The sequence below is a fragment of the Sphingobacteriales bacterium genome (assembly GCA_016700115.1).
Taxonomy (GTDB): domain Bacteria; phylum Bacteroidota; class Bacteroidia; order Chitinophagales; family UBA2359; genus UBA2359.
The window spans coordinates 4,152,341-4,210,011 of record CP064999.1 but is presented as its reverse complement, the minus strand read 5'-3'; the positions used below and the strand labels follow the sequence as shown (position 1 = coordinate 4,210,011).

The following is a 57,671-nucleotide window of genomic DNA, read 5'->3' as shown; positions in this document are numbered from 1 at the left end:
TCGTTGCGGTTTAAGGTAAAATAAACATTCCCCCTGTTTACATAGGCTAACTGATAATCGGATGAAAGTGAAATGGCCTTATTAAAATCGGCAAGGGCTTTTTGCTGTTGATTTTCATTTCTGAAATAATTTCCACGGTTATTATAGGCCACGGGCGATTTGTCCGGATATTTGGTGATTACATCTGTCCAAAGCAAATCGCTGTTTTGCCAAACTGTTGTGCGATTAAATGTTACAAGCGACAATAAACCTGCAAAAGCCAAAACGGTAATTGTCAATCCTGTTGCCATTTGAGGTCTTTGGTTCTTATAAAAATGATACCCCATTGCCAACACATAAAACAGCCCTATATAAGGCACATAAGTGTAACGTTCAGAAATTATGGCCATCCCCACACTGACAAACTGAAGTACTAAGGCAACATTGATCAAATAAAACAACATCCCAAACACTACCACTTTTGTGCGTTTGAAAGACCAAACCACAGCCCCTAACAAAGCAAGGGCGGCTAAAAATGTGAGATAATAAACCATAGGTACTCCTTTGGATACATCAGGATAAGGATGTAATACAGACATATTGTAAGGAATAAACATTTTTACAATATACATAACCGTTCCATAGGCTGCAAACATAAAACGCTGAACAATGGTATAACTCTCAAAACTGCCGATTGCTGTTTTTGATTGGATGATTACAGTCAGATAACCAATTATAAAGGCAATTATAAAAAACGGAATTTTTTCGACAAGTGATTTTACATTAACCTTGCGCTCCATGTACCAATCCAACAAAATGAGTACGACCGGAAGCGTTACTGCAGCAGGCTTGCTCAATGCTGACAGAACAAACATAAAAAGACTTAGCGCAATTAAGGTTATTTTGGGCTTTTCCAGAAATCTCAAATATAAAATCAGGCTTAGCATAAAGAAAAAGGTGTATAGCACATCCTTTCTCTCAGAAATCCATGCAACCGATTCAAGGTGCAATGGATGAATAGCAAATAATAGCGCAACAATTAAAGCAACATCTTGTTTTTGCCGGCTGATTTGTAATATAAAATAGAATACTAATACAGTATTGAGTAAATGAAAAATTAAATTGACTAAATGATACCAGAAAGGTTCCATTCCGGTTATTTGAAAATCAATTGCCAGCGACAGAATAGTAAGGGGGTGATAATTTGAAGCAATAGGTTCGGTAAAATAGGTTTTCAGGTTTTCACCCAAATTGACCAACAAGGGGTTTTCGGTTATATAAATATCATCGTCCCAATTGACAAAATCAGCCTTCAGAACCGGAAAAAGGACAATCAGGGAAAATAAAACGATTCCAGCCAACATCCAAACTGTTCGATTTTGAAAATTCAGATAAGTTGTGTTTCGGTTTGCTTTATGTTGCCTGGTTTTTGCTGTATTCTCCTGATGAACGGGAGTTGTTTTTTTCTTGCTCATGATGTTTTACCTTGTTTTGTGCAAATATATAATTTTGTCGGTGGTAAGTAGTTAAACTTTTCAAAAAACCACTTCTAACCCGATTCGTAACTATTTGTTAGAAGAGTATAAATATTGTAGTTAAAGAAAAATCAAAGAAACTTATAGAATCTGAATGTAACCTGTTTCTTAGGATGTTGAATTGAAAACCTTTCCCGGAAATTCAAATGTTAGAAACCTGAAAAAAACGCGCTTATTTGTAACACTTTGTTTGTCTTCAAGAAAAAAAGCGTTAAACAGACAAAACTGCTTAACGCCACCATGTATGTATGAAAAAGACTACTATGCTTAACTAATTTCCAAAAAACAGGCCAAATTTTATTGAGTTGTAAAGATATACCCAACAAATCAAAACAAATGTTAAACAATGGTTAAGGTTTGTTAAATTAAATATGGATAAGTTGAGATAAATGAGGTTTAAAAATCGTTGCTTTTTTAATTAATGTTATATTATTGTATAAATGTATGGTTTTATAATTGGGGTGTGTTTTTCTATATCTGCCAAAGAAAGGTAACACTCTTGTTTTCGTTTTTATTTATTCTTAAAACAAACTAACTTCCTGACACTTAGACAAACCATAAACTAAGCTCCCATTTTTTTTAAAACCACTCAAACACATTGTCAAACAAACTAAGATTTAAAAAAGATATGGGCTGATTTTACTTCAAGAATTCAGAATTAATACAGTTTTGTTTCAAACAAGAAACCTGATAAACTTTAATGTTCTTAATTTTGTAGTTAAGAAGAACACAAAAAATAGACAAACTGAAAGACAAATGAGCAAACACGGAAGGGTTTTGGTAGCAATGAGCGGTGGGATTGACAGTACAGTAACTGCCGCAATGCTTCATCAACAAGGATATGAGGTGATTGGAATAACAATGAAAACCTGGGATTATGCATCATCCGGAGGCACAGGTAAAGAAACCGGATGTTGTAGTTTGGATTCTATTAACGATGCCCGTGCGGTTGCCGTTGAATTTGGATTTCACCATTTTATTATTGACATCAGGGAAGAGTTTGGAGATTGGGTGATTGATAATTTTGTAGAAGAATACATAGCCGGACGAACTCCTAATCCTTGTATATTGTGTAACACGCATATCAAATGGGCAGCATTGTTAAAGCGGGCAAATGCCTTAGACTGTGAGTTTATTGCAACCGGTCATTATGCTCAAAAACGCTTTGAAAACGAACGTTACATTATTTACAAAGGAATTGATGACCTGAAAGATCAGTCTTATGTACTTTGGGGGTTAAGTCAGGAAAATCTGGCACGAACCATGTTTCCAGTTGGAGGATTTGTCAAATCTGAAATTCGCAAAATGGCAACCGAATGGGGATATCATGATCTGGCTCAAAAATCGGAGAGCTACGAAATATGTTTTATCCCGGACAACGACTATCGTGGGTTTCTAAAAAGAAAAGTAGCCGGTTTGGAAGAACGGGTCAAAGACGGAACCTTTGTTTCGGTCAGCGGTAAAATTTTGGGTAAACATGATGGCTATCCATTCTTCACAATCGGTCAACGCAAAGGGTTAGGAATAGCATTAGGAAAACCGGTGTATGTTGTAAAAATCATTCCTGAAACTAATACTGTTGTTTTGGGGACTGAGGAAGAAATTCAACAAAACGGGATGGTTGTCAAAAACATTAATATGGTAAAATATCCGGATGCTATTGCCGGAATGGAAACCACAACTAAAATAAGATCCCACCATATTGGGGCTCCCGCCTATATAAAACAGGATGGAGATAAAATGAACGTGTTGTTTCATGAATGGGTAGATGCCATAGCACCCGGACAATCTGCTGTTTTTTATGAGGGGAACGATGTCATTGGTGGAGGACATATCGAAAAGAGCTATGAAGTTGATATGTCTGGAGCAATCTTTTAAAGCAGTATATAAAAAATACTATCTTTGCGAACTGCTTTTTAAATTGAGTGCTAAAGATTACAAAAATCGAAAAAAAGTAAGTATCAAAGCAAATTGCAGTCAATTAACATCTGTATTTGGTTTTCTAAACTTGTCAGATTTTACATTTTTTTATTGAAAGGTTCCGGCTTATAAAACTATGCAAAACCCTTTACAACGAATAGGCGAATTTAGTATAATGATAGGGCGCATGTTTAGCAAGCCCGAAAAGAATTCGATGTATTGGAAAGAATTGCTTCGTCAAATGAATCAGATAGGCGTTGAATCAATTCCAATTATTGCAGTAGTGGCACTGTTTATTGGTGCGGTAACGGCAGTTCAATTTGCTTATCAAATTCAGGATTTTTTAGTGCCCGTATATTATGTAGGGTTTATTGTCCGAGATTCTATGATTATCGAAATGGCTCCTACTATTTCCTGTATGATTTTAGCCGGTAAAGTTGGGTCAAACATAGCAAGCGAATTGGGAAATATGCGAATAACCTCTCAGATTGATGCCATCGAAATCATGGGAATTAACTCCGCAGGTTATTTATTAGGAACTAAAATTTTAGCTGCTTTAATAACTATTCCTGCATTGATAATCATAGCAGCCATTCTTGGAATTTTTGGAGGGCTGTTTGCAACTATTGCTGCCGATATCAGCACCATTCAAGAATATGAACGGGGACTTAGAGCTTTTTTTATGCCTTTTAATGTTAGGTTGATGCTGACAAAAGGGGCAGCTTTTGCACTAATTTTGTCCTCTGTTTCATGTTTTCAGGGCTATTATGTAAAAGGTGGAGCGATTGAAATAGGACAGGCAAGTACACGAGCTGTTGTGTTGTCAAACATATTAATTTTAATAGCTGATTATTTTATTGCTTTTGCATTGTTAAAATAATTCTTATCCTTCAAGTCATAATACTTTGAGTTAATAAAATAGTACACATTAAACAACCCATGAAATTTTTACATCACTTTGGAAAATACCTGATCATGCTTCGCGATATGTTTTCGCGACCGGAAAACTATGTGATGTACTGGAAAGAATTGCTTCGTCAAATGAACGGGGTAGGAGTGGGATCTTTGATAATAGTGGGGGTGATTTCAGTGTTTGTTGGAGCCGTAACTGCCCTTCAATTTGCATATCAGTTAGGTAGTACCTTTTTCCCGGAATATTTAATAGGATATATTGTTCGCGATACCATGATTATCGAACTTGCTCCTACGCTATCGGGTCTTGTTTTAGCCGGCAAAGTTGGTTCAAATGTTGCCGGCGAGTTGGGAACAATGCGAATTTCAGAACAGATTGATGCCTTGGAAATTATGGGAATTAACCCCAACAGTTATTTGATAATGCCCAAAATTTCTGCGTCCATCATTATTATCCCTCCTTTAATTGTGCTTTCAGCAACATTGGGTATTTTTGGCGGCTATTGGGCTGCTGAAAACTACGGTATTTCTCCGTCCAATTATCAAAAAGGACTACTGTATTTGTTCGATCCGTTTAATGTGGTTATTATGACGGTTAAATCGGTTATTTTTGCATTTGTAATTGCTTCAGTAGCTTGCTATCAAGGATTTTACGTTAAAGGCGGTGCATTAGATATAGGCCGGGCTAGTACAAGAGCAGTTGTTTTCAGCAGTATTTTGGTCATATTTTTTGACTATGTTGTTGCGTTGTTGATGACCTGAAACATCAACCATTTTTTTTAATTTTTCCAAGTAAAGATGATAGAAATAACGAATCTGAAAAAATCTTTTGAAGACAAAGAAATTCTTAAAGGAATCAGCACATCTTTTGAAGCAGGCAAAACCAATTTAGTGATAGGCACAAGCGGTTCTGGCAAAACTGTTTTTGTTAAATGTTTGGTTGGCTTGCTGGAACCAACAAGTGGAACCATTTCTTATGATGGAATTGATTTTACCGCACTTTCTCACCGTGAAAAAAAAGCCATTCGAACTCAAATCGGCATGTTGTTTCAGGGCAGCGCATTGTTCGACTCAATGACTGTGGAGGAAAACGTCATGTTCCCCCTAAATATGTTTACCAACATGACATCTAAAGAAAAGCTAAACCGGGTAAATTTTTGTTTGGAAAGGGTAAACCTTATTGGTGCGAACAAAAAATATCCCGCCGAAATTAGTGGAGGCATGATGAAAAGGGTAGGGATAGCACGAGCAATTGTCTTAAACCCCAAATACTTGTTTTGTGATGAACCCAATTCTGGTTTAGACCCCCAAACAGCCCTTTTAATAGATGAGTTACTCAGCGATATTACTCATGAATACAAAACAATTACCATAATCAATACCCATGATATGAATTCAGTGATGGGGATGGGTGAAAAAATTGTTTTTCTGCACAAAGGATTTAAAGAATGGGAGGGTAGTAGCAATGATATTTTGAATACCAACAATGAAATTTTATTTAACTTCATTTTTGCTTCCGACTTTTTAAAACAACTGCGCAAAGGTGCGGGTGAAGCCATTCAACATGAATCTCCTCCTAATCAATAAGTTAAAAGATAATCTTAGAATAATATGTACAAGAAATTCAGTGTTATACTCATTCTAATTGCTGCGCTAATAGCATGCAGCAATGGTCAAAGCGGAAATCAATCCGAACCTATTGTTGGTTCTGATAGTGCAGAGCCGGCCACTAAAGATGCAAAAATCAAAATTTCTGTTGAAGGAATAAACAGTGGTGTTGCAAAACTAATTGGTGTTTTTGGTGATCAAAATTTTATTGCAGACTCAGCTGTCATCAATCAGGATGGTTCTTTTATTTTTGAAAGGGACTCTGTTTATTTAGCAGGATTATATTTTGTCGTTTTACCCCAAAACCAAAATTTTCAGATGATTGTTGATGCAAATCAACATTTTTCAATGAAAACCAAAAAATCAGATTTTGTCAAGAATATGGAAGTAACAAACTCCATAGATAATACGCTGTTGTACCAAAGTTTGGTTTACCAAATAGATATTGATAATAAATTTGGCAATATTCAAAGGCAACTGGATGCTGCTACTAAAAACAGCCCCGAATATTTAAAAATTAAGGCAGAACAAGATCAACTGGTTGCAGAAAGGATGGCCTATATTGAAGGTTTCAGGAAAAGCCACCCCACTGCTTTTTTTACTAAATTTAAAATCGCAGGACAGAACCCTTTAGTAGAAGAACCCAAAAAGAAAGATGGAACTTTAGACACAGCAATGCAAACCTATTTATACCGTTCAAAATTTTGGAAAGATGTTGATTTTTCTGATGAACGCCTGCTCAGAACCCCGGTTATTCACAATAAATTGAAGCGTTATATACTTGAAATCACTCCACAGCTTCAAGACTCAATTATAAAATCTGCAACAATCGTTACAGATTTGTCAAAAGCTAATAAGCAAATGTTCAAGTTTGTGGCTAATTGGATAGCATTGCAATTTCAGGTTGGTAAAACCAAAATGATGGGTGGTGAGGCTGTTTATGTTCACATGATTGATAAATACTTTACTCATGAACTTGCTTTTTGGTCAGATTCTACTGAAATCAAAGGGCTGCGCAAACAAGCCAATGAGTTAAAAGCCAGCTTGTTGGGGCAAATAGGGCAGGATGTAAAAGCCAAAGATCAAAATGGTCAGTACAGATCATTATATGATTTAAAGTCCGATTATGTTTTGGTTTATATTTACAATCCGGATTGTGAACACTGCCAAAAAGAGACCCCTGTTGTAAAAAGAGCATGGGACAAATACAAAAACAAGGGCTTTGATGTTTATGCAATTGCTACTGAAACTGACGACAGCAAATGGCGAGCTTATATTGCCAAAGAAAAGTTAGCATTCACAAATGTCTATGACCCGACTTATGAAAGCAAATATTATTTAAAATACCATATAGACATAACCCCCGAACTTTATTTGCTGGATAAAGACCGAAAAATAATTGCCAAAAACATCAACGGAGAGCAGTTAGAAGAACTGCTTTCAATAAAACTTGGCAATTAAATTTTGTAGTTTGTCGCTTTTACAATACAATTTTATAAAGCATTAAATTACAGAGTAACTTACTGTGATTTAGTGCTTTTTCTATTTTATCTATAAAAATAGTAGTTTTTAAATAATCCGACATCTGCAACCGTCTTGCTAATCATGCCATCTTGACAACAAAATCACCTGAAACATGTCAAAAAAATGCCCCATCCTATTCGCTCTTTTACTTTGTCCTTTAATTGTTTTATCTCAGGTTACAGGAGGGCAAAGTACCTATATGTTTTTAACCATGCCCCAATCAGCAAGAATTAGCGCTTTAGGTGGTTATCAGATAGCCCTATCAGATCAAGATGTCAGTTTTGGCACTCAAAATCCTGCGCTCTATAATCCCGAAATGCACCAATTTCTGCAGGTTAACCATCATCTCTTTTTTGACGGAATACATCAAGGGTATGTCGCTTATGCTCAACATTTCGACAGTATAGCCACAACTTTTGCAGCAGGATTACAATATATTTCTTATGGAAAATTTGCACTGACTGATGAAACAGGACAGGAAAACGGAACTTTTAGCGGAGGTGAATATGCCTTCAATTTAGGAGGCTCCAGAAATTACAAATCCATTTCCTATGGTGCCAACTTAAAAATTATTGGCTCACATCTGGAAAGCTATAATTCTTTTGGGATTGCTTTAGATGTTGGGGGGTATTACAGACATCCGGAAAGTAATTTTTCTGTAGGATTGACTTTTAAAAATATTGGAACTCAGATTTCTACTTATTACGTTACTCGAGAAAATCTGCCTTTTGATATTCAATTGGGTATTTCACAACGATTAAAATATCTTCCTTTCAGATTGAGCATTATAGCACACCATTTACATCGCTGGAATATCAGATTTAATGATCCGGCATTACAGGCAAATAATAATTTGTTCAATAACAATCAAAGCAATTCAGATAAAAAATATATTGTAGATAAATTTTTCAGGCACCTGGTGTTTAACGGTGAAATTTACTTAGGAAGAGTATTCATGATTCAAGCCGGATACAATCATTTAAGGAGGCAGGAAATGGGAATAAATGCAAAAAGAACCCTAACAGGATTTTCTTTTGGAGCAGGAATAAAAATAAAAAGGTTTACTTTTAATTATGGCAAAGCGTTTTATCATGCATCGGGAGGGAATAACCATATAGGACTTAGCATGAATCTTCATAATTAGTAACATTTTTGGTTAAGGATTTTGTTAAGAACTCTTAAAACTAAACCAACATTCCTTTAAATCATCCATAATGCTAAAAAATCAAATCATTACAAAAGCATCCGGGGAGCGAACAAATTTTGATGTTCAGAAACTTAAAAACTCTCTTAGAAAATCAGGAGCTGATGAGCAAACTATTGAGTTGATTGTTGACAATATTGTCAGTAAATTGTATGAAAACATTACTACCAAAGAAATCTATACCCTGGCATTTTCAATGTTGCGAAGTACAAATCAAAAACCGTTTGCAGCAAAATACAAGCTTAAAAATGCTATTATGGAGTTAGGACCATCGGGGTATCCTTTTGAAAAATATTTTGCTGAAATTTTAAAACATCAGGGATATGATGCTGACGTTTCGGTGATGGTAAATGGATTGTGTGTAAAACACGAAATTGACATTTTAGCGAGCTTCAAGAATGAAATTCATTTTATTGAATGTAAATATCACAATGGCCGTGGTGTAATTACAGATGTAAAGACTTCCCTTTATATAAAATCCAGATTTGAAGATGTAAAAAATGCTCAAATGAATTTAAAAGAAAATAAAGGGAAAAACATGTTTGGATGGGTTGTAACAAACACACATTTTTCTGATGATGCCATTAAGTTTGGAATATGTTCAGGACTTAAATTATTGGGTTGGAATTATCCTGAAGGTAAAAGTCTCAAAGAACATATAGACCGAACCGGTTTGCATCCTTTAACTTGTTTGACAACTTTGACAAAAACCGAAAAAGGTGAGTTATTGGATAGAAAGATTGTTCTTTGCAAAGAAATTGCAGAAGATCCTAATCTATTAGCATCTATCGGCATTTCAAAAGTTAGAATTCGTAAAATTTCAGAAGAAGCCACTTTATTGTCTAAATAACAGAAATTGGTTCAACTTTTTTAAAATAAGATAAAGTTTGTTGAAGACCGTCTGCAAATTTTACCTTTGGTTCGTATTTAAGAATGTTTTGGGCTTTGGTAATATCTGCTAATGAAACTTTAACATCACCACTACGCGAATTGCGATAAATCGGGCGTTGTTCGCTTTTTAATAAACGAGCAAGCAAATTAAACAAATCATTGACTGAATATTGCTCTCCAACAGCTACATTGTATATCTGATTGATTGCAATAGGATTTTGTGTGAACATAGCCAAAATATTGGCTTGAACTGCATTGGCTACAAACGTAAAATCGCGTGTTTGTTCCCCATTTCCATCAATATAAACCGGATTTCCACTCTTCAAACCTTCAATAAATAATGGGATAACTGCTGCATAAGCCCCTTTTGGACTTTGTCTCGGTCCAAAAACATTAAAATACCTTAATCCAATAAATTCCATCCCATAAACTTGAGCAAAAACACGGGAATATAATTCATTTGTGAGTTTAGAAACGGCGTATGGTGATAAAGGATTTCCAATTTTTTCTTCTTTTTTAGGTAATGTTACATCGTCTCCATAAACTGAAGAAGAAGAAGCAAAAACCACCCTTTTCACTTTGTTTTCATAAGCAGCCTTGATTATATTTACAAATCCATCCACATTTACAGTGTTAGTGTATATTGGGTTTTCAATGGATCTGGGCACACTGCCGATTGCAGCCTGATGACAGACCAAATCAATCCCTTTACAAGATTCTACACAGGTCGGATAATGTCTGATATCACCTTCGATTAGTTCAAAAGCCGGGTTTTTCAAAAAAGGCTCAATATTTTCCCGAAAACCCGTACTTAAATCATCAATTACACGAACCTTTCCTGCTCCATGAAACAATAAATATTCAACTATATGAGAACCTATAAAGCCGGCTCCTCCGGTTATAAGAATGGAAAAATGCTTTAAAGTGTTTTGATGAAAAGAATGGTTGTAAAGTGAAGACTGCATTTTTTAGTTTTTAAGGGCTTTTCTAAGATAGTTTAACCATACATTTTTTCGTAATATTGGCGATACTCTCCTGAAGTAACGTGCTTTAACCATTCTTCGTTTGACAAATACCAATCTACAGTTTTATTTAGAGCTTCTTCGAAACTTAATGAAGGTTTCCACCCTAACTCGGTTTGGATTTTAGTTGAATCAATGGCATAGCGGCGGTCATGACCCGGGCGGTCTTTGACAAATGTGATTAACTGTTCGGATGTTCCCTTATCCCGATGCAATTTATTGTCAATAATCCGGCAAAGCAGTTTAATCAGGTCAATGTTTTTCCATTCGTTACTGCCACCGATATTATAGGTACTGCCATTCATTCCATGATGAAATGCCAGATCAATTGCCGAAGCATGATCTTCTACCCAAAGCCAATCCCTTGTATATTGCCCATCTCCATATACAGGTACGGATTTAAAATTACATAAGTTATGGATAGCTAATGGAATAAGTTTTTCAGGAAACTGATAGGGTCCGTAATTGTTAGAACAATTTGTTATGACAACAGGCAATTGATAGGTATGCCAGTAAGCCCGCGCCAAATGATCGGATGCCGCTTTACTTGCTGAATAAGGTGAACGTGGATCGTAAGCTGTTGTTTCAGTAAAAAATCCAGTTTCTCCCAAAGAACCATATACTTCATCTGTTGAAACATGGAAAAAACGTTTCCCGTCAAAATTATTTTGCCATAAATGACGGGCGGCGTTCAACAGATTTGCCGTTCCAACTATATTAGTCATTACAAAATCAGTAGGCTGATGTATAGACCGATCAACATGAGATTCCGCAGCTAAATGAATGACCCCATCAAATTGATAAGCGCTGAAAAGTTCGTTGATAAAAGAAAGGTCAGTAATGCTCCCTTTTACAAATATATAATTAGGGTAAATTTCGATATCTCTAAGATTTTCGAGATTTCCGGCATAAGTCAACGCATCTAAATTTATGATTTGATATTGAGGGTACTTTTTAACCATTAACCGAACTAAATGAGAACCAATAAAGCCGGCACCCCCGGTAATCAAAAATTTCTTTTGTATCATGTAATTAGCAGATTATCAACGAAGCAACAAAGGTAAAGTAAATTGCCCATTTGAAGTTGTGAAAACTGTGAAATATGTGCCCGTGCTAAATTCACTCAGGCTGATGGAAAATTCTTCTTCAACATTCACGCTTTTCAGTGTTTCATGTTTCAGTACTTTTCCAGACAGATCAGTAATGTAAATTTGTTTCAAATCTTGTGAAGTTAAAATTTTTAGATCCATTGATGAATCTAAAGGGTTTGGGTACAATAAAATTTGAGGAATTTGTTTTTGAAAATCATTATTTCCTACGGTTATGTCTTCATACAAATGCAAGGCTTCTTTGAAACAGCTAATGACATTTTCTTCTATGGAAGGCAATTCATTAAACCAACTAAAATCGTACTGCCAATCCCAATAAATCCATGGAATATTTAACTCTGTAATCAAGTTTCCAATATGCGACATCCAGTTGCACCGGCTTTGATAGTCAGCATGAATTCCAACACCAAATTCTCCCAAAAATACCGGTACATTATTAGTATCCCTCCAGCCTGATACTGAATAAAAAATGTTTGTCAGCAAAGTATCATTATTATTTAGTGGAAAAGGAGTTCCGGTTGGAAAAGGAAAAGGCTGAGCCCATGGAAATCCCTGATGTGTAAAATTATACGGCTCATAGACATGGAAAGTATATATTATATTGTTGTCCTCATAAGGGGTTGTTACAGCAAGTGCTAATCCTAAGTTAGCGGCATGTGCACCTATAAGAAGGGTGTGTTGAGTTGTAACTGTTCTGATTGAATCTATACATGCTTGGTAAAAGGGGCGAATGATAGATTCGGGTAATAACAGGGGAGGCTCGTTCCAAATTTCAAAGAAATATCGTTCAGGATCAAGTTCGTTAAAATATTCAGCCAATTGTTTCCACATAGCTGCCATTCTTGGAATTTGCTCTAAATAGTTACCTGTGCTGATTTCCCAACCATGATGATTGTCAATTATGAGTATCATGTCCAATTCTTCTGCCCAAACAATTGCTGAATCTATGAGTGCAAAAGTCATATTGTCTGTATGTATATTGTAAGGCGGGAGTTGATCAGTAAAATGAGCAAACGTTACGGGCAATCTCAACGATTTCATCCCTGCTTCTTTCATATCTTGAACACTTTGGCGGGTATAAGCAGTAGGATTGGGGTAATTTGTTTGCCAGGTAGCTTCCAGCCAGTTCGAAAAATTTTGACCTCTTTGAATTAACTGAACCCGGTCATGAGCTAAAGTTTGTGCAGATAAAGGAACAGTGTTAAATAAGAAAATAAAGCAACCCAAACTATTCAATATCAAAAAGATGAAAGTCCTCATATACCTTAAGAATGATAATTAAAAATGGCGGTTGATAAAATTTGACAATCAAAAAAAAGTAAAATTGCTATTTCACCGGTTAAAATTAGGCAAATATGCCAATTTAAATAAATTGTCTGTAATAAGAACATTGACGGATCTTCTTTACTTTTCAAAACGTAAAGCTCGCACTGCTTATTAAATACAGCGATAACATAATTCAGAGAATAAACAAAGGGTTAAAAAATAAAAAAGAGGGAGCGATATATTACCGCTCCCTCTTTTTTAATGATAAAAAAACCGTATTAAGGCATTAAAAAATAACGAGAATTTGCTACTTCAATTAACTCTATTTGCTGTTTAAAATTCAGAAATACCAAAACTTTACCCGATTTACCTTTCAGATTAATCTCAATCATAGACTTAACCGATGGAAAACCCTGAAGGTTGTAGGTATAAGTATTGGCATCTTTAATATCGAAAGTTCCTTTTGGTGTTGTAACAGTATTTTCTCCAAAAACAAAAGACAGATTATCTGATTGCTTTATTTTCGTAGGTTGGTCCGAAACAGTGGCATCATCAATCATGGAATAAGGGAAAAATGTTTTATCAATAAGATTTGAGTATGCCCGTACAAAATACTGGTTTTTACCGGTAAAATAAGTTTTCTCAGATGCAAGTTCGGCTTCCTTTTTTTGAGCCAGATAAAAAGTGTGTTCCCCTGCCGATTTAGAATAAAAATAAAGTAAATCCACAAATTTTTCCTGATTAAGTACCACTTTTAACCTTGCAGACTGACCTTTAATATCCATCAATTCATAAATATAGCCCACTCTGTCAGGATGTTTTGATAAGATTTGAAACTCACCTAAAGACTCGACACCATTAATCATTATTTTTGCGGGTAAAATATTTAACACAATTTGACCCGGATTTAATCCATTAATATCTCCCTGCCCGATCTGATACATAGATGGAACAAAAACTTCACCGTCCAATTCGTGGATTACGTTATATCGGCGGTCGGAAACATAGGTGAAACTCTCTGTTTGACTAGCATCGTTTTGTGCAAATGCATTGGTTTGTGCAAACAAATTTAAAGTTGAAAGAGAAATAAAGAATAGAAAAGTAAAAAATTGGTTTTGCATAGGTAAAATGAGGGATAGAGGGATGAATAAACAGAATTCAATGATTAGGATAGAGGGTGAAAGTTTTGAAACGATAAAGGTAAGATAAAATTGTTTAAATGAATTGGGATTATCAATTAGATTAAACATTTAGAAAAAAATGGATTGAAAAGTTGAAATGCCTTTAAATTTAAGAAATCTTAGGATAGCTTCTGCTTTCAACCATGAACAAACTAAATTGGTTTAAACAGATTTAGATCAGATGGTGAAAAATATATGGATTTGCGATTTACCTGTCCTATTAATTTTATCAATGTAAGTTCCAGTAATGCGAAAAACACCTAATAACGAATTGCTCCGAAAATCGGAAGAAGAATTTAAAAGGGCTGAAAAATTACCTGTTGTCGTCGTATTAGATAATGTCAGAAGTGCAAATAATGTGGGATCGGTTTTTCGAACCGCTGACGCTTTTTTAATTTCAGGTGTTTTTCTTTGTGGTATTACTGCTCAACCACCCAATAAAGATATTTACAAAACTGCGTTGGGGGCAACAGATTGGGTCGAATGGCAATATTTTTCACAAACAAAAGATGCAATTTCATATTTATCAGATCAGGGATACTTAATAGTAGCGGTTGAACAGGCTGATGAAAGTGTATTACTTCATGAGTTCAACATTCGTCCTTCACAAAAATATGCTTTAGTGTTTGGGCATGAGGTAGATGGTGTCAGCAATGAGGTGATGCAAATTTCTGATTTGTGTTTAGAAATACCCCAATTGGGTACCAAACATTCGCTCAATATTTCAGTCAGTGTGGGGGTGGTTTTATGGGAACTTTTGAGGCAATATGTTTACTCAAATCAGAAGCAATAAGTTAAGCTTGTGCATTTGCAGGATACTTTTGTTTTCCGGGATAGGCTTTTAAACCTGCTTCGAGACAAGTTAGTGCATTTTTCAAATCTTCTTCTTTTAAAACATAGGCAATCCGAACTTCATTTAGCCCCAATCCTTCTGTGGCATAGAATCCGGTTCCCGGTGCCATCATGACCGTTTGCCCGTTATAACTAAACTCTTCGAGCATCCACTGGCAAAACCGGTCGCTATTGTCAATCGGAAGACGAGCTACAACATAGAATGCCCCTTTTGGCATAGGACAAAAAACGCCTTCTATTTTGTTTAAACCACGCACTAATAAATTTCGGCGATTGGTATATTCTTCAATCACCTGGGACAGGTAAATTTCGGGGACCTCTAAACCGGCTTCGCCTAAAACCTGACCATAGGTCGGAGGGCTTAACCTTGCTTGTGCAAATTTTAGAGCGGTTGCCATAACCTGCTTGTTCCGGCTAATTAAAGCTCCGATTCTTGCGCCACAGGAACTATAACGTTTTGATATTGAGTCGACAACAATGGCATTGTTTTCCAATCCACTCAGGCTTAGGATTGAAGTGGGATTGGCTCCGTCATAAGCAAATTCACGGTAAACTTCATCTGCAAACAGGAACAGGTCGTGTTTTAAAACTATTTTTCGCAGGGTTTCAAGTTCCTCAACAGAATATAAGTACCCGGTTGGGTTGTTGGGATTGCAAATCAGAATGGCTTTGGTTTGGGGGGTAATGAGTTTTTCAAACTCCTCGATTGGGGGTAATGCGAAATTGTTTTCTATTCTGGAAGTGATGGGTTTTACCACGACATTTCCTGCTACTGAAAATCCGTTATAGTTGGCGTAAAGGGGTTCCGGAATGATCACCTCATCACCTGCATCAAGACAGGACATCATGGCAAATAAGATGGCTTCCGATCCGCCTGTTGTAATCAGGATATCGTTGTAGTCCAGTTCAATGCCATAGTTATGGTAATATTGGGTCAGTTTTCTACGGTAACTTTCGTTGCCTGCCGAGTGACTGTATTCGATTACTTTTGCGTTAAAGTTTTTTACCGCATTTAACATCACCTCCGGCGTTTTTATATCGGGTTGACCTATGTTGAGATGATAGATTTTAATGCCGGCAGCTTTTGCTTTTTCGGCATAAGGTACTAATTTCCTGATGGGAGATGCGGGCATCATTTCACCCCTTTTGGATATAACAGGCATAATTCTGTAAGTTGCTTTGGTGAGAATTTGATGCAAAATTAACCAATTATTACAATATCCGTTCTGATTTATGTGGACTTCGTCTGAATGGCTGTTTGAGAAATGGAGGCATTAAAAAACCTGCCATCATTTAGTTTGATGGCAGGTTTCTATATAAAAGCTTTATTAAAGGGATTAGTTGTTGTTTCCGTCGTTGACGATAGATTGTGTACGAACGGGTAAAGTTTCATCTACCGGCGCTACTTCACCTTGCAACACATTGCCTTTAATGTAAATGCGCTTTGTGGGTTCGTGTGCGTTGGAGGTAATGGTGATGGCTTTTGTAAAGGGACCGAGGCGTTTGCTGGTGCTGTAAGTGGCAGTAATTGTTGATTCTTCACCGGGTTTTATGGCTTCGCGGGGCCAAGAGGGCGTGGTGCAGCCGCAAGACGCTTTAACGTCAGAAATTATTAAATCTTCTTTTCCGTCATTTTTAAATTTGAACTGGTAAGTTGCCTGTGGGCCTTCGGGTAAATCGCCGAAGTCGTGGGTTTCTTTTTCAAAGTTTAAAATGGGTTTGGTTGTTTCGACTAAGTTACCGCTTTCGTCCAAAATGTAGGAAGCGCCGCTTTTCATTTCTTCAGTCTGTGCAAAAACATTGCTGCCAAAAGTGAGCAAAACAATGGCTAAAATGAGTAAATTCTTCATAAAACAGATGGTTTTTAATTGACTATTTTATTTGGATAAGCTTAATTTGCTTAATTCTACACAAAGATAGTTTTGTGTTTTTATTCAACAAAGCTTTTGAACTAAAATTTTAGTTTAAATACAAAAACATTTTCTTACGACAATTTTAATCAAAAATAGTTTAATCCGGGCAACAAAAATTTACAAATAAAATATTACCTGAATTGTTGCAACAACTCTGCTGCTAAATCCGGATAGTCTGTGATGATACTATCTACCCCTTTTTCAATCAAATCTATCATTAAGGCTTGTGTGTTTACCGTCCACGTAATTAGCTTTAGCCCATTTTGATGCACTTTATTAACTAACGTTTTACTAACTAACGAATAGTGAGGGGCATATATTTGCGGCAGAAAGCCAAGGTCTTTGATTTGAGATTCAAAATTACGAGGAGAGGCAGTTAAAAACGATAAGGGATAATCCGGTTTTAGGTTGTTCAACTCTTTTACAATGCGAGTATCGAATGATTGCACGATTACTCTGTTGTTGATATCAAACCGGGTGATAATTTCATTGACCAATTGAACAAACAGCGGTGGGGAGGGTTGATAAAACCCATCTCCGGCCGTTCCATTTTCAGTTTTTATCTCTATGTTATAAACCGGCATCTTAAGGTTATTTTCAACAGCATATTCATCTGCAATTTTTATGACTTCCGAAAGCAGGGGTTTAACTGCCGGTTGGGGAATTTGTCTTTTAAAATCAGGATTTCCTCTTTTCCCGCAATCAAACTGAACGACTGCATGATATGGCATTTGGTAAATAATGTGTTGATGGGCTGTGTTGAAAGTTACCGGTTTGCCATCGGGAAAACTACAGATTTGGGGATTAAACCAGGGTTCGTGTGAAACAACGACCTGATTGTCCTGACTTATCACCACATCTAATTCCATAGTATGTATTCCCAGGGACAAGCATTTCAAAAATGAAGGAATGGTATTTTCAGGCAGCAAACCTCTTGCGCCTCTGTGACCCTGAAATGTGAAATTTTCGGGCAATTTTACCATTTTCGTTTTTTTAGCTCCCTTTAACAGGAATGAAGCTAATGTTTGAGAATTTGCTGAGATAACCGGCTTCATTATTTTATAGATACGATTTTACAAATAACCGGATGGCAAGATACTGATTGGCAAAGAATAAAAATACTGCCCGAATTGGTTAAGTTTTCTAACTTTGCATGTTTTTGTTGCGAAACGACAACTTTTGAACATTCTTGTCATTATGAGCAATGTAAAATATTATTACGACCGCGAGACCCTGAGATATGAAAGGGTTAAAAAATCGTGGAAAAATATTCTCCTCAGAGCGCTTGGAATTGGGTGTGCCGTTTTGGTGTTCAGCGTGATTATTGTGGTGATTGCTTTTAAATATATCGATTCTCCAAAAGAAAAAGACCTCAAACGGGAAATTGCCGATCTGCATTTACAATTCACCCAATTAAACAACAAGGCATCACTTTATGAAAAGGTTTTAACCGGGCTGCAAGATCGCGATAAAAGTATTTACAGAACGGTTTTCGAAGCCGAACCTCTTTCTGACGATATCCGAAAAGCTGCGATAGGCGGAAGCAACCGCTTTGAACATTTAGAAAATTTTACCAACAGCAAACTAATTATCAGCACTTCTGAAAAAATTGACCAAATCGGGAGGGAATTGTATATTCAATCCAAATCCTATGACGAAATCATAGATTTGCTCAAACGAAAGGAAGAAATGTTAGCCAGTATTCCTGCCATTCAGCCTGTTTCCAACAAAGATTTGAGACATATCGCTTCGGGTTTTGGCAGACGTATTCACCCTATTTATAAAACGCGCCGTATGCACACCGGATTAGATTTTTCTGCTCCGTCAGGAACTGAAGTGTATGCTACCGGAAAAGGGAGGATAGCTTCAGTTGAAAAAGCCGGGCGTGGGTATGGAACGCATATCGTGATAGATCACGGTTATTCTTACAAAACTTTGTATGCCCATTTGAGCAGTACGCGCGTTAAAGAGGGGCAATGGGTGAACCGCGGCGATGTTATCGGAAAAGTTGGCAGTTCGGGAACTTCTACCTCCCCGCATTTGCACTATGAAGTGATTAAGAATGGAACAAAAATTGACCCCATCAATTTCTTTTTTAATGATGTCAGCCCTGAAGAGTTTGAAATGATTTTGGAGCTTTCTTCACGCCACAGCCAATCTTTTGATTAACGCTGACGTTTTTTTTCAAATCAGTCGCAAGGGTTTTTTTAGAATTTTTACCGGATTTCCTATTGCAGATACCCCATCCGGTAAATCTTTTTGTACAACACTCCCCAAACCAATATTGGCTTTCTCACCAATTTTTACCCCGTTTGAAACGACTGTCCCCGCACCGATAAAGGTTTGGTTGCCAATATGCACTTTTCCGCAAAGGGTTACGCCGGGCGCTAAGAAACAGTTGTCTTCCAAAACGGTGTCGTGCGAAACTGTTACCGAATTGTTGAGCAATACTCCGTTGCCGATTTTTACCTTCCGGTCAATATTACAACATGGATAAAGATAGCTTGCTTCCCCGATTTCGGAACTATGTGATATATAGCAAGACTGATGTACAAAAGAGGGAAGGCTTCTTCCCAAGGATTTCAGAGTATTGAGTACCTCCTGCTTTAAGCCGAGCCGCCGATAGCCTAACCCTATAAAGAAATGGTAATCCTGATAAGTGTCGAGCATATAGTCTGAAAAAGCATGGGCATTTATATAGCCTTTTGCATGAAGAGCATCGTCAAAAGTAATTCTAAGCGCCGGCATATATCTATGCTGAATAAATTCCCAAAGTTGCTCTCCTAATTCACCAAATCCAACAAATGCAATTTTGTTCATTCCTGTGTTTTTAAAATAAGCGCAAGCAAACAAGTTTAATAGACGAGATGCCCAAGACTGAAAGTTTCCGTAACCTCAATTCCACCCTTTTCGGTTTTGCGTATCCGGGCGCAATCGTTGGTGCGGTCGTGTTCAAAGAACAAAATTTGATGTTCTTCGGCTGCGCGGTATAGAAAATCTTTTTTTTCTTCCAGTGTTTGAAGCGGGCGCACATCATAAGCCATCACATAAGGCAGGCGAATATGTCCGGCGGATGGGATAAGGTCGGCCATATAGACCAGGGTTTGTCCATCCGGCAAAATAATATGGGGGATAATCATGGCCTCTGTATGTCCATAGACTAAACGGATGTAGAGATTTTCGCATAAAAAATCACCATCAGAAAGCCAGCTTACGCGGTTATTCTGACGAAGGGGTTCAAAATTTTCAGACAGAAAGGAAGCTTTTTCCCGTTCGTTTGGGTGAATTGCCCATTCCCAATGTTGTTCATTGCTCCAGTAAACGGCATTTGGAAAGGTGGGGGATAATTCGTTGTCTTCGTTTTTTTGAACGGCACCTCCGGCATGGTCAAAATGTAAATGGGTGAGCAATACATCGGTGATATCTTCGGGATTTAGGCCAATATCATTTAAAGAACTCAGGAGGGTTTTTTCCCCGTGAGGCTGATAGTAGCTGAAAAACTTGGGGCTTTGTTTATTTCCCAAACCGGTATCTATCAGGATGCGCCGGTTTCCTGTTTCAAGCAGCAGACATCTCATCGCCCAGGTGCAAAGGTTGTCGTCGTCGGGAGGGTTAATATTTTGCCAAATTGTTTTGGGTACCACTCCAAACATTGCCCCTCCATCTAATTTAAAATACCCGCTATGGATGGTATGAAGTGTTAGCATATATAAGTACTCATTTTTGCATAGCTGACAAAGATAGCGTTATTTTTTTGGAAGGGAGTGAATTTATTTAATATTATTCGGACATAGCTGAATTTGGAAGGATTCTTAAAATCAGGATATGTCCGGAATTTGTTTTTTGCCCCTTTTTGTTTCTGTAACATGCTCCATATATATTATTCCCCTTAAATTTACCGTATAAACCGGAACCTATTTAACATAGTCCCTTTCTATTTTATTTTTCAATTATCAAGATGAAAACGATTGTTCAAATTTTGGCCCTTGCGGCCTCTTTATTAGTATTTTTTGGTGTACAGGCGCAAATTCCTCAAAGCTTTAATTATCAGGCCATTGCGCGGAATGCCGATGGCAGTGCGATGGCTAATACTACGGTTGCCATTCGGGTGAATATCAATACTTTGATTTCGGGCGGAACGACTTTGTACAGCGAAAGACACGATATTACCACCAACCCGCAGGGATTGTTTACCGTCCAAATAGGGTCGGGCATCGTGTTGGGCGGTAATTTTGCTTCGATAAACTGGACAAGCGGTGCAAAATTTGTCGAAACAGCCTTAGATATCAATGGCGCAACCGGTGGGTATTCTTTTGTTTTGATGGGAAGCTCGCAGTTGGTCAGTGTTCCTTTTGCACTTGCTGCACAACAAGTTTTAAGTGCTCCTACTTTAGATCAGGCTTACAATGCTGGCGGAAGCGGTGCCGGACGGGTAATCACTGCCAATGCGGGGGCTGTGGAGGTAACCGGAAATTCAAATGCTTCGGTCAATATCCGTTCCACCCATAGCGGAAACGGGGTGGCTCTGATTGCAGAAAATACGAATGTCGGTGGAACATTTGCTTCCATACAGGCGACTACCAATTCCGGTTCCAATCTGGCTTCGGCAATTGTGGGGAGCAGCAGCGGGATGGCTTATGCCTTGTCGGGGCAATTGGAGGCTACCGGTACTGCTCAAAGTGCTGTTTATGGCAATAATCTTCGCACATCGGGCGGACATGGTTTGATGGGGCATGGATTTAACGGCACAATCGGCGAAACTAACTACAGTTCGGGTTTTGGAATTTATGGTGAAAACTATGATGCCATTGCGCCCTTGGGGAATGGCGTGGGGGTAGCGGGAATAGGATATTACGGAGTTTTGGGACAAGACCGTTATCTGGGCGGGCAGGCAGGTGCTTATGGAGTTTTTTCTAACGGAAATTTTGTGGCAACCGGCACAAAAAGTTTTATGATTGACCATCCGCTTGACCCTGAAAACAGATTTTTAAAGCATTTTACCCTCGAAAGCAACGAAGTGCTGAATGTTTACCGCGGCAATGTTGTTTTTGGACCTGAAGGCGAGGCGGTTGTTTCACTTCCTGAATATTTTTCGTCCATCAACCAAAATTTCAGCTATCAACTAACTCCTGTCGGGGCAGCTATGAACTTATATATAAAGGAAAAAATTTCGGGCAATACCTTTGTAATTGCCGGTGGTTTGGAGGGAAAAGAGGCATCCTGGGCGGTGTTTGCCGAGCGGAGTGATGCTTTTTTAACCGAATACCCCATTCACCGGGAAGCAGAGCCGGAAAAAAGAGCGCACGAAAAAGGGAAATATCTGATGCCTGCTTTGTTTGATCAGCCTGCTGACAAGGGTATTTTTTACCTCCAAAAACCCGAAACTCTGGAACAAATCCGGTTAAATGTGTTAAACTCTAAAGATTAGGCAAGTCTGCCTGTTTTGACAGTTTTTTTAGCCACCCCTCCCGCGAAAAGAGCCGGATTTGGGTTTTTTACAAAAAAACAATTTTTGCGAAAAAGTCCTTTATATTTAGGTTTTTTTGTGCTTGTGCGCAATTTATTTTTCCATGTTCAGACCTGGTTTATGAAAGACATTTTAAAATTAATGAGCAAAGCTTTTGACAGTCGTGTCAGAATTGCCCTCATGTCTGTTTTGCTGACATCCGGTGATTGGGTGGATTTTAACGACCTCAAAGCCATGCTGGGGGTTACGGACGGAAATATGGCGAGCCATATTCAGGCACTGGAAAACAGAAAATTTATCGAGGTGCGCAAACGGTTTATTGAAAAACGCCCCAATACTTCGTACCGGATTACCGAAGAAGGTAAAATTGCACTGAATAAACATGTGAACGCTCTCCGGCAGTTGCTTAAAATTTAAATTTCCTTAAAATTTTGTTGGTTATGAACAATGCACCATCTCCACGTACAGGTCAGGATTCGTTTTTTACCAAAGAGCTGAACAGTTTCGGCTATGCTATGCGCGGGTTTCGGTATGTGGTAAAGCATGAGCGGCATATCCGCATACATCTGGTGATTTCGGTGCTGGTGATTTTGGCAGGCCGATTTTTTGGGCTGAGCATGATGGAATGGTGTTTTGTGGTCTTTTCAATCGGGGCAGTCATTACTGCCGAAATGCTGAATACATCCATCGAGAAACTGACGGATTTGGTCAGCAGCCGGCATCATCCGCTTGCCGGATTGGTCAAAGATATTTCGGCAGGGGCGGTGTTGGTGGCGGCTTTGACGGCTGCTGTTGTTGGCAGCCTTGTTTTTTTTCCTAAACTGTTGGCAGTATTGCATTAGTCAACTCCAAAATCCCATTGGTCATGGCTTTCCAACTGAACCGGTGTTTGTTTTGTGCTGTCCCTTTGCTAAATTCTTCCTCACGTTGGTGAGTAAAAAAATCATCTAATGCATCGGCGATGGCAGCCGGATTTTCGGGCGGGACAACATAACCGGCTATGTTGTGAGGCACAATTTCGGCAAGCCCACCGACATCGGTTACCAACATGGGGCGGTTAAAATGGTAGGCCATTTGTGTAATGCCGCTTTGTGTGCCGGTGCGGTAAGGTTGGACGATGATGTTGGCGGCACAGAAATAATATTTTACCTCCTCCGAAGCAATAAACCGAGGTTCGATTTTTACATTTTGCTCAAGGTTTAATGCGGCAATCATTTCCAAAAACCGTTCGATGGGTTCGTAAAATTCACCGGCTATAAGTAAAAGCAGGTGGTGATTTTGGCTCAGCCGGGGGTCGGCCATTGCTTTAATCAGGACATCCAACCCTTTGTAGGGACGCACCAATCCGAAAAAAAGGGCAATATTTTGGGTTTGGGAAAGCCCTAAATATTGACGGGCAACCCTTTTTTCGGCGATTTGACCAAAATTGTCATAGACCGGATGGGGAATAAATACGGCTTTGGAATTGCGGTTAAATTCGAGGAGTTCTTTCCTGACCGAGTCGGAAAGACAGACAAAAGCATGGCAGGAACGGACAAAATAACGGGTAAACCAACGGTCGAAAGGGCGGGGTTCGTGAGGGTGTAAATTATGCAGAATTCCGACGATTTTGGTATGCCGGTTGCGCAAAATCAGACGGTTGACCGTTCCCATCAAAGGCGCAAGGTAGGGCATCCAAAACTGCCAGATCACCAAATCGGGCTTTAACTGTTTGATTTTAAGCCCTGAAATTATCCAGTTGACCGGATTTATGGAATTAAAAAGGCGAAAAATTTTGATTTCCGGTGGTGGATCATTGCTGTATTGGGTTTTTCCCGGAAAAATAAAAGCGGGATATTGAAGGGTGAAGGTAAAAATTTCAGAATTGTGTCCGGATTTGGCAAATGTTTCCGACAATCTTTCGCTAAACGTGGCGATGCCTCCGCGATAGGGATATGCCGGTCCTAAAACCAATATTTTTTTACCTCCCCCCCCCGATATTACCTTGTTTTCCATGCCAACAAAGGTAGCAGAAAATTAAATTCATACTGCTTCCATAGTTTTAGGATGGCTTATGAATTTTTTTAGTGCTTACTTCTTTAAGTACCAGCCAAAATTCAGTTTTCATTCAAAGGGCTAAAATTGACTTTCAAATGATTGCCAATATTTTAGCCATGCAACGATGGACTTTGTATTGGATCTATAGGAGGCTGTCTTTTTCGAGGCTTTTTTAACCCGCTCAAATAAAGGGTACGACCACGATAGAAACGGGCAAAGAAAGCATCCCTACCTGCACCCCTCCATATCGGAAAACGGCGCGGTAGGTCCAAATTTCAGGAGCCGAACCTACCGGCAACGTAATGGGGTCTTCGAAGGAAGAAGTTACGGTATAGTCCATTTTAACGTACCCCAATCCGTGACCCCGGTCAACATAAAAATCGGTGCTTTCGGCTTTCCCTTTGGTGAATTTAAGTAACACTTTACCTGCATTCAGAACAGCTTTAAGCTTCGGTTGCCAATTTGTTGTATCGGTAACCGTAGAATCTGGACCGATAACCTTTAAATCCCTTCCGATAGATTCGGTGTAGTTGGGGTGATTTTTTATGATTTGTACCAATTTGATGATACGTGCCATCACAGGCTCGGTAGGAGCCGTTGGCGGTGTACCAAGCGTAACAAGGGTAGGAATACCGCTTACAGGCTCACCGGCTTTCCCGCGAATATGAACGCGTTTGTAGGCGGTCCACTCGCTTGAATTGGCTTTTAGTGCGCGTTCAAGTGTCAGCACATAATCAATTACAAGGGTGGCATTGTTGACATAAGCCAATGTAGGTGCATCAATTTCCAATGCAGTGGCATGTTCGGGCAATTTGGTGTTGAAATTGTTCAACCATCCGTTTCGTCCATCATCAGAGTTGGGCAAATAATATTCTGTTGCCATAATGTTAAAATAATTTTTTTGTTTAAAAAATAAGTACTTTCATAACTTCAAACAAGGCCTTGATTTGTTGTTATAGTTCAGTAAACAACATTCGTTTTTTAAAAGTTTCATCACGGCTAAATATTTTTGCCTTTTTTTGCGAAAAATCTTCTAAATATTCATCAAAGAATTTATTTCAAGCCCAATTCGCTACTTTTTTTTGCAAAAATTTTGTTAAATTACATAAATTCGCTGCTTCATCTGCTTCATATTGGGGCCAATATGCCCCAGATTGAACTTCCTTCAACGTAAAAGTAACTTTTTCGGAGGCTCAAAAAACTTCTTGCAAGTTGTAAAAAACTTTTTCCGGCGCTGAATAAATCCCGCACATTGCTCACTGAACTTTTAAAGCAACAAAAAAAGTGCCGGCAAACCCTGTGAATCTTTTTCGGGAGCAAAAAAAATTCCGCAAACCGGCGACTCAACATTTTTAGCAACCGAAAAAACTTCCTGCAATGCTCACCCTACTTTTTCAGAGGCAGCATAAACAGCTTCTACCCTTCAATAAACTTTTTGAAAGGCTGAAAAAGCATCCTGCAAGCTTTCATATTTTTATTGCGATTTAGAAAAACTTGATTTTTTTGGCCTCAAAAGGGATAATCCCACCGCCAACCCCGAATATGCATACGATGCCAACGGCAACATGGTCATGGATGCCAACAAAGGCATGATGATACAATACAACCACCTCAACCTGCCCCGCAAAGTTACCTTTGCCGACGGCAAAACCATCACCTGGATTTTCGATGCCACCGGCTGCAAACTTCAGAAACGAACTTGTATATAAAGAAGTAGCAGCCTGTTTTTACCCCTAAATCCCCTGCAGGGGACTTAAATACGTCTTTATTGTCAAGTGATTTTTATAATACAATCAGTGTGTGGGCAGTGATTTCAGTTTGAATTTATATAACTTTAACCAAGTAAATTTTCTTTACCAACTCAATGCCGCTTATCTTCTCAAACACAACTATCCTTCCCCCTACGAAGCAAGCAAAAAGTCCCCTGCAGGGGATTTAGGGGTAACAAGGCTTGCCCATTCAAAAACTTTCTCCTAACTTTGAAGCACCGGTAGGGGTAAAGGCGAATAATTATCAATACAACGGCATTGAGTTGGTAGAAGATTTTGGGTTGCATGTCAATCATGCTGAGTTTCGCACGCTTGATCCTTTTCTACCCCTAAATCCCCTGAAGGGGACTTAAATATGTTTATACTATCAAGTGTTAGCAAATACAGACAATGTTTAGGCAACAATACAATTCATTATTTTATTTACCAACTTCACCAAAATTAAAATCATATACTGAACCTATGTTACCCGAAAACAAACCTGATAACCCAATTTGCAAATGCCCCACCATGGTTGTTTCAATATGCAAAAACAATACGTACAAACCCTACTCCTGCAGAAGCGATGCTTTGGCAGTACCTATACAAAAACCAATGTTGTGGGGTCAAATTCAGAAGACAACACCCCCTTTTATATTTTATCGCCGACTTTTATTGCCATCAGGCAGGTTTGGTTGTTGAAATTGACGGTTCCATCCACCAAATTAAAGAACAGTACCAATACGATGTTGCTCGTACTGCAGAACTGGAACAACTCGGAATTGAAGTCATACGTTTTACAAATGAAGCGGTTATTGAAGATACAAAAGCAGTGTTTGAATCAATAAAACAGACTGTACAAAACCGTTTATTGTTTACTCCTTAACCCACAGCTTCCCCTACGAAGCAAGCAAAAAGTCCCCTGCAGGGGATTTAGGGGTAACAAGACTTGCCCATTCAAAAACTATCTCCTAACTTTGAAGCACCGGTAGGGGTAAAGGCGAATAACTACCAGTACAACGGCATTGAGCTAATAGAAGATTTTGGGTTGCATGTCAATCATGCCCTGTTTCGCACGCTTGACCCTCAAACGGGGCGGTGGTGGCAGATAGACCCGAAACCTAACTATACCCATAGTAATTATGCCGCAATGGCCAACAACCCCGTGTTGTATAGCGATATTTTAGGAGATACCATACGAACCAATTTTAAAAATAATCAGGTAGCTAAGGCCGCCTATAATTTATGGTCATCTACAAAAGAAGGCAAAAAATTTCATGCGTTATATGGGGAAGGTGGCAAATTTGGACATGTTTCGATTTCTTTTGATGCAGAAAAAACCAAAAACAGAATTGCCAATGGAGAAACACAGGTTTACCTCAATGAGAAAGGGAAAGAGCCTAATATAGTAAAAGAAGGAGCAGTTAGCGAAAGAATTATAGATGCTGCTCTAAACGGAACCTCAGAAAACTACTTGTCTTTTAATATATCAATACCTGCTATACAACGCCAATGGCTTTGACGACTTCGGCACACAACTCGCCAACATTGCCGGCACCTTCGAGCATGAATCGCAGCATGTAGAATTGAATATGCAATCTATCTCTACCCGAGGTGTAAGAGAAGCGCAAGATGTACATCACGATGCTATGTTAAATACTTCCGGATATTTGTATGAAAACAGGGTAAACATGTTTATGGAGTTGAAGCCATTTTGGAATAAAACTTTTGAAAGACTACAAAAACAAGGATGGACACAAAATTACTTTATGGATAGGAATATTAATGATTTTATAAGATAGCTTGTTATGAAAAAAACATACACATATATTACAGGGCTTTTTATTTTTATAGTCTTGTTTTCTTGTAGCAACAAAGAAAACGACACAATTGAGTTTTACAGAAAAAACCGAAGTATCATGTACGAAGTCTGGCAAAAAGAATGGAGAGATACTTTTAAGTTTGGAACAGATGATTATGATACAGGAATTCCGTTCATCTTAGATACAACCAGAAATCTACTTTTTATTTTTGACAATGCTCTTTTCTTGTACAAAATTAACTCGCAAACAGGTGTGCTTATTGATAGTATAGATTTGTTATCAGGCTATACTTACAGAATGTCCCCACAAAGCAACAAACTATTATATGCCTATCCCGCATTGTTTTTTTACCATGAAACCATTTTACATTTTGACATGGATTTTAACTTTCGGGCCAAATACATAGATTCTATTGATCAGGAGAGAAAGAAAAGATATCCCGAAACTATTCCATTTAATTTAGACCTCGATTCAGTACGAATAATACTGCCAGATAAATTATGGGTGCGGCTGAATGACCAACAAGGATGCATCGAAGAAATGATTTTTAGTGTAAATGCAAAGATGGAAGCACCGGTTATATATTCTACTTATATAGTAAGGTAAGTAACTTGGATTTACGATGCCACCGGCCGCAAACTCCAAAAACGAACCTGCGAGTCAGGAACTGCTCAAATGCCACCACCACCAGCCACTCCTCCGATTGACAAACACAGATTTTTCTCCGCGAGGTTAGATTCCGTAGGGTCTGCCCGCTTGCCCGGAACAGATACCCTGACCGAAGGCGAATATTACCGCAACATATCCGAGCGCATACAATTTATCAAACGCCTGATACCACCCACTTTCACCAATCCCGCCGAAAGTATGCCACCACCGGAAGAGCCTCCGACCAACTGCGACAAACGCGACTATATAGGGGCAGTAGAATACGTCAACAATATAGCTGAATCTTACTACCACGAAGAAGGACGCATCAACTTGCTACCCGGCATGAACCTCCGCCACGAATACTCCCTGCGCGACCACTTAGGCAACACCCGCATCTGTTTCACCGACTCCGACAATGACGGAACAGCCGAAATCTTGCAACAAACCAATTATTATCCTTTCGGCTTGCCCATCCAAGAATTATCCACTACCTTCGATGGGGAAGGGAATAACTACCAGTACAACGGCATTGAGCTAATAGAAGATTTCGGGCTTCACGTCAATCACGCACAGTTTAGAACCCTTGACCCTCAAACGGGGCGGTGGTGGCAGACAGACCCGATGGCAGAACTTGCTCCCGAATGGTCACCTTACAGGTTCTCCTTCAATAATCCGATACTCAATACAGACCCTTTAGGATTATTTGAAACCCGCAAGGAAGCGAAAGCATATCGCAAGGAACACGAAATGTCGGGCAAGATAAATAAGAGTTGGGAGGACGGCAAGAAAGTTTTCTCCATAGAATCGCAAACTCGGATAATGCAGACGGGAGAGGATGGTTCTAGGGAAACGCTAAACATAAATACCTCGACTTACAGATGGTCGGAAAGCGGGGAAGTAGTAACCGCAACGGAAATTATTCCGAATTCAAATACATGGCAACCCTTTACCGGGTCAAGCGGGGCTATAAATCAAAACTACTTTTTTGAAGGATTCGCTATTCCTATCCCAATAGGGAAATTGTTCAGCGGGTCAAAACTTTTCAAAATTGGTGGTAGCTTTGCGGATGAAGCCACTAAGACGAGTACGAAACTAATTAGTCAATTTTCTACAAGCACAATTGATGATGCAGTTGGTCTTGTAATGAAAGATCCCAACAAAATAGCTCACTTATTTGCTCCAAAACATAATCTTGGTGGATTAGTATCAAAATTTGGCGGTCAAGAAAATACTGTTAGAGCTGTTTTAAATGCAGCGAATGGCAAACTACCTGCAAGTGGTGTTTTTAATAATCTTCCAGTAAATGTTGGTGGACAAACAATCTTCCTGCGGGGCAATGTTATTAATGGCGTACCAAGACTTGGAACAATGTTCATTCCTTAAAACAATAGATTATGAATTGGAAAGAACATTTAATTGAGTTGGAACATCGTAAGGATTATAAATTGGCTGTTGAGCTTATCCAGAAAGTGATTAAAGACAATCCTGATGATGTTGAAGCGTATATAAGAGCAATCTACTTGCTTCATAATATTTTAGTTGAAGAAGATTACCCAGAATTAGAACACGATTTTTTAGCGAGTTTATTAAAGTCTTATTTTGATATTTCATACTTGAAATTTTCAAACAATCCAGAGTATTCATTTTTTATAGGTAAAATTCTTTACATAGCTGAATGGTACTTTGGAGTGGATGACGATTTTAAGCCAACAGAAGAAAAGCAAGCTTTTCAAATGCAAAAAATGGCACACGAAATAGAAAAAGATAATGTTTTGTATGAGTGGGCTTATCGGTTCAGTCTTGGAGAAAAATTAGCTTCACATTTAGCCGAACAAATTTTATCACAGAATAAGTCCAAATTGGAATGGTTGAAATCAAAAGGCTTTCCAGGAGAATATATTTTGGAAGCTTTAGAGCAAAGCCGAGAACAACAAAGTTTATAAATCAAAGCCCCTCACGGGGCTTTGTTATTTTACATCAGAGAGAACGCTACTAAGGGCATCCTTTAATTTTTTCTTACCAGCAAAGGCATCTACAATAGAAAACACGGTTTTCTTTTCTTCAACGCTAAGGGCTTCAATGGCTTTTACTTTTTCCAACATAGAACTATTATATAATTCACATCCGCACCACCCCTACCCAAGCCTCTTTAGACATCATAGACTACTATAACGCCACCAATACCAAAAAATAAAACTTAACCAACCGGAGAACCGCTCAATATAACCCAACAAGTTGCTACAAAGCAAGCAAAAAGTCCCCTGCAGGGGATTTAGGGGTAACAAGGCTTGCCCATTCCAAAACTTTCTCCTAATTTTGAGGCATCTGTTGGGGTAGAGGCTAACAACTATCAATACAACGGCAAAGAACTGAACGAAGATTTCGGATTGCATTGGATGGACTACGGCGCAAGGTGGTATAACCCGCAAATCAACAGGTGGGGGCAGGTGGATCCATTGGCAGAGAAGTATGTGAATATATGTCCTTATGCTTATGTTGCTAATAATCCTATGATTTTTGTTGATCCTGATGGGCGTAACACCGCTTATTATGATCAAGACGGCAAACTTATTCATTATTCTTATGATGATTTACCAGACGCTGTTACGACGGTCGGCAGCGAAAATATTGACAGGATTCATTCCCTGACTGGCGGGCAAAGGGATGCTTCTTACAGTAAGGAGGGGGCAAGCGATATGAGAAACATGGGTGTAAGCTATATGGTGGAAGGCATAAAAAGTTTCGCTTTGCGGTCCGATGCCAGACGTGATCAAACAGGCAACTTCTTTGAAGCTGACAGTAACGGTAAAATAGGTCAGCCCGCCAAAGTTGAAAGCAAAAACAATTTATATACAATTGACGGAAAGAACGTTTATGTTGGGAGTAGCTATAACGACAATATAGGTTCGCATGGTGCGTCTGAATCCCCTAAAAATTCTGAGGTTTTATTTGGTACTATTGTTTCTGATATCCATAGTCATCCATATAATAATAGAAATCAACTATTTTATTATAAGGATGATGGGACGTATGGGACGGGACCTGCTGAATTTGGCCCATCTACTCAAGATATCTTGAAATCTCAAACCTAGAAATTATTATAGAATAGTAACCGGACGTAACAAAGAAGGAGGCTTGGAAATATATTTTTATGGAAATAGCGAGGCAAAATCATTCTCTGTTCCACTCAATAAATTTAATAGGTAATGAAAATTATATTAGCGTTGTTAAGCATTATGTTGTTTTTAAGTTGTCGGAAAAGCACAAACTTGGTGTCTAAAGATATTGAATGTCAGTTTAAATTGGAAGCGTATAGAAAGCTTATTTATTGTGAACGAAAACAAAAACGTACTACAAACGGAATGTATGTTGTTCAACCTGTATATAATAGGGGTTGTCAATCTTTAGATGAATACGGGTATATAGAAAATATGGAAGTTCCTTCATTATTACTTTTGGATATTGTCGTTCAACACAAAATAATTCAAAACGATACTATGTTCTTGTATTTCGAATATTATCATGAAGGTTATTGCGTAAGCCCCGAATTCCCCGATATATATACGCAGGCCGCTTTCGTTAAAAACAAATTAACGCTAATGTTTCAAGGATCAATTTATTTTAACAAAGACAATTTTGATTATAGTATTCTAAAAGATTATGTTGCCAATAATCGACAGTTTGTAAATGTGTGGCTTAGAGAAAATATAAACTGCCGATAGAGGAACTTCGGAACATTATGAATGTAGTGGTATAGTTGGATTTTATGAGTACATCATTGCTATCTTCTCGTTCAGATATTCAGAGTTTATTGGGATTCAAGAACTCTAAACACATGGTATTCAAGAGTTGTCTGACAAAACAATTTATCAAACGCCTGATACCGCCCACGTTCACCAATCCCGCCGAAAGCATGCCTCCATCTGAACCCCTGCCGACCAACTGCGACAAACGCGATTATATAGGTTCGGTAGAATACTACGACAACACCCCCGAAGCCTACCACCACGAAGAAGGACGCATCAACCTGCTGCCCGGCATGAACCTCCGCCACGAATACTCCCTGCGCGACCACTTGGGCAACACCCGCATCTGTTTCACCGACTCCGACAACGACGGAGACCCCGAAATCCTGCAACAAACAACTTACTACCCTTTCGGCCTGCCCATAGAAGAACTATCCGAAACTTTTGACGGGGTTGGGAACAACTACCAATACAACGGCATTGAGCTAATAGAAGATTTCGGGCTTCACGTCAATCACGCACAGTTTAGAACCCTTGACCCTCAAACGGGGCGGTGGTGGCAGACAGACCCGATGGCAGAACTTGCTCCCGAATGGTCACCTTACAGGTTCTCCTTCAATAATCCGATACTCAATACAGACCCTTTAGGATTATTTGAAACCCGCAAGGAAGCGAAAGCATATCGCAAGGAACACGAAATGTCGGGCAAGATAAATAAGAGTTGGGAGGATGGCAAGAAAGTTTTCTCCATAGAATCGCAAACTCGGATAATGCAGACGGGAGAGGATGGTTCTAGGGAAACGCTAAACATAAATGCCTCGACTTACAGATGGTCGGAAAGCGGGGAAGTCGTAACGGCAAAGGAAATTACCCCAAATTCAAATACATGGCAACCCTTTACCGGGTCAAGCGGAGCAATAGAGCAAGACTATACGCTTGAAGGATTAGCTATGCCGTTAGGAAAATTGTTCGGCGGGTCAAGACTTTTCAAAACGGGTGGCAACTTTGCGGATGAAGCCGCTAAGGGCAGTACTTCACTTTTCAAGTCTTTTACAAAGAGTAATTTCAGGCATAACTTAGGGCAATTGACAGGAAACATACCTGCCAACTCGCATGCTCATCACGTTTTTCCACAAAAGTTTGCTAATCAATTTTCTAAAGCCGGCATAAATATTCATGACCCAAAATTTGGGGTGTGGTGGCAAACGTCAAGTCATTTAAAAAACGCTTCGGGTTACAATGAGGTTTGGAAACAATTTTTCAAAAACAATCCAACTCAATCTCAAATATTGGACAAAGGGCGACAATTAATGCAACAATATGGTATACCCGTAAATTTTTAATTTTTAAAAATGAAAACTAAAAATTTTTATAGTTTTGGAAGTAAATTATCTTTATCAACTGTTCAGGCCCATCCAATCGGTTTAAAAGAGTTTCATCCTATTGACCCCAATAAAAAATATTTTTATGATGAGTTAAGGTTAGTTCAAGGTGATTACTCAGACATTTCTTTTCCTGTAATATTTAAGCAGGAATATGGGAAGAAGTTGGAAGATGTTTTAGATACAGGTTGGGCATGCCTGTATCTCATATCCGATAAGATGAAAACTATCTTAGAAGAAAATGGCTTAACAGGTTGGAAAACCTTTGAAGCGAAGGTATTAGACAAACAAGGGAAGGAAATAGAAGGCTATCACGGTTTGTCAATTACGGGCAGGTGTGGCGAGATAGATTACAACAAATCGGAAATAATAGAAAAAAGGCTTGTTCCCAATGCACCATTGGGCAAATACTACAAAGGTTTGCATGTCGGTTTAGATAAATGGGACGGCAGCGATTTTTTTCTACCCGAAAAGTACTTCGGAACAATCGTAACAAACAGAGTTGCTGAAGTATTGAAAAAAAACAAGATCACTAATGTCAGACTTGAAAATCTGGCAGAGATAGAAACTTCAGATTTTGATTTGCAAAATAAATAAAGCAGGTACCCGCAAAGATACGAATGCTTTTATTATAGAAATGTTTGTAATTTATTTTAACGAAGTAGCCAATGCACAGGAAGAAACTACTTTCATCGTCTTTGTCAATGATTTAGTTGTTGCTAACCAAAACTGTTAGTGGTTTTAAGATTTGTATTATAGAATTTTTTATAAAAATGAAATGCAACACCCGCATCTGTTTCACCGACTCCGACGACGACGGAACGGCCGAAATCCTGCAACAAACAACTTACTACCCTTTCGGCCTGCCCATAGAAGAACTATCCGAAACTTTTGACGGGGTTGGGAACAACTACCAATACAACGGCAAAGAACTGAACGACGATTTCGGTCTGCACTGGATGGACTACGGGGCAAGGTGGTATAACCCGCAAATCAACAGGTGGGGGCAGGTGGATCCTTTGGCGGAGAAGTTTTATGCTTGGAACGGGTATAATTACACATATAACAACCCCCTGAAACATACAGACCCCGATGGTAGAAAGCCTTGGTATGTGAACGAAATAACAGGAGAGGCGCAATGGCGAGATGAAGATGTAACAGCCCATGTAGATGAAAATAATACCAGATGGTGGAACGAAGGCAACACAATTGAAGGTGTTGATGCGCTTGGTAACTATGTGCGGGGCAATAATGACGGTACTACTTCCAATGAACTGCCGGGTGTGGAAATCGGGGGAAGCAGAAGCGTCAGATTTGGAGAAAAGTTAAGTGAGTATATGGGCTATGATGTTGGTTTGGAATTCAGCATTGGGCCTCAGTTAGGGTTTTCGTTGGGTAAAACGGATGTTCAGGTCGGAGGGAATGTAGAATTATTAAATTTGAGTTTAGCAAATGGAGCGAATGGCATAAGTGCTTCTAATATACAAATGAATGTATTTGCAGAAGGCAAAAAATGGATTGGGTGGTGGATCTGAACTTAATTTTAGTGGTCCACTAAATCGAATGGGAGAAACGTTAAGCTATGAAGTTGGAGCTAATTTAGGGTCAATGATAGGACAGGCACATGGTATTATGGGACCGAGTAGGAATACACATGGCTTAAGTACAAAAATAGAAGAAAGAAGAATCGGTTTCAATACAATTATTGGAATAAAATTCACTGTAAATCCAATTAAATAATTTTTTATGATTGAAATGATACTGATAATAATAATTATTTTGTTGTTTATTACACAAAGTATTGGAGCCATTCTTGACAAGCGACTTAGTGAGGGGGATGTTCCAGCAGAAGGAAGCATAGTTGTTTATATTCTAAAAAATGCTTTTCTTTCCATTATTGCTTATAGAATTCTATTGACCACATATAATTTTTTGGAAGTTGGAAGCTCAAAACCGAAATGAAGCGATTATTATGAAAACAATATTCACAATGTATGCACTATCAATAGCATGTATTATATTGTTGATTGTAATCACACCGATTTATATATATAGGAACTGGTAACATTCAAGTAGTGTATACACTGTTAAGCTATTGGTGAAATAAGTTAGTATGTTCGAGCATAGTACTCCCTCCTCAATAAACACTCGCCCAACAAAGCACGAAAAGAAGACCTACAGTGAATTTAGGGGTGAAATGCTTCCCATAGAAGAACTATCCGAAACTTATGATGGGGTTGGGAACAACTACCAGTACAACGGCAAAGAACTGAACGACGATTTCGGTCTGCATTGGATGGACTACGGCGCAAGGTGGTATAACCCGCAAATCAACAGGTGGGGGCAGGTGGATCCTTTGGCGGAGAAATATTATGCTTGGAGCGGGTATAACTATGTTTTGGGAAATCCGGTGAAGTTGATTGACCCGGATGGAAGGGAAATTTGGATTACACATGGCAATGAAAAAATAAAGTATGAAAATGGTAAGCTATATGGACAAGACGGGAATCCTTATTCAGGCAGAGGTGTTAGAAAAGACGGTTCATATAAAGGATTTCTTAGGGAAACTGTGAGGGCATTGGATGCAATTAATAAATCACAAGAAGGTTCAGAAATGATAAATGAGCTGCAATCCTCAAATAATGTTTTTATGATTAGGAAATCTGGTAAATCAGAATTTAAAAGTGATAATGTAAGGAAATCTCATGCAAAACAATGGCAAACAGATCCTACATTAATGTCAAGTTACAATGCGCAAGTAGATTTAGGAATTGATTTCAAAGGAGGATCTGGCGGAATCATTCAATGGAATCCCGTTGGTTCATCTATTTGGGAGGAAGGTGGAAATCAATCAACAAGACCATTTGTTGATTTAGCCCATGAAATGTTTCATGGATTAGATGCAAATCGCGGCATGTTAAACGACCAATTTCATGAAGGAGTTAAGATGAGTGAGTGGCAAGCCGTTTATAGGGAGAATATACTAAGACAAGATTTAAAAATACCGCTACGAACACATTACATTGATATTCAAGACCCTTCTGGCAAGAGCATTGGCTCAGGTGGGCCAAGCATGATAGATAAAAACAATCAACCGATTAAACCATCAACTTATTAATGAAGTACTTATTGTTTTTTTACTTGCTCTGCTGCTTATTTGCTTGCACACATAAGACTTATAAGTACATTGTTGATTACGACAGCGAGCCTAACAGATATAATTATTGTATTCCAAATGGCTTTCAATTTTATGGCTGGTCTGGTGGACATGAAGATGAAAGGCAATATTGGTTTGCAGACTCTTCAGTTTTCTATATAACTAAAACGAAAGAACTACCAAATATAAATTCTGAAAACATAAAATCAATTCAGGGTTTTTATGCCAAACTACTTCTTTCTGACTCAATAGGCTTAGAAGGAGTTGATAAAAATAATTTGTATTGGAAACATGTCAAATTAGAAGGATTTTCCTACGGCTATTCCAATGTAACATCAAGAGATTTGGAAAAATTCAACCAAATTATTTTGAGTGTAAAAAGAAAAAAATAATGAACAAGCGTATAGCATCGTTTGATTAAATTGAAGGGGATTATCTTTTATCTTATTTTCCACACCCAAGCAAAAAATTATATTTTTCCTTTGGTTATCGGTGCATTATGCTTAAAACTAAACAAAATACAATACTCAAAGCATTTGTAAGCTACTGATTATAAAGCCTAATTTTGAGAGGTGATGAAAGTGAATTACCACAACTCCCCAGAGCCTACTACCACGAAGAAGGGCGCATCAACCTGTTGTCCGGCATGAACCTCCGCCACGAATACTCCCTGCGCGACCACTTAGGCAACACCCGCATCACCTTTACCGACTCCGACAACGACGGAGACCCCGAAATCCTGCAACAAACCAATTACTACCCCTTCGGCTTGCCCATTCAAGAATTATCCACTACCTTCGATGGGGTTGGGAATAATTATCAATACAACGGCAAAGAACTGAACGAAGATTTCGGGTTGCATTGGATGGACTACGGGGCAAGGTGGTACGACCCACAGATTAATAGGTGGGGGCAGATTGATCCTTTGGCGGAGAAGTATTATGACTGGAACGGGTATAACTATGTTTTGGGAAATCCGGTGATTTTCGTTGACCCGGACGGACGTAACACCGCTTATTATGATCAAGAAGGCAAACTTATTCATTATTCTTATGATGATTTACCAGACGCTGTTACGACGGTTGGCAGCGATTATATTGACCGGTTTCTTTCACTGACCGGCGGGCAAAGGGATGCTTCTTACAGTAAGGAAGGGGCAGGCGATATGAGAAACATGGGTATAAGTTATATGGTGGAAGGCATAAAAAGTTTCGCTTTGCGGTCTGATGCAAGGCGTGACCAAACAGGCAACTTCTTTGAAGCTGACAGTAATGGTAAAATCGGTCAGCCCGCCAAAGTTGAAAGCAAAAACAATTTATATACAATTGATGGAAAGAACGTTTATGTCGGGAGCAGCTATAATGACAATATTGGTTCACCCGGTGCATCTGAACCCCCTAAAAACTCTGAAGTTTTATTTGGGATTGTTGTTTCTGATATTCATCACCATGGATATAACGATAAAGAACAACGCTTTTATTATAAGCATCTTGATCGTTATATGGTTGGGCCTGTAGAATTTGGACCTTCTATAAAAGACATTGAAAAGTCTCTACCTAGAAATTATTATAGAATAGTAACTGGACGTAACGAAGAAGGTGGCTTGGAAATATATTTTTATGGAAATAGTGAGGCAAAATCATTCTCTGTTCCACTCAATAAATTTAATAGGTAATGAAAATTATATTAGCGTTGTTAAGCATTATGTTGTTTTTAAGTTGCCAGAAAAGCACAAATTTGGTGTCTAAAGATATTGAATGTCAATTGAAATTGGAAGTATATAGAATGCTCATTTATTGTGAAAAAATACAAAAACGGACAAAAAACGGAATGTATCCTATCCGATCTGTATATAACAAGGGTTGTTATACTTTAAATGGATATGAATACAAAGAAAATATGGAAGTTCCTTCACTATTACTTTTAGATATTGTCATACAAGATACAATAATTCAAAATGATACCATGTTCGTGAATTTCGAGTATTATCATGAAGGTTATTGTGTTAGCCCAGAATTTCCAGATATTTATACGCATGCTGCTTTTGTTAAAAACAAATTAACGCTTATGTTTCAAGGTTCTGTCTATGGTTATGTAGGCAATATAGATTACAGAGTACTTCAAGAGTATGTTTACAATAATAGTCAATATGTAAATGAGTGGCTTAGAGAAAATATAAATTGCCGTTAAAAAACTATATAACAGTAAATCAGTAGCAGCATGGTTAAATTTTATGAGTACATCATTACTATCTTCTCGTTCAGATATTCAGAGTTTATTGAGATTCAAGAACTCTAAACACATGGTATTCAAGAGTTGTCTGACAAAACAATACATCAAACGCCTGATACCGCCCACGTTCACCAACCCTGCCGAAAGTATGCCACCACCGGAAGAACCTCCGACCAACTGCGACAAACGCGACTATATAGGGGCAGTAGAATACGACAACAATATAGCAGAATCTTACTATCACGAAGAAGGACGCATCAACTTGCTACCGGGCATGAACGAACGCCACGAATACTCCCTGCGCGACCACTTAGGCAACACCCGCATCTGTTTCACCGACTCCGACGACGACGGAACGGCCGAAATCCTGCAACAAACCAATTACTACCCCTTCGGCCTGCCCATAGAAGAACTATCCGAAACTTATGATGGGGTTGGGAATAATTATCAGTACAACGGCAAAGAACTGAACGACGATTTCGGTCTGCACTGGATGGACTACGGGGCAAGGTGGTATAACCCGCAAATCAACAGGTGGGGGCAGGTGGATCCTTTGGCGGAGAAGTTTTATGCTTGGAACGGGTATAATTACACATATAACAACCCCCTGAAACATACAGACCCCGATGGTAGAAAGCCTTGGGTATGTGAACGAAATAACAGGAGAGGCGCAATGGCGAGATGAAGATGTAACAGCCCATGTAGATGAAAATAATACCAGATGGTGGAACGAAGGCAACACAATTGAAGGTGTTGATGCGCTTGGTAACTATGTGCGGGGCAATAATGACGGTACTACTTCCAATGAACTGCCGGGTGTGGAAATCGGGGGAAGCAGAAGCGTCAGATTTGGAGAAAAGTTAAGTGAGTATATGGGCTATGATGTTGGTTTGGAATTCAGCATTGGGCCTCAGTTAGGGTTTTCGTTGGGTAAAACGGATGTTCAGGTCGGAGGGAATGTAGAATTATTAAATTTGAGTTTAGCAAATGGAGCGAATGGCATAAGTGCTTCTAATATACAAATGAATGTATTTGCAGAAGGCAAAAAAAATGGATTGGGTGGTGGATTCGAACTTAATTTTAGTGGTCCACTAAATCGAATGGGAGAAACGTTAAGCTATGAAGTTGGAGCTAATTTAGGGTCAATGATAGGACAGGCACATGGTATTATGGGACCGAGTAGGAATACACATGGCTTAAGTACAAAAATAGAAGAAAGAAGAATCGGTTTCAATACAATTATTGGAATAAAATTCACTGTAAATCCAATTAAATAATTTTTTATGATTGAAATGATACTGATAATAATAATTATTTTGTTGTTTATTACACAAAGTATTGGAGCCATTCTTGACAAGCGACTTAGTGAGGGGGATGTTCCAGCAGAAGGAAGCATAGTTGTTTATATTCTAAAAAATGCTTTTCTTTCCATTATTGCTTATAGAATTCTATTGACCACATATAATTTTTGGAAGTTGGAAGCTCAAAACCGAAATGAAGCGATTATTATGAAAACAATATTCACAATGTATGCACTATCAATAGCATGTATTATATTGTTGATTGTAATCACACCGATTTATATATATAGGAACTGGTAACATTCAAGTAGTGTATACACTGTTAAGCTATTGGTGAAATAAGTTAGTATGTTCGAGCATAGTACTCCCTCCTCAATAAACACTCGCCCAACAAAGCACGAAAAGAAGACCTACAGTGAATTTAGGGGTGAAATGCTTCCCATAGAAGAACTATCCGGAAACTTATGATGGGGTTGGGAACAACTACCAGTACAACGGCAAAGAACTGAACGACGATTTCGGTCTGCATTGGATGGACTACGGGGCAAGGTGGTATAACCCGCAAATCAACAGGTGGGGGCAGGTGGATCCTTTGGCGGAGAAATATTATGCTTGGAGCGGGTATAACTATGTTTTGGGAAATCCGGTGAAGTTGATTGACCCGGATGGAAGGGAAATTTGGATTACACATGGCAATGAAAAAATAAAGTATGAAAATGGTAAGCTATATGGACAAGACGGGAATCCTTATTCAGGCAGAGGTGTTAGAAAAGACGGTTCATATAAAGGATTTCTTAGGGAAACTGTGAGGGCATTGGATGCAATTAATAAATCACAAGAAGGTTCAGAAATGATAAATGAGCTGCAATCCTCAAATAATGTTTTTATGATTAGGAAATCTGGTAAATCAGAATTTAAAAGTGATAATGTAAGGAAATCTCATGCAAAACAATGGCAAACAGATCCTACATTAATGTCAAGTTACAATGCGCAAGTAGATTTAGGTATTGATTTCAAAGGAGGATCTGGCGGAATCATTCAATGGAATCCCGTTGGTTCATCTATTTGGGAGGAAGGTGGAAATCAATCAACAAGACCATTTGTTGATTTAGCCCATGAAATGTTTCATGGATTAGATGCAAATCGCGGCATGTTAAACGACCAATTTCATGAAGGAGTTAAGATGAGTGAGTGGCAAGCCGTTTATAGGGAGAATATACTAAGACAAGATTTAAAAATACCGCTACGAACACATTACATTGATATTCAAGACCCTTCTGGCAAGAGCATTGGCTCAGGTGGGCCAAGCATGATAGATAAAAACAATCAACCGATTAAACCATCAACTTATTAATGAAGTATTTATTGTTTTTTTACTTGCTCTGCTGCTTATTTGCTTGTACACATAAGACTTATAAGTACATTGTTGATTACGACAGCGAGCCTAACAGATATAATTATTGTATTCCAAATGGCTTTCAATTTTATGGCTGGTCTGGTGGACATGAAGATGAAAGGCAATATTGGTTTGCAGACTCTTCAGTTTTCTATATAACTAAAACGAAAGAACTACCAAATATAAATTCTGAAAACATAAAATCAATTCAGGGTTTTTATGCCAAACTACTTCTTTCTGACTCAATAGGCTTAGAAGGAGTTGATAAAAATAATTTGTATTGGAAACATGTCAAATTAGAAGGATTTTCCTACGGCTATTCCAATGTAACATCAAGAGATTTGGAAAAATTCAACCAAATTATTTTGAGTGTAAAAAGAAAAAAATAATGAACAAGCGTATAGCATCGTTTGATTAAATTGAAGGGGATTATCTTTTATCTTATTTTCCACACCCAAGCAAAAAATTATATTTTTCCTTTGGTTATCGGTGCATTATGCTTAAAACTAAACAAAATACAATACTCAAAGCATTTGTAAGCTACTGATTATAAAGCCTAATTTTGAGAGGTGATGAAAGTGAATTACCACAACTCCCCCGAAGCCTACTACCACGAAGAAGGGCGCATCAACCTGCTGTCCGGCATGAACCTCCGCCACGAATACTCCCTGCGCGACCACTTGGGCAACACCCGCATCACCTTTACCGACTCCGACAACGACGGAGACCCCGAAATCCTGCAACAAACCAATTACTACCCCTTCGGCTTGCCCATTCAAGAATTATCCACTACCTTCGATGGGGTTGGGAATAACTACCAGTACAACGGCATTGAGCTAATAGAAGATTTCGGGCTTCACGTCAATCACGCACAGTTTAGAACCCTTGACCCTCAAACGGGGCGGTGGTGGCAGACAGACCCGATGGCAGAACTTGCTCCCGAATGGTCACCTTACAGGTTCTCCTTCAATAATCCGATACTCAATACAGACCCTTTAGGATTATTTGAAACCCGCAAGGAAGCGAAAGCATATCGCAAGGAACACGAAATGTCGGGCAAGATAAATAAGAGTTGGGAGGACGGCAAGAAAGTTTTCTCCATAGAATCGCAAACTCGGATAATGCAGACGGGAGAGGATGGTTCTAGGGAAACGCTAAACATAAATACCTCGACTTACAGATGGTCGGAAAGCGGGGAAGTAGTAACCGCAACGGAAATTACCCCAAATTCAAATACATGGCAACCCTTTACCGGGTCAAGCGGAGCTATAAATCAAAACTACTTTTTTGAAGGATTCGCTATTCCTATCCCAATAGGGAAATTGTTTGGCGGGTCAAGACTTTTCAAAACGGGTGGCAACTTTGCGGATGAAACTGTGGAGGTTGCCGCTAAGGGGGTAACACAAGTTGAGCAATACGCATTAAGAGCTGCCGAAGATGGTTTTTACCCCGTAATGAAAAGGGGATTTGCAAATCCACAAGAGTTAACTTGGTTAAATAAAGGAGATGTATGGAAGTTTGGAATTACCAAAAATCCACTTTCACGATATAGTCAAAGCTATTTAGACAATATCGGTGAGTTTGGAGTGTACTACAAGACTGAATTTACATGAACATTAAAAGAAGCACTAACAGTTGAACGAATGAAAATTTTGAATTTTAGGGGTCAAAATGGATTTCTTCCAGCAGGTAATAAAATTGTAAAATAATGGCTTTCAGATTTAATATATTGGCGGACTTTTATTGGGAAGCACAAATTGATAAGGTGTTGGATGCCTTATCAAATGTAGGTTATAGAAAATATTTTTCAGAGCAAGACTATGGTACATCTTTGGAAGGGTTAACAGTGGTGCTAATGTGCCAAGACCCAATTTTAAACTTGAAGCAAAGAATTAGGTTATCAAAAAAAGAAAGGAAAATATATTTGGATATAATGCTTGGCTTGCCCCATTTTATAGAAATAACTCAAAAAGAACGAGAGAAAATAATTGTAGGGAAACTGATTACCGAGATACCGCCAATTATCGCAAAGTACAAATTAGAAGATTTTGACCTTGTGAAGTTTGAAACAGATTTAAAAATATGGATGTCAAAAGTTTTATAAAACAGAAGCCCGGCAAGTCCGGGCTTTGTAGATTTTGGCACAAAGACTATTTATGAGTTGAAGCCGTTTAATCCAAGAGGCATTAAAATAGGTACGCAACAACTGAACAAATACAAGTCTATATTCGAGCAGAGATATGGAGGAGATTGGAAAACAATTTTAGAACACTATTGAAATACTTACAATGGAAAAAAAAGAATTAGCAAGTATTTTGAGTGAAATACTTCTTCAGATTGGGTTTAAGAAAAAAGGATATTATTGGGTTGTAAATAGTGCTGAAATTGTTAAAATTATAAACCTGCAAAAATCTCAATTTAGCAACAATTTTTACATAAATTACGGTTACATTTTAAAATCAATTCCGTTAGAAGATAAGATGCATATCTATAAAAGAGTTGCTTCTACAGATGTAAATGTGAATGTAAAAATAAAAGAGTTATTATATATTGAAAACAATATATTCAAAGAAGACAGAGCAAGAGATCTAAAAAGGGTTTTGGTTGAAAATTTGATTGAAAATATCAATTCAGTTAATACAGAAGCGGACATTTTAGAAGAATTGAAGAAGAAGCCGCATTTAAACGATATTCCTTTAATAGTTAAGCGACATTTTCATTTACCTGAATAAGTAACAGAGATCCCGCAGTGGGGAGCTTTGTTATTATAGAAATGCTTGTAATTTCTTTTAACAAGGTAGTCGTCGCACAGGAAGGAACCACTTTCATTGTATTTATCAATGAATAATTCATTGATAATCCAAACTATTAGTGGTTTTACAATACACAGTATAGAATTTTATAGCAATGAAAGCCAACACCCGCATCTGTTTCACCGACTCCGACAACGACGGAACGGCCGAAATCCTGCAACAAACGAATTATTATCCCTTCGGGCTGCCGATAGAAGAACTATCTGCTACCTTCGACGGGGTTGGGAATAATTATCAGTACAACGGCAAAGAATTGAACGAAGATTTCGGTTTGCATTGGATGGACTATGGTGCAAGGTGGTACGACCCGCAAATCAGCAGGTGGGGGCAGATTGATCCTTTGGCGGAGAAGTATGTGCATATATGTCCTTATACTTATGTTGCTAATAATCCTATGATTTTTGTGGATCCGGATGGAGAATTTATAGTTCCTTACTGGATTCAGGAAAAATATCCTGAATTTTACAAGTACATCAATAATACTATTGGCAATTTTTTTCTTAACAATCAAACCGTAAAAGATGTTTTATATAAATATAGCGTAGGTGGACTTACAGAATCTGCCATTAAAAAAGCTACAACACCAGGTGATGGACCCCTTATAGCTTTTAAAGAGTTCGATGATAAAAAACAACTTGGTGAATATGATTGGGATAGCAATACCATATTCTTTAATGAAAAGTTAGTTAGTATTTTCAATTCATATATTTCAAACGAAAGCATAGATGACAAATTAAAATCTGCTATTGCGATAACTCTCACATCAACAATTGTAAATGAGTTTACTCATTATGGAGATCCTCTTGATGGTTTAGATGTTATTTTAAACAAAGAGGGGAAATTAGTCAATGGTCCGCTTGAAGGAGGAATGATTAAAGAGTATGATGAAGGAAATGAGGCAGCAAAAGCATTATACCCATTCTATCCTTTAGGACCAGACAAATCAGATTTTGTTAATTCGGGACTTCAAAACTATCATCTTCTGAAAGATGGCCACTACTTTAATCCTGAAAAAGGAAAAATAGTCGGGAGCGACGAATCTAAAAAAAATCCAACTTTGATACCACCTATAAAAAAGTAAAGATGAGCAAATCGTTTATAGTTTTAGCTTGGCACTTATTTCATTGTATTAGTTTGTTTTCACAAAACGAAAAACAACTGCACCTATTAGAGCGTATTCTTAACATCGAACCAATAGTAGAATTACTGTCGTTAAGGAATACAGAGGATAGAGGAGCGATTAGAATAATTGATATGACAAAAAAGATAAAAAAAACAGAATTTTTATTTTCTGTCGATTCGCTCCCACGGGGTATTCCATTACAGGCTATTGTAATTTATAAGCAACCCATAGACGTTAACACAGGAAATGAAAGAGATTTATTCATTGTAAAGTACAAAGCAAAAAAGAAAACAATACACTTAGTTGTTTATCTATCCAACTACAATTGCGTGTATAAGAAAAAAACTAGATGGCATTTTAAGATAGAAATTCAAGAAGAAAAAGGAGGTTACTATGTGAAATCTTTTAGTTTTGCCGAATGGCATTGAGAATTAATTTTTTTGATTCTATACAACTGATATCAAAGGCATCACTACTCGCTACAACCACCTCAACCTGCCCCGCAAAGTTACCTTTGCCGACGGCAAAACCATTACCTGGCTCACACCGCCACCGGCCGCAAACTCTAAAAAAACGAACCTGTAAATTAAGAAGCGTCAGCAGGTTTCTACCCCTAAATCCCCTGAAGGGGACTTAAATACGTCTTTATTGTCAAGTGATTTTTATAATACAATCAGTGTGTAGGCAGTGATTTCGGTTTAAATTTACATAACTTTATCAAAGGAAAAATTCTTTACCAACTCAATGCCGCTTATCTTCTCAAACATTACCGCCCTTCCCCCAACGAAGCATGCAAAAAGTCCCCTGCAGGGGATTTAGGGGTAACAAGGCTTGCCCATTCAAAAACTTTTTCATAACTTTGAAGCATCAGTTGGGGTAAAGGCGAACAACTACCAGTACAACGGCATTGAGTTGGTAGAAAATTTTGGGCTGCATGTAAATCATGCCCTGTTTCGCACCCTCGACCCTTTTCTACCCCTAAATCCCCTGAAGGGGACTTAAATATGTTTATACTATCAAGTGTTAGTAAATACAGATAATGTTTAGGCAACAATACAATTCATTATTTTATTTACCAACTTCACCAAAATTAAAATCATATACTGAACCTATGTTACCCGAAAACAAACCTGATAACCAATTTGCAAATGCCCTACCATGGTTGTTTCAATATGCAAAAACACTACGTACAAACCCTACTCCTGCAGAAGCGATGCTTTGGCAGTACTTATACAAAAACCAATGTTGTGGGTTCAAATTCAGAAGACGACACCCCCTTTTGTATTACATACCGATTTTTATTGCCATCAGGCAGGTTTAGTTGTTGAAATTGTACGGTTCTATCCACCAAATTAAAGAACAGTACCAATACGATGTTGCTCGTACTGTAGAACTGGAACAACTCGGATTTAAAGTCATACGTTTTACAAATGAAGCTGTTATTGAAGATACAAAAGCAGTGTTTGAATCAATAAAACAGACTGTACAAAACCGTTTATTGTTGACCCCTTAACCCACAGCTTCCCCTACGAAACAAGCAAAAAGTCCCCTGCAGGGGATTTAGGGGTAACAAGGCTTGCCCATCCAAAAACTATCTCCTAACTTTGAAGCAGCAGTTAGGGTAGGGCGAATAACTTTCAATACAACGGTATTGAGTTGGTAGAAGATTTTGGGCTGCATGTAAATCATGCCCTGTTTCGCACCCTCGACCCTCAAATGGGGCGGTGGTGGCAGATAGACCCGAAACCCACTTATAATATCAGCAGTTATGCTGCTATGGCAAACAACCCCATACTATATAGCGACATTTTAGGAGATACCATACGAACCAATTTTAAAGACAATCAGGTAGCTAAGGCAGCTTATAATTTATGGTCATCTACAAAAGAAGGCAAAAAATTTCATGCGTTATACGGGGAAGGTGGCAAATTTGGACATGTTTCGATTTCTTTTGATGCAGAAAAAACCAAAAACAGAATTGCCAATGGAGAAACACAGGTTTACCACAATGAGAAAGGGAAAGAGCCTACTATAGTAAAAGAAGGAGCAGTTAGCGAAAGAATTATAGATGCTGCACTAAACGGAACCTCAGAAAACTACTTGTCTTTTAATATATCAATACCTGCTACATACAACGCCAATGGCTTTGACGACTTCGGCACACAACTCGCCAACATTGCCGGCACCTTCGAGCATGAATCGCAGCATGTAGAATTGAATATGCAATCTATCTCAACGCGAGGCGTTAGAGAGATTAAACGTGTCCACCACGATGCTATGTTAAATACTTCCGGATATTTGTATGAAAACAGGGTAAACATGTTTATGGAGTTGAAGCCATTTTGGAATAAAACTTTTGAAAGACGACAAAAACAAGGATGGACACAAAAGTACTTTATGGATAGGAATATTAATGATTTTAGAAGATAGTTTGCCATGAAAAAAACATACACATATATTATAGGGCTTTTTATTTTTATAGTCTTGTTTTCTTGTAGCAACAAAGAAAACGACACAATTGAGTTTTACAGAAAAAACCGAAGTATCATGTACGAAGTCTGGCAAAAAGAATGGAGAGATACTTTTAAGTTTGGCACAAGAGATTATGATACAGGAATTCCATTCATATTGGATAATAGCAGAAATCTGCTTTTTATTTTTGATAATTTGTCTGATTTATACAAAATCAACTTCCAATCCGGTATGTTAATTGATAGTATAAATTTGTTATCAGGCTATACTTACACCATGTCCCCACAAAGCAACAAACTATTATATGCCTATCCCGCATTGTTTTTTTACCATGAAACCATTTTACATTTTGACATAGATTTTAACTTTCGGGCCAAATACATAGATTCAATTAATCAAGAGATTATCAACAGATTTCCAGAAACTATCCCATTTAATTTAGACCTCGATTCAGTACATATAATACTGCCAGATAAATTATGGGTGCGGCTGAATGACCAACAAGGATGCATCGAAGAAATGATTTTTAGTGTAAATGCAAAGATGGAAGCACCGGTTATTCACTCTACCTTTATTGTCAGATAGAGAAATTAAAGTGATCATAGAATGTTGGTGAGACCAAGCAAAAAGTCCCTGCAGGGGATATAGGGGTGATTCTGACTAAGCCCTAACTTTTAAGCAGTATTGGCTCAAATATGAGACGGAGAGCACCGTATTGGGAGGCAAATATTACTATATGGGCTTTTACATTCATAGAAAATCCTTTGCCGTCTAAATCTTGAATTTGTCTTTTTTAGTGAACTCAAACATTAAAGCGAAATTATTGATCGTCATCCTGTTTCATGGGGACATTTTGTTTGCCTCCGGAAAGGTTGTTGATGAGTTCTTCAATTTGTTGCGGGGAGATTCGTTTTGCGATAATTTTTTTGTCTTTGTCTAAAAGGTATAGGGTAGGGGTGCTGTAAATGTCATACATTTCCCGAAATCTGGTTCTGTTATAGGGGTCATACACATTCAGCCATGGCAAATGGTATTCTTCGGCAAACTTTTTGATTTCATCTATTTCTACCCTTGTACAAATACCAATGGTTGTAAGACCTTTCTCCTTTAAATGGTCGTTGAGTTTTATCAGTTCCGGCATTTCTTTTTTACAATGCCCACAGTTGTAATCCCAGAAAACCAAAAGGGTAAAGTCTGATTTTACGGCGTGAAGCGAAAAAGGATTGTTGTTTAAATCCGGCATTTTAAGTTCGGGTGCTGTCAATCCAAGAAGGTTGTATTTTAGCTTAGCAACCCGTTCGTTCATTTTCGCCATATTAGTAGAATCCATCCAAAATGCATCTCCTTTCAGGTAGTATTTTTGAGCTAAATGGACAAAAACAGCATCCATCCCCATAATTTTAGAGGTTTCATAAGTATAGGCTATTTGTGAAAGAGCGTACCTGAATAGATTTTTATTGGCTTTTGCCTTGTTAATGATAAAATCGGCCGAAACATTTATAGAATCGGGATGTTTAACGGTAAGATTTTCAATGTAAAAATTAATTTTATTCTGAAATAAAGGGGTCCTTACCAACCTTTCATCAGAAAAATCAAATTTATCCCAAAAATGAGCCTTAAAATATTTATAGGGGAACTGAGGATCAATGGGGTTGCCTTTTTCATCTTTTGGCGTTTCGGGCACTTCAGGCTCCCACATTGAGTTAATTATTGCAGCAAGGAAAGACGAAGGATAGGAAATGGTGATATTTTCACGGTACTCTTTAATTTCTTTTTCAATTTCACGCATTCTGTTGTCTAAAATTCCAATTGAATCTTCATTTTCCGTTTTGTCTTTCAGCGATTTGAGACCGGTTAAATTCTTTTGTCTTGAGGTTAAAAAACGTTGATATTCATTAAAAAGAGAGTTGTCAGGTGAACCGTTTACTTTCATATTTCCGATAAAATCGAGTGTATCAGTTTCCAAACTAAAATTTTGCTGATCGGTATTTACTAAAAATTCAAAATATTTACTACCCGGATATACAGCAAGGTAAATTCCGCCCGGAAGTTTTTCTTCACCTTTAAAAACAACGGTGCCTTTAGAATCCACCTTAAATGTATCACTAACCAGAATTTTACTTCCATAGTAATAGGCCAAATAGCAAGATGTGTCTGCAAACCCTTTTACCTTGACTTTAATATTAAAGCCATCAGCAAAGGATTGGTTAAAAAATGCAGAAAAAACAATTCCATTCAAAAAGAGAAAGGCAAAAATTATACTTTGTCGTTTAAACATAGCCGGGTAATCGTAAATTTATTTTTTAGGGATTAGGTTTTGTAAAGTGTCAGTTTTTATAGAATTAGGCGAAGATTGTTCAGACAGAATTTTTAATTTTTTCAAACCTTCTTCTAAATCATTGCCAATCCAGTTGTCCAAAAAAGGGCTGAAATATCTGAAAACCGGATTATTACCCATACTGCCGGAAGTAATCCATTCAACTTGAGTAAGATTTTTTTCTATATCCGGTGTGAATCGGATTTGCCCATTCATTTCAAACTTATCGCTCATCATCATTGTATATTTGATGCCTTCCAAAGGATAACTTTCTGTAATCGTTAAACTGCCGTTTCCCATTTTTTCACCAACCCAAGACTGAGATGCACCGGTTCCTTCAGAAACAGGTCCAAATGAAACTTTCATAGTTGGGTCTTTTTCAATATTCCAGGCTGTCCAGTCATTCCATTTTTTAAGATCATTGACATAATTATAAATAGTTCCATGATCTGCTTGAATTGATTGGGACCGGGAAATTTTAAAAGACGAAGGCAAAAAATAAGCAACAACCAAAAGCAAAACAAATATTGCCGAAATGACGAGTAGTATTCTTACAACCATAATTAAACCAAAATAGTAGCTATTAAATATTGACTGCGCTCAAGTTTTCTTTTTTCGGGTTAAATCTTCTTTCAAAATCTAAAAAACATTGAAAAAGATTTGTTGCAAATTTCGATAAAAAAGACAAAAAAATTTAGAAATGTCAAAATAGCAGATAAAACGAAATTGCAGTTTGCTCTATTGTAAGATAAGAAGCAATCTGTCTTATGTCATACGGCTCGATATCAATAAAAGTTAGTTTGTTAAAACCGGAGGTCTTTTCGACCAGTAATAGGATAGTGCCAATCCTGCAATCATATCCCAAATTCCCCACCAGGCAGCAATGATTGCCATTCCACCCAATCCGTTAAAAAAACTGAATATTAACATCAAACCAAGTCCGGTATTGTGTATTCCCGCTTCAATGGAGATAGTTCGTGCATCATACTCACTAAGTCCAAAAATTCGTGCAAATAGATATCCGCTTCCAAACCCTAAAGAATTATGGACAAACACTAAAAAAGCTACTAAATGGATGTATTTTATAAAATACTCGAAGTTGGAAACAAGTGCAGCTAAGATGACTACAAAAAAAATGGCCAAAGATATTTTTTTGATAACAGGAGAGATTTTTTCAGCAGTAACGTTATGTTTTTCAGAAATATACAAACCGGCTAATAAAGGTATGCCCAGAACCAGTAGAACGGTGAAAAACATTTCAAACAGGTTGATTTGAATAGATCGCATCAATTCGGCTGCCGGTGGATATAAACTTCCCCAAAAAGCAAAGACAGCGGGTGTAATTAAAGGGGCTAACATGGTAAACGAAGCAGTCAGGCTGACCGATAAAGCGGCATTGGCTTTAGCATTTAGCGAAATGAAGTTGGCAACACTACCACTGGGACAGGCGGCAACCAAAAACATTCCTAAAGCCATGCTTGGCATGGGTTTGAATAAAAAGACCATAAAAAGGGTAATCAGCGGCATAACCACTAATTGCGCCGCTAAAGCAATAGCCGCAATTTTTGGATGGGAAAAAACAGTTCGGAAATGTTTGATTTTCAGTTCAAGAGCAACCCCAAAAATTATAAATCCCAAACAAAAGTTGAGAATCCAGAGACTTGCAGGGCTGAAATGCAAACGAACAGCATCAATGTTTTCCATAAACATTACATCAAAGCGTTAATTATTCAGTTTCAATACTGCCAGAAATGCTTCCTGCGGAACATCTACTGAACCAATTTGCCGCATTTTTTTCTTCCCTTCTTTTTGTTTTTCAAGCAGTTTGCGTTTTCGCGTAATATCCCCTCCGTAACATTTTGCAGTTACATCTTTTCGCAAAGCACTGATGGTTTCCCGTGCAATAATTTTTGCACCGATTGCTGCCTGAATTGCGATAACAAATTGTTGACGAGGTAAAAGGTCTTTAAGTTTTGAACAGATTTTCCGGCCGAATTCATAGGCTTTTGACCGGTGAATTAAAGCACTGAGAGCATCTACTTTCTCGCTGTTGAGCAAAATATCCAGTTTAACCAAATCAGATTGCTTATAGCTTGTGATATGATAGTCAAAAGATGCATAGCCGCGCGAAACAGTTTTGAGTTTGTCATAAAAATCAAACACAATTTCTCCCAAAGGCATATCATAACTGAGTTCTACCCTTGTAGTAGTTAGGTAGAGCTGGTTTTTTAATGTGCCCCGTTTTTCGTCTAGGCACAACTTCATGATGTTACCGATATATTCGGGTTTTGTGATGATTTGTGCTGTAATATAAGGCTCTTCAACATATTCCAAAGTTCCTATATCGGGCAAATCTGCAGGGTTATTCACTGTAATCATTTCAGGTTTCTTCCCCTTTGTCATAGCTCGATAAGATACATTTGGAACTGTGGTGATGACACCCATATCAAATTCACGGTTCAACCTTTCCTGTACAATCTCTAAGTGTAGCATGCCCAAAAAACCACACCTGAAACCAAATCCCAAAGCGATTGAAGTTTCAGGTTCAAACACTAAAGAGGCATCATTGAGCTGTAGCTTTTCCAGAGAATCCCGAAGGTCTTCATAATCATCAGAGTCTAACGGATAAATTCCGGCAAATACCATAGGTTTTACATCTTCAAAACCATGGATGTAGTCAGAACATGGGTTTAGAACAGTGGTAATGGTATCACCAACTTTAATTTCGGTTGATTTTTTAATTCCGGTAATGATATATCCTACATCGCCGGCTTCCAACAATGGCTTTGGCTCCAAATCAAGCCGAAGAATTCCAATTTCGTCTGCCTGATATTCTTTGTTGGCATTAACAAATTTTACTTTTTCATTGGTTTTCAGCCTGCCGTTCATGATGCGAAAATAGGCGATTACTCCTCTGTAAGAATTAAATACAGAGTCAAAAATCAAAGCCTGTAAAGGAGCTTCCGGGTCTCCTTTTGGTGCAGGAACCCTTAGAATAATTGCATCTAATATAGATTGAATACCTAAGCCTGCTTTACCACTTGCTTCGAGAATTTGGTCCCTTTTACATCCAATCAAATCTATAATCTGATCGGCCACTTCTTCAATCATAGCACCTTCCATATCAATTTTATTGATGATCGGAATGATTTCAAGACTATGTTCTATGGCTAAATATAGATTGGAAATTGTTTGTGCCTGAATCCCTTGAGTTGCATCCACCAACAACAAAGCTCCCTCACAAGCTGCAATGGAACGAGAAACTTCATAAGAAAAATCAACATGCCCCGGTGTATCAATCAGATTGAGTACATATTTTTGTCCGTCTGAATGTAAATAATTCATCTGAATGGCATGGCTCTTAATGGTAATGCCACGTTCCCTTTCAAGATCCATATTGTCTAAAAGTTGTGCCTGCATTTTACGTTCCGGAATAGTTTTGGTTACTTCCAGCAAACGATCGGCAAGCGTACTTTTTCCATGATCAATATGTGCAATGATGCAAAAGTTTCTAATATTATTCATCATGCCGCAAAAGTACGTTTAATTTGTCAATTTCATACTAAGGCTACTTTAAATCAACAATGATGTATATGTATGAAAACTTGTTTCGTGCTCATATAAAGATGTGCTTTATCTGATTTTGTTTTTTTAAATAGGACAAAGCAAGTAAAAACTATTAAAAAAATGAATCGCTTATTGTTCATGCTTTTGAATTTTAAGCTTAAATTTTTATAATCTGTAATCATTTAATTTTCACTAATAACTGATTGCAAACAAAAGTTAATAAAAAAAATATTTGCGAATGATAGTTTTATATATAAGGAATATCGGTTTAAAACTTACAATTGAAAAGTCATTATTTATGCAAGATTTGTAAACATATCGAGTGTAGTGTCATCAGATTGTCAGAATGTACCTATTTTTGGCGAAAATTTTACATGCTACGTAAAACCGCTCATAATGTTACATTCAAAACCCAAACAATTAAAAATCTTACAGGATTTCCAAAAACATTTCCCTGTTATTTTTAAAATTAAAAACAGGCGTTTAGTATCAAGCCTTAATTTGTATGCTTTCGCTCAATATTTAGCTATAATTGCTGCTTTTATATTTATCTCAGACCTTGAACAAATTAAAGCGCAAACTTCGGTTGGATTTGGCTCAAGTACGCTGGCCGGAACAGGTTTAAATAACCCTACTTCTTTACAATTTGGACCGGATGGACGATTATATGTTGCTCAACAAAATGGCATCATTAAGATTTTTACCATCCAACGTGTTGCTGCCAATAATTATGTAATTACTAACTCCGAACAGATAGACCTGATTGCGCAAATGCCAAACCGCAATGACGATGGTTCAATAACAACTTCGGTGTGGGGAAGACAGGTTACAGGGTTATTAGTAAAAGGAACGGCATTATTGCCAGTTATCTATATTTCTTCCAGCGACCCCAGAATAGGTGCAGGTCCGGATACCGGAGATTCTAATTTGGATACAAATTCCGGAATATTGCACAGATTGAATTGGAATGGTTCTCAATGGGTTAAAACTGATTTGGTTAGAGGGCTTCCACGCTCAGAAGAAAACCATGCAACAAATGGTTTGTACCTCGACGAAACAACCAACATTTTATACATGGCGCAGGGAGGACATACCAATATGGGAGCCTTATCTGCTAATTTCGTTTTTCATCCTGAATATGCACTTTCAGCAGCAATTTTAGCAGTAAATCTGACCGCAATCGGAAATACTACATACGATTTGCCGACTCTTGACGATGAAGACAGGACCAATATCAGCACAACTCCGGGATTTACTGATGCCAACGACCCTTTTGGTGGAAATGATGGTAAAAATCAGGCAATGTTGGTTCCAGGAGGACCAGTTCAGGTTTATGCTTCCGGATTTAGAAATCCTTATGATATTGTTGTTACCCAATTGGGAAAAATGTACACTTTTGATAATGGCCCTAATGGGGGTTGGGGCGGACCTCCATCTTCCTGTATCTACGCCGTTTCTGAACCCGGAACTTCTCAACCTGATGGATTACATTTAGTTAGTGGACAGGGATATTATGGAGGGCATCCCAACCTGACTCGAGGAAATCGCAACAATACTTACAATTCTACCAATCCTCAATCACCTGTTCCTCCGGGGATGGAAAACCCAGTTGAATGTACATATTTGTATCCGGGAGTAAACGATGGGTCTTTAACTACAATCGGTGCTTCGACAAACGGAATTTGTGAATATACAGCAGGAAATTTTGGTACTGTCATGAAAGGAGACTTATTGGCAGTATCATGGAATAATAAAGTTTATAGAATTAAGCTCAATAATGATGGTACTCAGGTTATTTCCGGAGGTGTAACAGAGTTGTTTTCCGGTTTATCAAGTTTACCCTTAGATATTATTGCTCAAGGGGATTCGGGACCATTTCCTGGTACGATCTGGACAGCCAATGTTTTTGGAAACGCTCCTATCAGCATCTTTGAACCCAATGATTATGAAGGAGGTGGTTCTGTTTGCGAACCCAACAATTTGCCTCCATCAGGCGATGCAGACGGTGATGGATTTACCAATGCGGATGAATTACTCAACAATACAAATCCATGTTCGGCTGCAAGCAAACCGAATGATAATGACGGTGATTTTGTTTCAGACCTTGCAGATACTGACGATGATAACGATGGGATTCTCGATGTAAATGATGCCTTCGCTATTGATTCTTCAAATGGCAACAATCAACAGATGCCATTTTCTATAACCTGGGATAATAATGGTATTCAGGCGGGTGGAATTCAAAATACAGGTTTTAAAGGACTAATGACGAATGGGGTAACTAATTATCTGACACAGTATAACCTCGAAGATATGACAATTGGAGGAGCAGCCGGGGTTTTAACTGTTGATGAAGTTTCAGATGGGAATGCACTTGGATTAACTAATACCCAGCAATATGCTTTTCAGTCCGGTGTGAAAGTGCAGGGCATCAATTATCCTTATACGTTGCGCAGTCGAATCAAAGCACCTTTTGCAGGGATAACTCCGGTTAACAATCAGTCATTGGGTATATTTATAGGAACAGGAAATCAAAGTAGTTACCTTAAAGTAGTTATTCATGCCAATGCCGGATTGGGTGGTATTGAAGTTGTAAAAGAAGTAAATGATATTGTTTCAAATTCTACCGTTTTTTCAGCTCCTGTATTAGGAACAAATTGGGTTGATTTATTTCTAATCATTAATCCAACAACACTGACTGTTCAACCTGCATATTCTGTCAACGGAAGTGCCAGAATAAATTTGGGAACTGCTATATCTATTCCTGCATCATGGATTAGCAATGTTTTGGCAGTTGGTATTATTTCTACCTCAGCCGGCAGTGGTGCAGTTTTTAGCACTACATGGGATTTTATAGACCTAAAACCCGACCCATTAGCTGTTTCAGGTGTTTGGCAACCGGTTAACTGCAATGGTTATCCGGGCACATGTACTTCTCAACTAACCGCAAGAAGAGATAATGCTTTTGTTCAGTCTGGTAATAATTTTTATCTTTTAGGCGGGCGAGGGCTTTTACCCGTAAATATCTATCAGCCTTCAACAAACAGTTGGAGTACCGGAGCAACTCCTCCCGTTGAAATTCATCATTTTCAAGCAGTTGAAGTGAACGGGTTAATTTTTGCTCCGTTTGCTTTTACCGGAAATTATCCAAACGAAACCCCGGTTTCAAACATGTATTATTACGACCCGGTTGCCAATGTCTGGGGGATAAGTTCAGCAATCCCTGATGCAAGAAAAAGAGGTGCTGCCGGTTCTGTTGCATATAATGGAAAAATCTATACAGTTGGTGGAATTACAAACGGGCATGTTTCCGGATGGGTGCCATGGATGGATGTCTATGATCCTTTAAACAATACATGGACTATTTTGCCTGATGCACCAAGAGCGCGAACGCATTTTCAGACAGTAGTTGTCAATGATAAATTGTATGTGTTAGGGGGGCATCAAACCGGTGCTGTTAATTCAACTATTGTCGGAATATCTGAAGTTGATGTTTTTGATTTGGTAACCGGTACATGGACTA

Annotated in this window: 62 protein-coding genes and 1 pseudogene (2 of these 63 running past the window's edge); 47 read left to right on the top strand and 16 right to left on the bottom strand. The window is 38.2% G+C overall.

From position 1 onward, the window contains the following. Window positions 1-1,454, bottom strand: the 5' portion of a protein-coding gene (locus IPM47_15065) for a tetratricopeptide repeat protein (protein ID QQS28178.1). Its footprint begins 487 nt before the window's first position; the window shows 1,454 of its 1,941 coding nt (coding positions 1-1,454); the start codon lies at window positions 1,452-1,454; the stop codon falls past the left edge of the window. Window positions 1,455-2,270: 816 nt separating this feature from the next. Between IPM47_15065 and mnmA the strand changes: the two genes are divergently transcribed. The 7 genes from mnmA (at window position 2,271) to IPM47_15030 (ending at window position 9,532) form a co-directional block, all read left to right on the top strand. Beyond that, entirely contained in the window at window positions 2,271-3,392 is a 1,122-nt protein-coding gene (mnmA, locus tag IPM47_15060; protein QQS28177.1) for a tRNA 2-thiouridine(34) synthase MnmA, read from the top strand. Between the two features lie 178 nt (window positions 3,393-3,570). Then, entirely contained in the window at window positions 3,571-4,314 is a 744-nt protein-coding gene (locus tag IPM47_15055; protein ID QQS28176.1) for an ABC transporter permease, read from the top strand. 59 nt (window positions 4,315-4,373) lie between these two features. After that, on the top strand, window positions 4,374-5,108 hold the full coding sequence (locus IPM47_15050) for an ABC transporter permease (protein ID QQS28175.1): 735 nt from the start codon (window positions 4,374-4,376) through the stop codon (window positions 5,106-5,108). A gap of 36 nt (window positions 5,109-5,144) precedes the next feature. Continuing rightward, window positions 5,145-5,933 (top strand): ATP-binding cassette domain-containing protein, encoded by a 789-nt coding sequence (locus IPM47_15045; protein QQS28174.1) that lies wholly within the window; start codon window positions 5,145-5,147, stop codon window positions 5,931-5,933. Between the two features lie 24 nt (window positions 5,934-5,957). Next, entirely contained in the window at window positions 5,958-7,415 is a 1,458-nt protein-coding gene (locus IPM47_15040) for a redoxin domain-containing protein (protein ID QQS28173.1), read from the top strand. 175 nt (window positions 7,416-7,590) lie between these two features. Then, window positions 7,591-8,622, top strand: coding sequence for a type IX secretion system protein PorQ (gene porQ / locus IPM47_15035; protein QQS28172.1), 1,032 nt, complete (start codon window positions 7,591-7,593; stop codon window positions 8,620-8,622). Between the two features lie 70 nt (window positions 8,623-8,692). Continuing rightward, window positions 8,693-9,532, top strand: a complete 840-nt coding sequence (locus IPM47_15030) for an ATPase (protein ID QQS28171.1) — start codon at window positions 8,693-8,695, stop codon at window positions 9,530-9,532. Here the strand turns inward: IPM47_15030 and IPM47_15025 are convergent. The 4 genes from IPM47_15025 to IPM47_15010 form a co-directional block, all read right to left on the bottom strand. Further along, window positions 9,525-10,538 (bottom strand): SDR family oxidoreductase, encoded by a 1,014-nt coding sequence (locus IPM47_15025; GenBank protein ID QQS28170.1) that lies wholly within the window; start codon window positions 10,536-10,538, stop codon window positions 9,525-9,527. The genes IPM47_15030 and IPM47_15025 overlap by 8 nt on opposite strands. A gap of 32 nt (window positions 10,539-10,570) precedes the next feature. Continuing rightward, window positions 10,571-11,623, bottom strand: a complete 1,053-nt coding sequence (gene rfbB, locus IPM47_15020; GenBank protein ID QQS28169.1) for a dTDP-glucose 4,6-dehydratase — start codon at window positions 11,621-11,623, stop codon at window positions 10,571-10,573. 15 nt (window positions 11,624-11,638) lie between these two features. Further along, window positions 11,639-12,964 (bottom strand): cellulase family glycosylhydrolase, encoded by a 1,326-nt coding sequence (locus IPM47_15015; protein ID QQS28168.1) that lies wholly within the window; start codon window positions 12,962-12,964, stop codon window positions 11,639-11,641. 284 nt (window positions 12,965-13,248) lie between these two features. Beyond that, a complete protein-coding gene (locus tag IPM47_15010) occupies window positions 13,249-14,037 on the bottom strand; it encodes a hypothetical protein (protein QQS28167.1) in 789 nt (262 codons plus the stop codon). Window positions 14,038-14,398: 361 nt separating this feature from the next. On the opposite strand from IPM47_15010, the gene IPM47_15005 reads away from it, so the two are divergent. Beyond that, a complete protein-coding gene (locus IPM47_15005) occupies window positions 14,399-14,944 on the top strand; it encodes an RNA methyltransferase (protein ID QQS28166.1) in 546 nt (181 codons plus the stop codon). 1 nt (window position 14,945) lies between these two features. On the opposite strand, the gene IPM47_15000 is transcribed toward IPM47_15005, so the two are convergent. From IPM47_15000 to IPM47_14990, 3 genes are all read right to left on the bottom strand, one after another. Next, on the bottom strand, window positions 14,946-16,166 hold the full coding sequence (locus IPM47_15000) for a pyridoxal phosphate-dependent aminotransferase (GenBank protein ID QQS28165.1): 1,221 nt from the start codon (window positions 16,164-16,166) through the stop codon (window positions 14,946-14,948). Between the two features lie 174 nt (window positions 16,167-16,340). Next, a complete protein-coding gene (locus IPM47_14995) occupies window positions 16,341-16,853 on the bottom strand; it encodes a DUF1573 domain-containing protein (GenBank protein QQS28164.1) in 513 nt (170 codons plus the stop codon). A gap of 194 nt (window positions 16,854-17,047) precedes the next feature. Beyond that, the gene (locus IPM47_14990) at window positions 17,048-17,971 is read right to left on the bottom strand and encodes a glycerophosphodiester phosphodiesterase (GenBank protein ID QQS28163.1); all 924 of its coding nucleotides are present in this window, start codon (window positions 17,969-17,971) and stop codon (window positions 17,048-17,050) included. Between the two features lie 142 nt (window positions 17,972-18,113). Between IPM47_14990 and IPM47_14985 the strand changes: the two genes are divergently transcribed. Beyond that, a complete protein-coding gene (locus tag IPM47_14985) occupies window positions 18,114-19,085 on the top strand; it encodes a M23 family metallopeptidase (GenBank protein ID QQS28162.1) in 972 nt (323 codons plus the stop codon). 15 nt (window positions 19,086-19,100) lie between these two features. On the opposite strand, the gene IPM47_14980 is transcribed toward IPM47_14985, so the two are convergent. Both IPM47_14980 and IPM47_14975 read right to left on the bottom strand, forming a co-directional pair. Continuing rightward, complete coding sequence (locus IPM47_14980) at window positions 19,101-19,736, bottom strand: acetyltransferase (GenBank protein ID QQS28161.1); 636 nt, start codon at window positions 19,734-19,736, stop codon at window positions 19,101-19,103. Between the two features lie 35 nt (window positions 19,737-19,771). Continuing rightward, window positions 19,772-20,623, bottom strand: coding sequence for an MBL fold metallo-hydrolase (locus tag IPM47_14975; protein QQS28160.1), 852 nt, complete (start codon window positions 20,621-20,623; stop codon window positions 19,772-19,774). A gap of 251 nt (window positions 20,624-20,874) precedes the next feature. Between IPM47_14975 and IPM47_14970 the strand changes: the two genes are divergently transcribed. The 3 genes from IPM47_14970 to IPM47_14960 all read left to right on the top strand — a co-directional run bounded on the left by IPM47_14970 (window position 20,875) and on the right by IPM47_14960 (window position 23,225). Next, complete coding sequence (locus tag IPM47_14970) at window positions 20,875-22,344, top strand: hypothetical protein (GenBank protein QQS28159.1); 1,470 nt, start codon at window positions 20,875-20,877, stop codon at window positions 22,342-22,344. A gap of 159 nt (window positions 22,345-22,503) precedes the next feature. Then, window positions 22,504-22,800, top strand: coding sequence for a transcriptional regulator (locus IPM47_14965; GenBank protein QQS28158.1), 297 nt, complete (start codon window positions 22,504-22,506; stop codon window positions 22,798-22,800). Between the two features lie 23 nt (window positions 22,801-22,823). Then, complete coding sequence (locus tag IPM47_14960; GenBank protein ID QQS28157.1) at window positions 22,824-23,225, top strand: diacylglycerol kinase family protein; 402 nt, start codon at window positions 22,824-22,826, stop codon at window positions 23,223-23,225. On the opposite strand, the gene IPM47_14955 is transcribed toward IPM47_14960, so the two are convergent. Continuing rightward, window positions 23,200-24,378, bottom strand: coding sequence for a glycosyltransferase (locus IPM47_14955; protein ID QQS28156.1), 1,179 nt, complete (start codon window positions 24,376-24,378; stop codon window positions 23,200-23,202). The genes IPM47_14960 and IPM47_14955 overlap by 26 nt on opposite strands. Window positions 24,379-24,601: 223 nt before the next feature. Continuing rightward, entirely contained in the window at window positions 24,602-25,303 is a 702-nt protein-coding gene (locus IPM47_14950) for a hypothetical protein (protein ID QQS28155.1), read from the bottom strand. A gap of 688 nt (window positions 25,304-25,991) precedes the next feature. Here IPM47_14950 and IPM47_14945 point away from each other — a divergent pair. From IPM47_14945 to IPM47_14780, 34 genes and pseudogenes are all read left to right on the top strand, one after another. Beyond that, window positions 25,992-26,129: a hypothetical protein gene (locus IPM47_14945; protein ID QQS28154.1), complete on the top strand. Its 138-nt coding sequence runs from the start codon at window positions 25,992-25,994 to the stop codon at window positions 26,127-26,129. Between the two features lie 242 nt (window positions 26,130-26,371). After that, on the top strand, window positions 26,372-26,542 hold the full coding sequence (locus IPM47_14940; GenBank protein QQS28153.1) for a hypothetical protein: 171 nt from the start codon (window positions 26,372-26,374) through the stop codon (window positions 26,540-26,542). Between the two features lie 212 nt (window positions 26,543-26,754). Further along, window positions 26,755-27,054, top strand: a complete 300-nt coding sequence (locus IPM47_14935; GenBank protein QQS31490.1) for a DUF559 domain-containing protein — start codon at window positions 26,755-26,757, stop codon at window positions 27,052-27,054. Between the two features lie 63 nt (window positions 27,055-27,117). Then, window positions 27,118-27,690, top strand: a complete 573-nt coding sequence (locus IPM47_14930; protein ID QQS28152.1) for a hypothetical protein — start codon at window positions 27,118-27,120, stop codon at window positions 27,688-27,690. A 70-nt stretch (window positions 27,691-27,760) separates the two neighbouring features. Beyond that, on the top strand, window positions 27,761-27,970 hold the full coding sequence (locus tag IPM47_14925) for a hypothetical protein (GenBank protein ID QQS28151.1): 210 nt from the start codon (window positions 27,761-27,763) through the stop codon (window positions 27,968-27,970). A gap of 6 nt (window positions 27,971-27,976) precedes the next feature. Continuing rightward, window positions 27,977-28,597, top strand: a complete 621-nt coding sequence (locus IPM47_14920) for a hypothetical protein (GenBank protein QQS28150.1) — start codon at window positions 27,977-27,979, stop codon at window positions 28,595-28,597. A gap of 69 nt (window positions 28,598-28,666) precedes the next feature. Beyond that, complete coding sequence (locus tag IPM47_14915) at window positions 28,667-30,025, top strand: RHS repeat-associated core domain-containing protein (protein ID QQS28149.1); 1,359 nt, start codon at window positions 28,667-28,669, stop codon at window positions 30,023-30,025. A gap of 11 nt (window positions 30,026-30,036) precedes the next feature. Next, window positions 30,037-30,585: a hypothetical protein gene (locus tag IPM47_14910; GenBank protein ID QQS28148.1), complete on the top strand. Its 549-nt coding sequence runs from the start codon at window positions 30,037-30,039 to the stop codon at window positions 30,583-30,585. A gap of 345 nt (window positions 30,586-30,930) precedes the next feature. Then, the gene (locus tag IPM47_14905; protein QQS28147.1) at window positions 30,931-31,734 is read left to right on the top strand and encodes an RHS repeat-associated core domain-containing protein; all 804 of its coding nucleotides are present in this window, start codon (window positions 30,931-30,933) and stop codon (window positions 31,732-31,734) included. A gap of 114 nt (window positions 31,735-31,848) precedes the next feature. After that, a complete protein-coding gene (locus tag IPM47_14900; GenBank protein ID QQS28146.1) occupies window positions 31,849-32,364 on the top strand; it encodes a hypothetical protein in 516 nt (171 codons plus the stop codon). Between the two features lie 113 nt (window positions 32,365-32,477). Next, entirely contained in the window at window positions 32,478-33,731 is a 1,254-nt protein-coding gene (locus IPM47_14895; GenBank protein ID QQS28145.1) for a DUF2380 domain-containing protein, read from the top strand. Window positions 33,732-33,740: 9 nt separating this feature from the next. Next, entirely contained in the window at window positions 33,741-34,367 is a 627-nt protein-coding gene (locus IPM47_14890; protein QQS28144.1) for a hypothetical protein, read from the top strand. After that, window positions 34,348-34,506 carry a hypothetical protein gene (locus IPM47_14885; GenBank protein QQS28143.1) on the top strand — a complete coding sequence of 53 codons (159 nt, stop codon included), beginning with the start codon at window positions 34,348-34,350 and terminating at the stop codon, window positions 34,504-34,506. Before IPM47_14890 ends, IPM47_14885 begins: the two co-directional genes overlap by 20 nt. Window positions 34,507-34,543: 37 nt before the next feature. Next, on the top strand, window positions 34,544-35,305 hold the full coding sequence (locus tag IPM47_14880) for an RHS repeat-associated core domain-containing protein (GenBank protein ID QQS28142.1): 762 nt from the start codon (window positions 34,544-34,546) through the stop codon (window positions 35,303-35,305). Beyond that, complete coding sequence (locus IPM47_14875) at window positions 35,268-35,510, top strand: hypothetical protein (GenBank protein ID QQS28141.1); 243 nt, start codon at window positions 35,268-35,270, stop codon at window positions 35,508-35,510. The genes IPM47_14880 and IPM47_14875 overlap by 38 nt, the downstream gene beginning before the upstream one ends. 373 nt (window positions 35,511-35,883) lie before the next feature. Further along, complete coding sequence (locus tag IPM47_14870) at window positions 35,884-36,888, top strand: hypothetical protein (GenBank protein ID QQS28140.1); 1,005 nt, start codon at window positions 35,884-35,886, stop codon at window positions 36,886-36,888. Then, window positions 36,888-37,319 carry a hypothetical protein gene (locus IPM47_14865; protein ID QQS28139.1) on the top strand — a complete coding sequence of 144 codons (432 nt, stop codon included), beginning with the start codon at window positions 36,888-36,890 and terminating at the stop codon, window positions 37,317-37,319. Before IPM47_14870 ends, IPM47_14865 begins: the two co-directional genes overlap by 1 nt. A 173-nt stretch (window positions 37,320-37,492) precedes the next feature. Next, complete coding sequence (locus IPM47_14860; GenBank protein QQS28138.1) at window positions 37,493-38,602, top strand: RHS repeat-associated core domain-containing protein; 1,110 nt, start codon at window positions 37,493-37,495, stop codon at window positions 38,600-38,602. Continuing rightward, on the top strand, window positions 38,602-39,117 hold the full coding sequence (locus IPM47_14855; GenBank protein ID QQS28137.1) for a hypothetical protein: 516 nt from the start codon (window positions 38,602-38,604) through the stop codon (window positions 39,115-39,117). Before IPM47_14860 ends, IPM47_14855 begins: the two co-directional genes overlap by 1 nt. 112 nt (window positions 39,118-39,229) lie before the next feature. Next, complete coding sequence (locus tag IPM47_14850; protein ID QQS28136.1) at window positions 39,230-39,844, top strand: RHS repeat-associated core domain-containing protein; 615 nt, start codon at window positions 39,230-39,232, stop codon at window positions 39,842-39,844. Next, the gene (locus IPM47_14845) at window positions 39,807-40,436 is read left to right on the top strand and encodes a hypothetical protein (protein QQS28135.1); all 630 of its coding nucleotides are present in this window, start codon (window positions 39,807-39,809) and stop codon (window positions 40,434-40,436) included. Before IPM47_14850 ends, IPM47_14845 begins: the two co-directional genes overlap by 38 nt. A gap of 529 nt (window positions 40,437-40,965) precedes the next feature. Then, window positions 40,966-41,139: pseudogene (locus tag IPM47_14840) on the top strand (hypothetical protein). A 674-nt stretch (window positions 41,140-41,813) separates the two neighbouring features. Beyond that, complete coding sequence (locus IPM47_14835; GenBank protein QQS28134.1) at window positions 41,814-42,245, top strand: hypothetical protein; 432 nt, start codon at window positions 41,814-41,816, stop codon at window positions 42,243-42,245. Window positions 42,246-42,428: 183 nt separating this feature from the next. Continuing rightward, the gene (locus tag IPM47_14830) at window positions 42,429-43,469 is read left to right on the top strand and encodes an RHS repeat-associated core domain-containing protein (GenBank protein ID QQS28133.1); all 1,041 of its coding nucleotides are present in this window, start codon (window positions 42,429-42,431) and stop codon (window positions 43,467-43,469) included. A 95-nt stretch (window positions 43,470-43,564) separates the two neighbouring features. Beyond that, entirely contained in the window at window positions 43,565-43,960 is a 396-nt protein-coding gene (locus tag IPM47_14825; protein ID QQS28132.1) for a hypothetical protein, read from the top strand. A 57-nt stretch (window positions 43,961-44,017) separates the two neighbouring features. Continuing rightward, window positions 44,018-44,134, top strand: coding sequence for a hypothetical protein (locus tag IPM47_14820; protein QQS28131.1), 117 nt, complete (start codon window positions 44,018-44,020; stop codon window positions 44,132-44,134). A gap of 10 nt (window positions 44,135-44,144) precedes the next feature. Further along, window positions 44,145-44,588, top strand: coding sequence for a DUF4304 domain-containing protein (locus IPM47_14815; GenBank protein ID QQS28130.1), 444 nt, complete (start codon window positions 44,145-44,147; stop codon window positions 44,586-44,588). 175 nt (window positions 44,589-44,763) lie between these two features. Continuing rightward, entirely contained in the window at window positions 44,764-45,750 is a 987-nt protein-coding gene (locus IPM47_14810) for a hypothetical protein (protein QQS28129.1), read from the top strand. A 2-nt stretch (window positions 45,751-45,752) separates the two neighbouring features. Further along, window positions 45,753-46,220: a hypothetical protein gene (locus IPM47_14805; GenBank protein ID QQS28128.1), complete on the top strand. Its 468-nt coding sequence runs from the start codon at window positions 45,753-45,755 to the stop codon at window positions 46,218-46,220. A 403-nt stretch (window positions 46,221-46,623) separates the two neighbouring features. Continuing rightward, entirely contained in the window at window positions 46,624-46,794 is a 171-nt protein-coding gene (locus IPM47_14800; GenBank protein QQS28127.1) for a hypothetical protein, read from the top strand. A gap of 109 nt (window positions 46,795-46,903) precedes the next feature. Beyond that, on the top strand, window positions 46,904-47,113 hold the full coding sequence (locus IPM47_14795) for a DUF559 domain-containing protein (protein ID QQS28126.1): 210 nt from the start codon (window positions 46,904-46,906) through the stop codon (window positions 47,111-47,113). Then, entirely contained in the window at window positions 47,114-47,305 is a 192-nt protein-coding gene (locus tag IPM47_14790) for a DUF559 domain-containing protein (protein ID QQS28125.1), read from the top strand. It abuts the gene before it with no gap. 143 nt (window positions 47,306-47,448) lie between these two features. Then, window positions 47,449-48,222 (top strand): hypothetical protein, encoded by a 774-nt coding sequence (locus IPM47_14785; protein QQS28124.1) that lies wholly within the window; start codon window positions 47,449-47,451, stop codon window positions 48,220-48,222. A gap of 6 nt (window positions 48,223-48,228) precedes the next feature. After that, entirely contained in the window at window positions 48,229-48,849 is a 621-nt protein-coding gene (locus tag IPM47_14780; protein ID QQS28123.1) for a hypothetical protein, read from the top strand. A 235-nt stretch (window positions 48,850-49,084) separates the two neighbouring features. On the opposite strand, the gene IPM47_14775 is transcribed toward IPM47_14780, so the two are convergent. From IPM47_14775 to lepA, 4 genes are all read right to left on the bottom strand, one after another. Further along, the gene (locus IPM47_14775) at window positions 49,085-50,542 is read right to left on the bottom strand and encodes a DUF5106 domain-containing protein (protein QQS28122.1); all 1,458 of its coding nucleotides are present in this window, start codon (window positions 50,540-50,542) and stop codon (window positions 49,085-49,087) included. Window positions 50,543-50,560: 18 nt separating this feature from the next. Then, entirely contained in the window at window positions 50,561-51,142 is a 582-nt protein-coding gene (locus IPM47_14770; GenBank protein ID QQS28121.1) for an SRPBCC family protein, read from the bottom strand. Between the two features lie 234 nt (window positions 51,143-51,376). Further along, on the bottom strand, window positions 51,377-52,285 hold the full coding sequence (locus IPM47_14765) for a bile acid:sodium symporter family protein (protein ID QQS28120.1): 909 nt from the start codon (window positions 52,283-52,285) through the stop codon (window positions 51,377-51,379). 18 nt (window positions 52,286-52,303) lie between these two features. Beyond that, entirely contained in the window at window positions 52,304-54,106 is a 1,803-nt protein-coding gene (lepA, locus tag IPM47_14760) for an elongation factor 4 (protein QQS31489.1), read from the bottom strand. Window positions 54,107-54,544: 438 nt separating this feature from the next. On the opposite strand from lepA, the gene IPM47_14755 reads away from it, so the two are divergent. Further along, a protein-coding gene (locus tag IPM47_14755) for a T9SS type A sorting domain-containing protein (GenBank protein QQS28119.1) crosses the window boundary here: on the top strand, window positions 54,545-57,671 show its 5' end (the start). It continues 4,508 nt past the right edge of the window; the window shows 3,127 of its 7,635 coding nt (coding positions 1-3,127); the start codon lies at window positions 54,545-54,547; its stop codon lies off the right edge, out of view.

Excerpts from the sequence above, each read along its gene's own strand:
- mnmA (QQS28177.1), top strand. The coding sequence starts at position 2,271 with ATGAGCAAACACGGAAGGGTTTTGGTAGCAATGAGCGGTGGGATTGAC.
- IPM47_15055 (QQS28176.1), top strand. The coding sequence starts at position 3,571 with ATGCAAAACCCTTTACAACGAATAGGCGAATTTAGTATAATGATAGGG.
- IPM47_15050 (QQS28175.1), top strand. The coding sequence starts at position 4,374 with ATGAAATTTTTACATCACTTTGGAAAATACCTGATCATGCTTCGCGAT.
- IPM47_15045 (QQS28174.1), top strand. The coding sequence starts at position 5,145 with ATGATAGAAATAACGAATCTGAAAAAATCTTTTGAAGACAAAGAAATT.
- IPM47_15040 (QQS28173.1), top strand. The coding sequence starts at position 5,958 with ATGTACAAGAAATTCAGTGTTATACTCATTCTAATTGCTGCGCTAATA.
- porQ (QQS28172.1), top strand. The coding sequence starts at position 7,591 with ATGTCAAAAAAATGCCCCATCCTATTCGCTCTTTTACTTTGTCCTTTA.
- IPM47_15030 (QQS28171.1), top strand. The coding sequence starts at position 8,693 with ATGCTAAAAAATCAAATCATTACAAAAGCATCCGGGGAGCGAACAAAT.
- IPM47_15025 (QQS28170.1), bottom strand. The coding sequence starts at position 10,538 with ATGCAGTCTTCACTTTACAACCATTCTTTTCATCAAAACACTTTAAAG.
- rfbB (QQS28169.1), bottom strand. The coding sequence starts at position 11,623 with ATGATACAAAAGAAATTTTTGATTACCGGGGGTGCCGGCTTTATTGGT.
- IPM47_15015 (QQS28168.1), bottom strand. The coding sequence starts at position 12,964 with ATGAGGACTTTCATCTTTTTGATATTGAATAGTTTGGGTTGCTTTATT.
- IPM47_15005 (QQS28166.1), top strand. The coding sequence starts at position 14,399 with ATGCGAAAAACACCTAATAACGAATTGCTCCGAAAATCGGAAGAAGAA.
- IPM47_15000 (QQS28165.1), bottom strand. The coding sequence starts at position 16,166 with ATGCCTGTTATATCCAAAAGGGGTGAAATGATGCCCGCATCTCCCATC.
- IPM47_14995 (QQS28164.1), bottom strand. The coding sequence starts at position 16,853 with ATGAAGAATTTACTCATTTTAGCCATTGTTTTGCTCACTTTTGGCAGC.
- IPM47_14990 (QQS28163.1), bottom strand. The coding sequence starts at position 17,971 with ATGAAGCCGGTTATCTCAGCAAATTCTCAAACATTAGCTTCATTCCTG.
- IPM47_14985 (QQS28162.1), top strand. The coding sequence starts at position 18,114 with ATGAGCAATGTAAAATATTATTACGACCGCGAGACCCTGAGATATGAA.
- IPM47_14980 (QQS28161.1), bottom strand. The coding sequence starts at position 19,736 with ATGAACAAAATTGCATTTGTTGGATTTGGTGAATTAGGAGAGCAACTT.
- IPM47_14975 (QQS28160.1), bottom strand. The coding sequence starts at position 20,623 with ATGCTAACACTTCATACCATCCATAGCGGGTATTTTAAATTAGATGGA.
- IPM47_14970 (QQS28159.1), top strand. The coding sequence starts at position 20,875 with ATGAAAACGATTGTTCAAATTTTGGCCCTTGCGGCCTCTTTATTAGTA.
- IPM47_14965 (QQS28158.1), top strand. The coding sequence starts at position 22,504 with ATGAAAGACATTTTAAAATTAATGAGCAAAGCTTTTGACAGTCGTGTC.
- IPM47_14960 (QQS28157.1), top strand. The coding sequence starts at position 22,824 with ATGAACAATGCACCATCTCCACGTACAGGTCAGGATTCGTTTTTTACC.
- IPM47_14955 (QQS28156.1), bottom strand. The coding sequence starts at position 24,378 with ATGGAAAACAAGGTAATATCGGGGGGGGGAGGTAAAAAAATATTGGTT.
- IPM47_14950 (QQS28155.1), bottom strand. The coding sequence starts at position 25,303 with ATGGCAACAGAATATTATTTGCCCAACTCTGATGATGGACGAAACGGA.
- IPM47_14945 (QQS28154.1), top strand. The coding sequence starts at position 25,992 with ATGGATGCCAACAAAGGCATGATGATACAATACAACCACCTCAACCTG.
- IPM47_14935 (QQS31490.1), top strand. The coding sequence starts at position 26,755 with ATGCTTTGGCAGTACCTATACAAAAACCAATGTTGTGGGGTCAAATTC.
- IPM47_14925 (QQS28151.1), top strand. The coding sequence starts at position 27,761 with ATGCAATCTATCTCTACCCGAGGTGTAAGAGAAGCGCAAGATGTACAT.
- IPM47_14920 (QQS28150.1), top strand. The coding sequence starts at position 27,977 with ATGAAAAAAACATACACATATATTACAGGGCTTTTTATTTTTATAGTC.
- IPM47_14915 (QQS28149.1), top strand. The coding sequence starts at position 28,667 with ATGCCACCACCACCAGCCACTCCTCCGATTGACAAACACAGATTTTTC.
- IPM47_14910 (QQS28148.1), top strand. The coding sequence starts at position 30,037 with ATGAATTGGAAAGAACATTTAATTGAGTTGGAACATCGTAAGGATTAT.
- IPM47_14900 (QQS28146.1), top strand. The coding sequence starts at position 31,849 with ATGAAAATTATATTAGCGTTGTTAAGCATTATGTTGTTTTTAAGTTGT.
- IPM47_14895 (QQS28145.1), top strand. The coding sequence starts at position 32,478 with ATGGTATTCAAGAGTTGTCTGACAAAACAATTTATCAAACGCCTGATA.
- IPM47_14890 (QQS28144.1), top strand. The coding sequence starts at position 33,741 with ATGAAAACTAAAAATTTTTATAGTTTTGGAAGTAAATTATCTTTATCA.
- IPM47_14880 (QQS28142.1), top strand. The coding sequence starts at position 34,544 with ATGAAATGCAACACCCGCATCTGTTTCACCGACTCCGACGACGACGGA.
- IPM47_14870 (QQS28140.1), top strand. The coding sequence starts at position 35,884 with ATGTTCGAGCATAGTACTCCCTCCTCAATAAACACTCGCCCAACAAAG.
- IPM47_14865 (QQS28139.1), top strand. The coding sequence starts at position 36,888 with ATGAAGTACTTATTGTTTTTTTACTTGCTCTGCTGCTTATTTGCTTGC.
- IPM47_14855 (QQS28137.1), top strand. The coding sequence starts at position 38,602 with ATGAAAATTATATTAGCGTTGTTAAGCATTATGTTGTTTTTAAGTTGC.
- IPM47_14850 (QQS28136.1), top strand. The coding sequence starts at position 39,230 with ATGGTATTCAAGAGTTGTCTGACAAAACAATACATCAAACGCCTGATA.
- IPM47_14835 (QQS28134.1), top strand. The coding sequence starts at position 41,814 with ATGAAGTATTTATTGTTTTTTTACTTGCTCTGCTGCTTATTTGCTTGT.
- IPM47_14830 (QQS28133.1), top strand. The coding sequence starts at position 42,429 with ATGAAAGTGAATTACCACAACTCCCCCGAAGCCTACTACCACGAAGAA.
- IPM47_14825 (QQS28132.1), top strand. The coding sequence starts at position 43,565 with ATGGCTTTCAGATTTAATATATTGGCGGACTTTTATTGGGAAGCACAA.
- IPM47_14815 (QQS28130.1), top strand. The coding sequence starts at position 44,145 with ATGGAAAAAAAAGAATTAGCAAGTATTTTGAGTGAAATACTTCTTCAG.
- IPM47_14810 (QQS28129.1), top strand. The coding sequence starts at position 44,764 with ATGAAAGCCAACACCCGCATCTGTTTCACCGACTCCGACAACGACGGA.
- IPM47_14805 (QQS28128.1), top strand. The coding sequence starts at position 45,753 with ATGAGCAAATCGTTTATAGTTTTAGCTTGGCACTTATTTCATTGTATT.
- IPM47_14795 (QQS28126.1), top strand. The coding sequence starts at position 46,904 with ATGTTACCCGAAAACAAACCTGATAACCAATTTGCAAATGCCCTACCA.
- IPM47_14780 (QQS28123.1), top strand. The coding sequence starts at position 48,229 with ATGAAAAAAACATACACATATATTATAGGGCTTTTTATTTTTATAGTC.
- IPM47_14775 (QQS28122.1), bottom strand. The coding sequence starts at position 50,542 with ATGTTTAAACGACAAAGTATAATTTTTGCCTTTCTCTTTTTGAATGGA.
- IPM47_14770 (QQS28121.1), bottom strand. The coding sequence starts at position 51,142 with ATGGTTGTAAGAATACTACTCGTCATTTCGGCAATATTTGTTTTGCTT.
- IPM47_14765 (QQS28120.1), bottom strand. The coding sequence starts at position 52,285 with ATGGAAAACATTGATGCTGTTCGTTTGCATTTCAGCCCTGCAAGTCTC.
- lepA (QQS31489.1), bottom strand. The coding sequence starts at position 54,106 with ATGAATAATATTAGAAACTTTTGCATCATTGCACATATTGATCATGGA.